Raw genomic sequence first — 56,636 nt, 5'->3', positions numbered from 1 at the left:
CATCATTCCTCGTTTCGCGAGCACGAGCTTGCCAGAACGAACAAAATTTAATCTCGAAACGTCAACACGCCCTAGCAAAGCTGAAATTTTAACTCTGTTGAAATCATCTTTTTTGCCCCAATATAGTCTCTAGTGCTGCAATCTGGTGGCGTTTATCACAGGAGTTTATGTCATGCTTTATGATTTAACGGCTGTTCAATTTAGCAAGATGCTGAAAAACTTGAGTCTTATTCTGGAAAAGGGTGAGATTTTTGCCAACTTGAAGAAGGTGGATATGGCGGTATTATTGAATTCCCGCTTAGCACCCGATCAATTTAATCTGATCCGTCAGATCCAGATTGCCTGTGATACCGCCAAGATTGGGGTCGCGCGTCTAACGGGGAATTTAGATACCGTACCTAAGCATGATGATACTGAAACGACTCTGCCAGAGCTGCAGGCGCGTATTGCTTCTGTTATCGAGTACTTAGCCCAATTTACCGAGGCAGATTTTGCCGATGCGGCGACAATTCACGTTTCTCAACCACGTTGGGAAGGTAAGTATTTAACAGGATATGAGTTTGCGATTGAACATGCTATCCCAAACTTATATTTCCATGTGACGACGGCCTATGCGATTTTGCGCCATAACGGTGTGGATGTGGGTAAGAAAGATTATCTCGGCCCTATGCCTTATAAGTCGTAATTCCCATCGCACAGCGAGCATTTGCTTTGCTGTGCGTTTAATGCGGCTGAGGTAATATCACGCTAACTTTTAACCCGCCAAGTGTTGAATGCGTAAAGCTAAGTTCTCCCTGATAACTCTCGACAATATCTTTGCAAATCGACAGGCCTAAACCGTGGCCTTGAACGCTCTCATCGAGCCGAATCCCTCGCTCAGTAATCACCGTTAAATCGCTATCCGATACACCTTCGCCATCGTCGCTGACCTCAATCAGATACGCTCGATTGCTGGTATTTGTCTGTTCAATACAAAGCTGTATCTGTCGACGCGCATGCTTGCAGGCGTTATCGAGCAGATTGCCAAGCAGTTCCAGTAAGTCGTCCCGGTCAAAGGGAATCACCAGTGCTTTATCAAACCGATAATCAATTTTGCGCTCTTGATAAATGCGCTGCATCACTTGGATGAGTGGCGGCAGATCGTCATTGAGCACGGTGAAACGCCCCGGAGTGGAGAGCCCGACGATTTTAGTGCGCTTAAGCTCTCGCTCAATAATATGGTGCAGATCCGCGAGCACCTTGCTGCCTTCGCGTCTTTGCTCTGGCGCTAGGCTATCGAGGTAGGATTGTAACCCTTGCAGAGGACGTTTCATTTCGTGAGCAAGATTACCCAAGGCATTGCGTGAGCGTTGTACCCTTTGGCCGAGTTGATTGATGAGGCGTTCGATTTCCTCAATCAAAGGACTAATCTCTGTTGGCGTGTGCTGGGTATCGATTTCATGCCCGTGGAGCCGCAGTTGCCTGATGGCATCTGGCATTTGCTCTAGCGACTTAAAGCCCCGTTTGAGCAACAGATGCTGGGCAAATAGTAGGATCATTATGGTTAGCAGCACCACAACCGTGGCAAAGCCTAAAAAGCGTAATTGGGTTTGCTCGAGTGAGCTGATGTCTTCGGTCACCCACAGGGTGATGGTTTGCCCATTCTTGACTATGGTTTGGCTGAACATCAGCCAGTGTTCTTGGCCAACGTATTGAGTGGCTTGTTGTTGTTCCCCAACGTTAAGATTGGGGAGTGAAACGGCATGATCAAACAGCGAGCGCGAGCGTAATAGCTGCTCACCGATGTTAATCGCAAAGTAATGACCTGAGTTGACCCTGTGATACACATTGGGGAGCCTGTCTGTTCTCAGCGACCAAGTGCCATCGGCTTGCGGTTCGAGGGCGGAGATCAGGCTATCGGCATCGTGTTGCAGGCGCGAGGCAACAAAGTCTTGGGTTAAGATTTGAATGCCTTGAAATAGCAAATACAGCAATAGTGCCATGGCACAGGTGAGGGTGATAAGCAGGTTTCTAGTGAGATAGGCTTTGAGTGAATACACGCTTATGCATCCTTGAGTCGATAACCTTGGCCGCGCCGCGTCTCGATATAATCTTTGCCTAAGCGTTGGCGGAGTCGGTTGACGTACACTTCAATTACATTGCTGTCTTTGATTTGTTCCTCTTCGTAAATACGCTCGCTCAGCTCGGATTTGGACACAATCTTAGTCGGGTTGGCCATTAAATAATGCAACAGGCGATACTCAATCTTAGTGAGCTCGATAACTTCCCCTTCGGCATTGGTCACTGCTTGTTTATCCACATCGAGAGAGACGCCAGCATGTTGCAGCAGATTATCGGCGCGGCCAAAGTGTCGGCGGATCAGCGCTTCTAATCTGGCGAGCAGCTCCTCAACATGGAAAGGTTTACCGAGATAATCGTCGGCGCCGGCCTTAAGGCCATCGACGCGTTCGTGCCAAGCATCGCGTGCCGTAAGAATTAACACAGGCATCAGCAGACCCTTTTGGCGCCATTGGCTCAGTACGCTTAAGCCCGGCTTACCGGGCAAGCCTAAATCGAGGATCACCGCTTCGAAGGCTTCTTCCTCACCGAGAAAGGCGCCATCGATGCCGTTATTGGCATGTTCAACGGTATAGCCCGCCTTGTTAAGGGCGGGAATGAGGCGAGCTACTAAGTCGGCATCATCTTCAATCAAGAGTAAGCGCATTAGTCGACCTTTTCCTTAAGCCATTCACCCGTTTTGGCATCGATCTTAATCTCATAGACAATGCCATCGTCGCGCAGGATTTCGAGTTCATAGATGATGCGGCCGTGTTTTTGCTCGACCTCAAGGTCGAGCAAACGTCCCTTTAACCGTGATTCATAGCGTTGCATGATGGTGTCGAAGGGTAATACTTTACCCTCCTTCACCCATTCGACCACTTTGTTAGAGAGGTCGTCATCATGGGCTAGACAGCTTGGGCTGTTAATCATCCCAGCGGCCAAAGCCAGGAATATTAACGGTATCTTCATCGAATATGCCCTTCTCTGCGAGGTTGTGGCAATTGCTACATTGGCTGAATGAGCCGACTTTGGGGTTATCTTGCACCATGCGCCTTGGGATCTCATCGTGCTTACGGATAAAAAATGCCTGCTCGGTAATTTTTTGTGGCCCCATATCAACAATTAAAGGTTTGCTATTTTTCATCACCTTACCATTTTGCGCGGCATGTTGAACGAGATATTGCTCAATTCTCGCCGTTGCTTCAGGCGTCAGGCTGGCATCATCACCAAAGTGATTGTTTAGGTTGTTGGTAATTGCCTGCCACTTGTCTGCGGGCAGTAAATTTGCGGGATACGCCATATGGCAGCTGCCACATTCTGCCGAGTATTCTGCATTTTGTGGGATGGCTTGATTCAGCTCGCGACCATCGTCGGCATAACCCGTGCTGGTAAAGGTTAAGCTGAGCCCTACGACGCCTATCGCCAGGGCGAGGGCAGTAAGTGTGGAACCGGCAATCCAGCTTAGGGGATGGGCTTGTTTAGTCATGGTATTTCCTTACGTTTTGCTTACTAAAATGGATGTGGATAACGCCTTTATTGCAAACTTAGCCACAGCAGTACGTCGCCTTTTTCTTGAGGCGTGCACTCGCGTTTAAAGGTCCAGTTACAGTTGCGGTTAAACCATTTCTCAATCTTGGCCGCATCGGTTAAACGGTTACTGGTGAGCGACGGCGCCATGGCCTCAATGGGTTTTCGGGTATTTTGATGCATACCTGGGTCTGTCACTTTGGCGGTGTGACAGCTGGCACAGCTGCGATCCTCACTCTGCTGTAGCCACAGTGCTTGTCCTGCATCGGCGCTAAAGGGGCCTGCACCTTGTGCTTGATATTGTTGCAGTTGTAAGCCAATTCGCTCGGCACTGAGTGGCAAGCTGGCGACCTTGGTATTGGCGGCACTGACATTAACACTGCTGAGCAGTAGCGCAGTGATTGCTAGTCCGATGCTGTGTTTATTCACGTAGTTCATTTCTGACTCCTTTGAACGGTCGAGTTGCGGCGGTTATTGATGTTCATCTTGTTGGATCAGCGGGCGCTGCTTTTTACCTGTCAGCATGGCTCTGACGAGGTTTTCCTTATGCAGCAGGCTGCTGACAATCACGCCGCCGATATGGGTCGCTATTAGAAACAGGCTGAAGTTGGCGAAAAACTCATGTACTTCCTTCAGTGTGCCCTCGGGCCAAGTAGCGAAAAAGCTTGTGGCCAGTGGACCTTGGCCATCGGTGGCATAAAGTGCCATGCCGGAGAAGCCAGTGAACCCTATGCTGAGGATTAGGGCGACTATCATCAGTGCGCCTGCGGGATTGTGGCCGATGTAATCCTTAGCCTTGCCCGTGAAGAGTTCCTTCAGGTAAGTCCAAGCGATGTTCGGACGGGTGACAAAGTTGATAAAACGCGCATGGTGAGTGCCAATCACGCCCCACAACAGGCGAAATACCAGCAGGGTTAAGATGCTGTAGCCGGCGTAACTGTGGATGTTCATCCATTTGTCTTCGCCTTCGGTGAGGTAGGCTAAGGTAAAAAAGCCCACCAATGACCAGTGAAAGATACGGATCAAGGGATCCCAGACGTTGATGTTTTGCTGCATATTTGAGGACATGATCTGTTGCTCCTAAGGTGGTGTGCTTGCAGGCTACTAAAGCCAAACTTAAACGACGCTTAAATTTTGCGGAGTGAACTTGCCCGCTGTTCTGTTGAGTGAACTGGGCAAATAAGTGAGAAATCCATCGAACTAAGCTTGTTAAGGTATTGGTATTAAGCTAGATTTTGCCGCTTCATCTTCGAGAGGTAAGGGAGCAACCTGTTTATGCCAGTCCATCTTTTTAGCCGTCAGCCCGATCGAAAATCTTTTTTAATTTATGCGGTGCTGTTATTTATCATCGAAGTGTTGATCGCCCGTTTTGTGCCTTCGGGATTTATTCGCGGTTTTGTCGGTGACGTGTTAGTCGTGATCCTATTGTTTTGCATGGCGCGCACGCTAGTGCCCGTGGTGAATGCAAAAGGGGAATCAATCAATCGCTTTTGGCACACGCCATGGTTGGCATTGGCTGTGTTGCTGTTTGCCTTCGCTATCGAATTTGGTCAGTATTGGGGCTTAGTGGACAAGCTGGGGCTGGGCGGTAACCGCTTGGCGCGAATTGTGATTGGTAGCCATTTCGACCCACTCGATTTGCTGGCTTATTTTGTGGGATACCTGATATTGATAGGCTTGTATTGGAAGCGAAATTAGCTATTTCAAGGCACAGGAAGGATACAGCATGCAGCCGATAACAGCCTTCACACTGCGAGTGTCCGATACCGAGGCGATCACTCAGCCTTTGTATTTCAATCAGCAAGCTACTGGGGTCAATATTGCGGGAAGGCAGCTTGAGGCCCAGTACCGCTGCACTTTACCCAATGGCACCCAAGGCTATCTACTGCTGACCTCCTACGATTGCCCCTTTGAAGAATCGACTGAGTGCAGCCTGCTCGATGCCAATTTTAAATTAGTAGCGAGTTGCTCCCTCTCGCAGAGTTATCATTCGTTTTTACTCTATGCCCATTGGCCTGTTGCGGATAATGGCCTGCGGCTGCATTACTACGATCAGTTAGTTTGGGATTTGCATATTCTGCCAAGCCGTTTAGGTCGGTTCGGCGGTCCGCGTCTCGCATTTAGCCCCGTAGCCAATCCTGAGTGCGATCCCCGCACGGCAAGCTCGATGGCAGAACTGTCGCAGCGGTTAGCGAATGTCGAGACTGACCGTTAACGTGATACTAAAAAAGGCGTCAGCAATTCGGTTAACCAAGCCATAAATACTTGAAGGCGTTTAGAAAGATGGCGTCTATGGGGATAGAGCAAGCTCACTGGCATTGAGGGCGCTGGGTAATCTGGCAAGATCTCGATCAGTTCGCCAGTTTGAAGATATTTTGCCACCCCAATATTTGGCGCTTGAATAATCCCTAAACCCGCCAGACAGGCCGCGCTGTAGGCATCGGCATTATTGACTGTGATTAGCTTAGGTAAGGCTAGGGCGCAGAGTTCGTGATTATCTTGGCTTAGATACTCAAATCCTGAATCGCTGCCGCCTAACTGGCCAACGTAATGGATGAGCTTATGCCCTTGGCTAAGCTCTTCTATATTCGATGGTTTGCCGTATTTTGCGATATAGCTTGGGCTTGCGCAGTTAAGCATCTTAAAGTGGCCAATCTTTTTAGCGATAACACCTTCTTGCTGCACGCTGCCTACGCGGATCACGCAGTCAAAACCTTCGGCGACGATATCGACCTTGCGGTCGGTACTGCTTAGCTCCAACTCAATTTGGGGATATTGCTCAATAAAGTCAGGAAGATGGGGAAGCACTAAGTTACGCGCAATCCCTGTGGACATATCGACTCTTAAGCGACCCGAAACTTGCGTCGCCTGCAGCTGGAAAAGACTTTCTAATTCTTGATAGTCGGTGAGCAAGTTTTTACAGCGCTCATAACAACTTATGCCATCTTGGGTGAGGCGCACAGTACGAGTGGTACGTTGTAGTAAACGTGCACCTAACGCGGTTTCGAACTGAGCTACCACATTCGACACATGGGTTTTCGACAGACCTAGGCTGATACTGGCTTGAGTAAAACTCTCTAATTCAGCCACCCGCATAAAAATTTGCATGGCTTGCAGTCTATCTTGCATCGCAATTGTTCTCTAATGGCTAACAGTCTTGCCATTTATAGTGTGTTTATCCCTCTTTGTGCAAGTAATAAGCTGTGTGCTGTGGAATCGCCATGTTGTGCGGCGGCATTAACATAGATGAATGAAGAGGATACACAATGAACACAACTCCCATCGCGCTGATCACCGGTGCAAGCCGTGGCTTAGGTAAAAATGCGGCCCTGACCTTAGCCGCACAAGGTGTTGATATTATTCTAACTTACCAAAGTAATGCCGCTGCGGCCGCTGAGGTGGTTGCGGAAATTGAATGGTACGGACGCAAGGCTGTCGCGTTACCGTTAGATGTGGGTGATAGCCAGTCCTTTAGTGATTTTTCTCAACGCGTTAAAACCGCACTCGAACAGACTTGGCAGCGGGATAGTTTTAACTATCTAGTTAATAATGCTGGGATTGGTATCCATGTTCCCATGGCTGAAACTAGTATGGAGCAGTTCGATACTTTGATGAATATTCATGTCAAAGGGCCTTTCTTTTTAACTCAGGCACTGCTGCCTCTGCTTGCCGATAATGGCAGTATTATCAATGTCTCTACGGGGTTAACGCGCTTTGCTGTTCCGGGATTTGGTGCCTACGCCACCATGAAAGGCGCGGTCGAAACCATGACCAAATACTGGGCGAAGGAGCTTGGTCCACGCGGGATTCGTGTTAATGTGCTGGCTCCCGGTGCAATCGAAACGGACTTTGGCGGTGGTGCGGTGCGGGATAATCCACAGATGAATGAGTTTTTAGCGCAGCAAACGGCGTTGGGGCGGGTGGGGTTACCCGAGGATATTGGCGGTGCAATCAGTGTCTTGTTGTTACCCGCTGCGGCGTGGATAAACGCACAACGTATCGAGGCTTCTGGCGGTATGTTCTTATAGTTCAACGCGCTAAAAATAAAGAAAGGGCCAATGGCCCTTTCTTGTTATCAAGGCAAGGTTTCTGCTCGGTTAGAAGAACCCGAGCGGATTGATATCGTAACTCACCAAGAGGTTTTTGGTGTTTTGATAGTGATTGAGCATCATCTTGTGGGTTTCACGGCCGATGCCTGATTTTTTATAACCGCCAAAGGCTGCATGGGCAGGGTAGGCGTGGTAGCAGTTTATCCAAACACGACCAGCCTGAATGCCGCGACCCATACGTTGGGCACGGTTCATATCCCGTGTCCACACACCTGCGCCTAGGCCATATTCAGTGTCATTGGCGATTGCCAAAGCTTCGGCTTCATCCTTGAAGGTGGTGACCGAAATAACCGGACCGAAGATTTCCTCTTGGAAAATCCGCATCTTATTATGGCCTTTCATGATCGTTGGGCTGATGTAATAGCCTTTACTTTGCTCGCCCTCGAGTTGGCAGAGTGAGCCACCTAAGAGCACCTGCGCGCCTTCATCTTTACCGATCGCGAGATAGCTTAAGATCTTATCGAACTGTTCTTGGGAGGCCTGTGCGCCCACTTGGGTTGCAGTATCCAGCGGGTTGCCCTGCTTGATGGTTTGCGCACGGGCGAGCACTTTTTCGATAAAGCGATCGTAAATCGACTCTTGGATCAGCACCCTTGATGGGCAAGTACAGACTTCGCCTTGGTTGAAGAAGGCCAGCAACATACCTTCGACGGCCTTATCTAAATACTCGTCTTCGTGGTCCATCACATCGGCGAAATACAGGTTAGGCGATTTACCGCCGAGTTCGACGGTCGATGGGATCAGTGATTCGGCGGCACATTTTAAGATGTGGTAACCGACTTCGGTGGAGCCAGTAAAGGCCAGTTTAGCGATACGTTTGCTGGTGGCGAGGGCTTGGCCCGCTTCGGCGCCAAAACCGTTGACGACGTTAAGGATGCCGGGCGGCAGCAGATCTTCAATCAGTTCGAGCAGCACAAGGATAGAGACGGGCGTTTGCTCGGCGGGTTTGAGCACCACACAGTTACCTGCGGCGAGCGCAGGGGCGATTTTCCATGCCGCCATCAACAGCGGGAAGTTCCACGGAATGATTTGCCCGACGACACCTAAAGGTTCAGGGAAGTGATAGCTGACGGTGTTGCCATCAATATCAGCAGCACTGCCTTCCTGTGCTCGAATGCAGCCAGCGAAGTAACGGAAATGGTCTACAAACAGAGGCAAGTCGGCGTTGAGAGTTTCACGCACCGCTTTGCCGTTTTCCCAGGTTTCGGCAACGGCTAAGTATTCGAGATTTTGCTCAACGCGATCGGCGATACGCAGCAGTAAATTCGCACGCTCGGTGACCGAGGTTTTTCCCCAAGCGTCCTTAGCGGCGTGGGCGGCATCGAGCGCCAGTTCGATATCGCGGTAGTCGGAGCGGGGAATTTTACAGAAGTTTTGACCATTAACGGGGGAGCGATTATCGAAGTATTCGCCGTTGACTGGGGCGACCCATTTACCACCGATAAAGTTGGCGTATTTTTCCTTAAAGTTAACGATGGCACCAGCGGTTCCAGGTTGAGCATAGATCATAGTGTTTTCCTTCTGTGACTGCCGAATACGCTAAATGTGCAGCGTCTCAGCAAAGGGTCTTGTTGAAATAGGTTTTAGCACTGTTGTTATTTTTATCCTTTGCCAATCGAGTTGACTGACAAAGTTGTTGATTAAGTTGGTGTTCTCTTACGCAACACTTGAGTACTGCGTATAAACGGATATCGCAAGGACAGTGCCAAACTGGCAGGAGTTGTACACTTGTTGAGCTAACAGTATGATGAAAAGCTAATTTTGCAGATCCCAAACAATAGGGGCATTCACGGAAGGAAAGGTGCCCTGTGGTCATTTTGTCATCCAACGACACACCATAGGTGTGCCGAAATGGAACAGCGCTCGGGGAGCATGGCTATGACAGTAAAACCGCATTTCCCAACCACACAGGCATGGTTAGCCGATTCATGGCAGCGCAGCTTAGGTGCTGGCTTATCAGAGTTTCGTGCTGGTGAGGATCTCAGGCTCACGCGCGCTGAACTCAAACATAAACATGAGCAATATCAGCAACTCATCGAATTAGTACAATCCCATGCCTTACCGCTGTTTAATCAACTGATGGCGCACTCCAATAGTCGATTATTGCTCTCCGATGCCGACGGTTATGTGCTGAAACATTGGGGTGTGAGCCGCTATTCCAGTAAGTTAGCGGATGTAGCGCTTGATATTGGGGTTAACTGGCTTGAACAGTATAAAGGCACCAATGCCATAGGGACGGCGCTCACGGCTAAGCAGGCGGTTTCAGTGGTTGGCGAGCAGCATTTTATCCGCCAAAATCGTTTTATGAGTTGTACTGCTTGCCCGATTTTTTCACCCCAAGGCGAGATGCTCGGAGTGCTCGATATCACCAGTGAGCAACAGCGGCATTCACAGCAGACCTTAATGTTAGTGTCGAGTCTGGCGCAGCAGGTCGAAACGGCGCTGCTGTGTCATCTGCCCGATAGCCATTATCGGATTGATTTAGCCGCCGAGCCGAGTTTATTAAGTTCTGGCTGGCAAGGCATAGTGATCGCTGACAGTGATGGGCGAATTGTGGGTTGTAATCCCATGGCAAAACAATTGCTGAGTCAAGCCAAGCTGGGCGATAGCCTAGAGCTGCATTTGGGAGATAGCTGGGCGCGAGCGGGGGGCTTCAATCGGGATTTGGCCCTGCACTTACAGACTCAGGCGTTGGGTGCTACGCAGACCAAAAGTGCGAAGACGATTCAAGATAAGCCGCAGAGTCAATTGGGAGTAAGGTTTCGCGATCCTTTGCTTGAGCGGGCTTGGCAGCAAGCGAATAAAGTCATCACTAAACAAATCCCTTTGCTGGTGCTCGGTGAAACTGGGGTGGGTAAAGAGCAGTTTGTCAAAAAGCTCCATGCCCAGAGCTCGCGCCGGGCGCAGCCGTTAGTGGCGGTGAATTGCGCCGCCTTGCCCGCGGAGTTAGTTGAGTCTGAGTTATTTGGCTATCAGGCAGGGGCTTTTACTGGCGCTAATCGAACTGGTTTTATCGGTAAGATCCGCCAAGCCCACGGTGGTTTTTTGTTCCTCGATGAAATTGGCGAGATGCCGCTGGCGGCGCAAAGCCGGTTACTCCGGGTGCTGCAGGAGCGTGAGGTCGTTCCTGTCGGCAGTAATCAAAGTGTTAAGGTCGATATTCAGATCATCGCCGCGACCCATATGGATTTAGAGTCGCTGGTGTCGCAGGGATTGTTCCGTCAGGATTTGTTTTATCGCCTGAATGGATTGCAGGTGCGCTTGCCTGCGCTGCGTGAGCGGCAGGATATTGAGCGCATCATCCATAAATTACACCGCCGTCACCGCAGCGGCCCACAAACCCTGTGTGCTGAATTATTGGCGCAGCTGATGCGTTACGATTGGCCCGGCAATCTAAGGGAGCTGGATAACCTAATGCAGGTGGCGTGTTTAATGGCCGAAGGTGAGGTTGTACTCGAGATCAATCATCTCCCCGATTACCTTGCTCAAAAGCTAATGGATCTGGCGTTTGAGCCGCACACCTTAACTGAGGTTGTTGAAGCCGAAACCACGGCGCATCCGCACGAACTGGCCGAGTCTAGCTCCGCCACCATCGACTCGCTCCATGGAACCATAAATCTGAACGTGTTGCAGGCTTACCGCGCCTGCGAGGGCAATGTGAGCCAATGTGCTAAGCGTTTGGGGATTAGTCGTAATGCCTTGTATCGCAAATTAAAACAGCTCGGTATTAAGGACTAACGGTAGTTGACTGTTGATAATATAAGCCCCGCTGACGGTGTTAGCGGGGCTTATGTTTTTAGGTCGGTAAACTGATATTGACTTCAAGGCCGTGTGGCTGACGATTCTCGGCTCTGATTTTACCTTTATGGGCGCTAATGGCGGCTTCGGTAATGGCGAGTCCTAGGCCCCAGCCCCCACTTTCCCGCTGTCTTGCCGAATCGGGGCGATAGAAGGGTTTAAAAATCGCTTCAAGTTCAGCAGGATCTATCCCCGGACCATCGTCTTTAATTGTGATCTGTACTTGGCCGCTGGCTTGGCTCGCGCGCAGGTGAATATCGCTCTGGGCATAACGAATCGCGTTGCGCAGCAGGTTTTCTATCGCGCGAGACAGGGATTTGGGGTAATGGCTGAGTTCGATGGCTTCATCGATATCGATAGTGATCTTTTTGCCCTGTTGATCGGCTTCAAATTCGGCATCGTCCAATACTTGGCTTAGCGACTCGGCTAAGCCAAGGCGTACCTTAGTCTCATTGGTGCTAAGTTTGACCCGCGATAGCTCCAGCAGCTCGGCAATCAGTTGTTCTAATTGCTCGGCCTCGTAGGCAATGCGGTCGGTTTCAGTGGTCTGCTGGCCTTTCTTGCGGGCCAGTGCCAGTGACAATTGCAGGCGGGTCAGTGGGGTGCGCAGTTCGTGGGAAATATCACCCATCAAACGTTGTTGATTTTTGACCATGGCCTCAATCGAGTCCGCCATGCTGTTAAATGCAGTGGCGAGTTGGCCGATTTCATCGTTACGTTGGGTGGTTGCTTTATCCACCCGATTGCTGAGATCACCTTCTGCGAGGGCATCTGCACTTTTCTTGAGTGAACTGAGTGGCTTACCCAAATGCCAAGCGAGTAGGGCGCAGAGTAATCCCGACAGCAGTATGGCCAAACTGAGGGTGAGTAGTTTGTTTTCGATAAAGAAGAAGAACCAGGGCCGAGGATGAATATCTGGCAGTCGACCATAGAGAAAATAGGTTTCTCCCTCCAGAGTAAATTGGTGTGGGCCAAATACTAATTCATCTTTAAATTGGTGGCTAATTGGCTGTTTTTCTTCATCGGCCATCAGCATAAAACTGCGTACACCACGGCTGATTCTATTGGTGTTAATCACTTGGCCTTGGCTATTGGTGAGATACAGCCGCAGTGGTTTGCCTTCCATATCTCGATGCCTCTCCCAGCGGCGCAGAAAATCGGACTTAAGCAGAGTTGGATTTTCTTGAATGCGCTGCGCTACGGTCGCCAGTACTTTTTGCAGGTGGGGCGGTATTGGAGCGCGGTCGTGATTTTGTTGCAACAAAGGCAACAGCCCGACTAAGGCAATAATCAACGAACTACAGAGCCAAAATCCGAGCAGTAATTTGATAAATAAGCGATTAGGCACAGTTGTTCCCGCCGTTATGGTAACCAGATATAACCTTTGCCACGAATGGTTTTCACCCTGGGCCTGCCATCGCTGCGCTCGGGAAGTTTTTTACGTAGATTCGAGAGGTGCATGTCTAGGCTGCGATCGAATGGCATCAATTTTTTACCCAGCACAATTTCATTGAGCTCTTCTTTATTCATCAACTCGCCAGCATGGAGCGCTAAGGTGTGCAGCAGAGTAAATTCTGTGCCCGTGAGGATGATCAGTTGCTCATTGCAGTAGGCTTCTTGGCGTGAGGGATCTAAGCGTAAATCACCAAACTCCTGCGCCGGGGTGGCGTGAATTTCTTGGGCGGTTAAGTGTGAGCGGCGAATAATGGCGCGAATACGGGCGATAAGCTCCCTGTCATTGAAGGGCTTAGGTAAATAGTCATCGGCACCGATCTCAAGCCCTACCACTCGGTCAATTTCATCACCTCTGGCGGTGAGCATCAGCACTGGAGTTTGCTTGTGTTGGCGCAGGGCGCGCAGCACTTCAAAACCGTTTAATTTAGGTAACATCACATCGAGTAAGATCAGATCGTAATCCCCTGCAAGGGCCAGTTCTAGGCCTTGCTTGCCATCGTAGGCTAACGTGAGTTTAAACCCTTCGAGTTCGAGTAATTGTCCAAGGAGTTCTGATAAACCGAGATCATCATCGATTAATAATATCCGACTCATAGTGTTCCTTAATCTGGGTGAACGGGTGCTGCAAACCGGCATGGGCTCAGTAAATCGCAGGCACTTTTAGTACTTTGCCTGAGTATACCCCTTTTGATGTCAATTGCTGTGTAGCAATGTAAGCCAAAGTAAAGAATAGAGAATCTGTTTTACCTAAGCGAGTTCCAGAGTCGAGTTTCTGCTCCTTAAGGTGGTTCGGGTATGGTTATTGGCGCAACTTTACACTGATTTACTCAGGTCACGACCTCACTTACATATGAGGCTTTAGACTGTTATCGTCGAAAGTGATTCGGCTTTTAAAAGGGTCGTCACTATTTCTTATCTTTACAACATGAAGTTGAATTATTGAGGTTAATATGATGAAAACATTATCTCCTTTAAAAGCAGGTCTATTTGCCATCTTAGCAAGCTCCGCAGTATTGGCGACAGCAGTGAGTGCTGAGCCTAGCCAAGGCTGTGATCATTCTCGTGGTGAGTTTCATAAACGTGGCGATCGCATGGAGCATGATGGCATGCATAGAATGTTCGAAGGATTAGACTTAACTGATGCACAAAAAGCAGACATTAAAAAACTGTTTGCTGAGCAACGTGCAGCACGTAGTGATGATAGACCTTCGAAGGAAGAGCGTTTAGCGCACCGAACTGAAATGCATGGGTTGATCACCTCGGCCACCTTCGATGAGGCGCAAGCTAAGGCACTGCTGAGTGCTCAGCAGGAAAAACGTCTAACGCAAGCGATTGAAAGGATGAAGATGCAGAATCAAATTTACAATCTGCTGACGCCCGAGCAACAAGCTAAGTTTAAAGCGCGATTTGAAGCACACGCTGCTAAAGAACCTCGCAGTTAAGCTTGTAAGCTGATATACAATAGGGTCATAGCTTCCCGATATAGACCCCTATGACTGAAACTTCCCAATACGATTTTTGGGTCAAATTAGCTAGTCGCGCTTCCGTGGCTACTGCTTTGACCCTTATCACAATCAAACTGTTAGCTTGGTTGTATTCCGGTTCTGCCAGTATGTTGGCATCCTTGACGGATTCATTCGCCGATGCACTCGCTTCGATTATCAATTTTATTGCCATTCGCTATGCTCTCGTTCCCGCAGATCATGACCACAGATATGGCCACGGTAAAGCTGAGCCATTAGCCTCGCTAGCGCAATCGGCTTTTATTATGGGTTCGGCATTTCTGTTGCTATTTTATGGCGGCGAACGTTTGCTAAATCCTTCACCCGTTGAAAATGCCACCTTAGGCGTAGTGGTTTCTGTAGTCGCAATTGTGCTGACACTCGCCTTAGTTTTGCTGCAAAAACGGGCGCTAGCGGCAACGAATAGCACTGTGGTTGAAGCCGATTCGTTGCACTATAAGTCAGATTTATTTCTCAATGCCGCAGTGCTTTTAGCACTCATATTGTCTCAATATGGCTGGTGGTGGGCGGATGGTCTATTTGCAGTACTGATTGCCTGTTACATAGGCCGGCAGGCTTTTGATTTAGGTTACCGCTCGATTCAAGCATTGTTAGATCGTGAGTTAGATGAAGAAACCCGCCAGCGGATAAAACAAATTGCTAAGGAAGATCCAAGAGTATTAGGGCTTCATGATTTACGGACGCGCCAAGCAGGTAAAACCATTTTTATTCAATTCCATTTGGAGTTAGACGGCCATTTAAGCCTAAACGAGGCCCACAGTATTGCCGATACCACAGGGCTTAGGGTAAAGGCCGCCTTTGAAGATGCCGAGGTGATTATTCACCAAGATCCCGTACAAGTGGAGCCAATGACTCAATAACCGCGGTAAAACACTAAAGCGATTATTGACATACCAAAGGAGTGGTTATGCCATGGATGCAGCGGCAGTCTCACCTGTTTGATGCTAATACGCGGCTCATCTGCCGTTATCATCGATTGTCGACTCGCTTTGAGTTGATTGCCGAGCATGTCCCCAGCGCGAGCGGGGGACTTGACTCAAACCTCTCTGATCATAATCTAGTGAATCTTCCTATGGGCGTTTGGAGCGAGCTTATCCTGCGTCAATCCTTATATTATTGGCCGAGAATTATTCCGTTCAATATTGCGCAGCGGGAGTATCGACTACATGTTTGGCCATTATTAATGTGGCGCAGCCGGGTAATTTGTGCACTATCGGGAAAAGTCATGATTAGTGAATGCCTCGATGAGCGAAAACGTCGTTCCCTTATTCGTTGGTGTTATTTCGCGATTATGAATGTATTGCGAGTCGTTAGTTAATGCTTAAGTCTCTTTTCATACATGCTCGTTTTATTTAAAGCTGAATGCTTTCTGTATAAAGTGTATTTAGCCTTTACAAACTATTACTCTTATTTTGTGTTTGTTATATTATTCGCGGCGTTTACTACTTAGGTTAACTCATTAGGGAAATGTAATGAAAAAACTATCTTTAGTTGCGGGTTCTTTACTAGCAGTATTAGTGACAGGCCAAGCTGTAGCGGCAGCTGACACCACAGGTTTTTATGTGGGTGGTGCACTAAATCGCGTGACTGTTGATGTGCTTGATGATGGAGAAACAGGGACAGGTTTCGGTGTATACGGTGGTTACAACTTTAACGAATGGTTTGGTTTAGAGGCGAATTTATTTGCAACTGGCGATTTAGGCGATAAGGATGTCGATATTTCTGCGGGTGCACTTACTTTTACACCTAAGTTTACTATGCAAATCAATGATATGTTCTCAGCTTATGCAAAGGTCGGTGTTGCATCTATGGCTATGAATATTGACGGTTTTGGTTTTGATGAAGATTTCACAGGCTATGGCTGGACCTACGGTGTTGGTATTAACGCTGCTGTGACAGAGCATTTAAATGTTCGCTTGAGTTACGATGTTACTAGCGGTGATTTAGACGCTGACCACAATTATTTAAATGTGAAAGATATCGATACCGATATTAAACAACTGGCGATTGGTGTGCATTACCAGTTCTAATTATTTAGATTTAATCTAAATAATAAAAAAGGGATAGTGATATCCCTTTTTTGCTTTTAAATGGATGGTTAATCCATAGACAATTCTTTCAGTTTTCGCGTTAAAGTATTTCTGCCCCAGCCTAAACGTTTTGCCGCTTCTTGTTTATGCCCTTGTGTATGTCTCAATGCGGTTTCGAGTAATATGCGCTCAAAGGCAGGCTGTACTTCGGTTAATAAATCGCTATTTCCCTCAGACAGTTTTTGGTCGATCCACTCGGTGAGTGCCGATTGCCAATCTTGGCTGCCTTTCGCCATTGGATTAATACTGGTAGGTTCCTTAAGTAACTCGGGCGGCAAGTCTTGGGGCAGGATTTCTTGTCCTGAGGCCATGACGGTGAGCCAGCGACAAGTGTTCTCGAGTTGTCTAACGTTGCCCGGCCATGGCAATTGCGATAGCTTAGCGGCGGTCTCCTTGGTGAGGATTTTGGCTTCGACACCAATCTCCTTGGCGGCGGAGGCTAAAAAGTGGCTAGCAAGCTGAGGAATATCCTCACGGCGTTGTGACAGCGGTGGCAAATGGATACGAATCACATTGAGGCGGTGGAATAAGTCTTCCCTAAATCCGCCTTTTAGGACTAATTGTTCTAGGTCTTGGTGGGTGGCAGCAATGATGCGCACATCCACTTGTACAGCACTGTGGCCGCCGACTCGATAAAACTGTCCATCGGCGAGAACCCGTAGCAAACGGGTTTGCACGTCTAGCGGCATATCGCCGATTTCATCTAAAAACAGGGTGCCGCCGTTAGCTTGCTCAAAGCGCCCTTGACGCACGTTAGCCGCACCAGTAAAGGCGCCTTTTTCGTGGCCAAACAGTTCTGATTCGATTAAATCCTTGGGAATCGCCGCCATATTCAAGGCGATAAAAGGTTTATCCTTGCGCGGACTGTGCTTATGCAGTGCGCCTGCAACTAGCTCTTTACCTGTGCCTGATTGGCCATTGATCAGCACGCTGATTGAAGAGCGCGACAACCTACCAATGGCACGAAACACTTCCTGCATCGCGGGGGCTTCACCGATAATTTCGGGGGTTTTGACTTGAGTTTCCTGCGCAACTGGCGTTGGACTTTGCTCTGTTGCATGGGTCAGCGCGCGCTCAACGAGTGAAATCGCCTCATCAATATCAAAGGGTTTAGGTAAATACTCGAACGCCCCAGCCTGATAGGCACTCACTGCACTGTCTAAGTCCGAATGCGCCGTCATGATGATAACGGGAATATGCGGATAGTGGATTTGCAGTCTTTCAAGCAGGGATAAGCCATCGGTGCCCGGCATACGAATATCCGAGACGATGACCCGTGGTTGGGAGATTTCTAATGCTTGCCAGAGTGATTCTGCTGCAGCAAAGCTGGCGGTGCTAAGTTTAGCGCCTTGGAGCGCTTTTTCGAGCACCCAACGTATTGAGCTGTCATCGTCGAGGATCCACACTTGTTCACTGATTCGCATTTTGCTTCCTCATACGGTATGTGTTGGTTTTGCTTGATTATTTGGCACTTAAAATCGGTAGCGAGATAATAAATTCTGTATGTCCTGGGCTGGAGACGCAATCAATCCTGCCCGAGTGTAATCTGGCAATGTTGTGGGCAATCGATAGACCCAGCCCCGAGCCCTGTTCGCGACTGGTGACCATGGGATAAAACAACGTGTCCATCAGCTCTGGTGGTATACCTGGGCCATTGTCGATAATAGACAGGGTCAGTACGAGCTTGTGGCGCTGCGAGCCAATGGTGACCTGATGTTGCGTGCGGGTGCGGATCAGGATTTCACCGCCGGTATACTCGAGGGCTTGCACCGCATTCTGCAATATATTCAACACCGCTTGCTGCATTTGATCTGGGTCCATCTCGATATCGGGGATCGAGGGATCATAATCCCGCTTCAACTGGATATTGGCTGGCAGTGCGATTTCCACCAGTTTATATACTTTTTGCACCACTTGATGAATGTTATGCAGGCTATGTTGAGTGGGGCGCTGCGGGCCAAGTAGCCTATCGACTAAGCTACGCAGCCGATCAGCTTGTTCGATGATGAGATTGGTAAATTCCTTTTGCGCGGGATCGTCGAGTTCCCGCGAGAGCAATTGCGCTGCACCACGCAAGCCGCCTAAGGGGTTTTTAATCTCATGGGCTAAGTTACGCACTAAGAATTGTGCCGCCTGCTGCTGTGCATCTTGGCTAAGTTGCTGGTGGATACGTCGTTGTTGATCGACTTGCCTAAGTTCAAGCAGGCTCAGCTGTGCTTCATCCTCGAGCGGGATCAGTGTCAGATCGACGGTGTGATGCTGGGCATCTAAGGTGACTAACGTCGCGGTGTTAACGGTGAGACTTTGCCCAGCTTTTACCGCATCGCTAAGGAGCTGAGCCTCGACACCGAGCGCTTGATAATGCTCGGGTAATGCTTGTTCGACCAGCCTGTGGCTACCGACACCTAACAGTTGCTCTGCAGCGGCGTTGGCATAACAAGGCTTAAGATCCTTATCGATGACCAGTACCGCGGTCACTAAATGATTGAGCAGAGTCTCTTTATCCATCTACCGTTCCTGAAAATAGGGTTGCACCCTTATGTTGCACCGATTTGGTGCATGCTGCAACTCGGCTTCATCAAACGGTTTAATCTGTTAGTGACAACCTAACTATTTATTATTAAACCATTTAATTGGATCTTGGCTGCTTTTTAGGTGCTGGAGTCATCGCCGCTTGATGAAGAAATATCTTTCTTGGAGAGCTAGATGCAAAGACTTTGCCGTTTTGAGTCATCGCATCGACAACAATGGTATGTTCACCTCTGTCGATGTTGCTTAACTGAAATGTGCCGCCGATTTGGGGTTGGCCGATGGTTTTGCCATCGAGTTTAAGGGCCATGAGATATTGGCTCTTGATTTCAGGGGTTACTGTGGCTGTGACTTGGAAATCGCCATTATTATCCCTGACGGTTTCCTCTTCTTCAGGGGAAGTTATGACGACTTGGTATTTGGTTTGTTCAATGGCTTGCGAGTCATTTGTATCAGGGTTTACGGGGGGAAGAGTAATTTGGTTTAGCGTTTTTTCTTTTAATTCAACAATCTCAGCATTTGGATGTGGCTCATCGGAATAATGAACTTTACCGTCCTTATCGACCCACTTATATACTGTTGCCTGCGCGAATAAGCTAAGCAGCACTAAGCTGATGAGAGTAAAGAAACGCATGCAAAAATCCTTTTATCAGTAAGATAAGATTATCCAAGAGTAGTCGTTTTTTCATCAAAAATCATGGTGTTTGTGCATCAGTAATGAGGATTTATCGGCGATAAACGGGTTTACAAGATGACAAGGTGTGACTGATTGATGTCGCTAACGCCATTACAAATATTTCTTTAAAACTTGATGCCCCTAAGTGTGAGTACCCTTTGCCCCGTTTGAGGGAATATCAACGCACCATTATGGTGCGTTGATAGTGTAAAGTCTCACGGCAGCATGGGATTGCAGAGATGTGAGATTGAACTATAAGGCGAGGGTTAAAATATCGCGGCTCATGGCGGGATCAATATTGCCATGTTCACCTAAAGCAACCATGCCATGTTTCTCGAGTTGAGCAACAACCGCATCGACAGCTTCTTTACCTAAATCATAGCCAGATAAGTGCGTTGCAATGCCCATGGCTTCGAAAAATGCTTGGGTTTTCGCAATCGCGGCCTCGATTCGTTCGTCTTCGGAGCCTGTGGTGATATGCCATACTCTGTCTGCAAATTGCAGTAATTTTTCACGCTTAGCCGTTTTTGTGCAGCGTAATAGTGCTGGCAATACAATGGCTAAGGTACGGGCATGGTCAATATCATAGAGTGCGGTGAGCTCATGGCCAATCATGTGAGTTGCCCAATCATGCGGAACGCCTGTGGCAATCGTGCCATTGAGTGCCATAGTCGCGACCCACATCAAGTTAGCACGGATATCGTAATCTTCAGGCTTTGTGAGTGCTTGCGGGCCTAATTCAATCAAAATTTGCAGTAAACCTTCGGCAAATCTGTCCTGTACCGCGGCATTGACTGGGTAAGTGAGATATTGCTCGGTGATATGCACAAACGCATCGACAACACCGTTCGCCACTTGTCTTTCCGGTAGGGTAAAGGTTTTGGTGGGATCGAGGATGGAGAATTGTGGATACACTAAATCGTTACGGAATGGCAGCTTTGCTTTCAAAGATTTACGGGTCACCACACTGGCATTGTTCATCTCTGAACCTGTGGCCGGTAGGGTTAATACCGAGCCAAATGGCATGGCTTTGGTCACCTTGGTGCCCCAGCTCGTGAGAATATCCCAAGGCTCGCCTTCAAATACCGCAGCCGCGGCAACAAACTTAGTGCCATCGATGACCGAACCGCCACCAACGGCGAGTAAGAAGTCAATATGTAATTCACGTACTTGCGCGACCGCTTGCATCAGAGTTTCGTAGGTTGGATTGGGTTCGATCCCCTCAAATTCGACCACAAAACGATTTCCAAGCGCTTGTTTTACTTCAGCTAAGGTACCTGTTCGTTTGGCGCTGCTGCCGCCAAATAGCACCATCACTCTGGCATTGCTAGGCACTAAGGTGTCGATTTCAGCTATGGTATTTTTACCAAAATGAATACGAGTTGGATTGTAGTAGGTGAAATTAAACATACTGCTATTTGTCCTATGGTTGGAAAATGAATTTAGTAGACCAGTCGTCTATATTGGTTTGGCTACTAAATGATAAATCAAGCCGACGAGGCGATATTTCATTGTTCATTAACGGGTTGCTGATTAATTGGTGTGCCAGTGTTGCTGGCATTAACCCATGGTTTTGGTCTTTAAAATAGATTCGGTCATTGCAAGGGCGCGCTCTAAAGCTGCGCGGCTGTGGCCGAGTTTATTCATCAAACTGGCGCCGAGCCACATGTGATACAACAACTCTGCTGTTGCCTGAGCATCCTGTTCACAGATGGATTTATCGGTAATCCCCACTTGAATGCACTGGGTTAAGCGCTCAATGATGCCAGCCGACCCCTTTAAAAGCACAAGGCGCATAGCATCAGAGAGATCGGCCACCTCAGCACTTAACTTAACGACTAGGCATTTTTGATCGATACAACCGTCCTGTTGCACCTGCAACCATCTTTGCCAGTATTGCATTTGGCGATCAAAGCCTGAGAGCTGTGGGTTGGCAAATAAGCTATCAAGCTCTGTTTGGTATTGCTCAAAATAACTGGTTAACAGTGCCTCACCGAATTGCTCTTTGGATTCAAAGTAATGGTAAAACGAGCCTTTTGGTACTTGGGCGGTCTTGAGTAATTGGGCTAACCCTAGACACGAAAAGCCTTGCTTAACGATCAGCGAGTAACCGACGTCGAGAATATGCTGACGGGTTGATTGGGTTTCTGTTTTCATGGCGCAGGAGTCTATAGCAAATTAGACCAGTCGTCTAGTGGTTGGTTTTTATACAGATGTATTGTGTAAACAGCGGAATGCTCAGTTGACTAAGCATTCCATCGACTTGAACGCTATAGATAGCTGCAGCAATATTCTGCTATGTCGCTATTGCGAATTTTAAAGCTGACATTGGCCGCAAGCTCAAACTGGCTGCCTTCGCTAAAGGTTTGCCAGGTTGTGTTATTTGGTAGTAACACCTCGAAACTGCCGCTGGTAACCTGCATGATTTCCCCTTGAGAGGTGGAAAACTCGTATTCTCCTGGAAGCACTACGCCTAGGGTTTGTTTACTACCGTCACTGAAAAATACACTGCGGCTAGCGACCTTACCCTCAAAGTAGATATTGGCTTTTTTGGCTACTGCTACTTGCTCAATTCGTTCCATCCCGTGCTCCAATTACTTTATGTTTTATGAATATGTATGCAATTCAAAGTTATTTTAATTCTGTCGTCAATATGATTTTTTACTCTGTAGCTGCTTAATAAATAGGATTTTGTGCACACAGGATTTGTTTTGGGTGTAAGTGCATAAACTTTCTAAGTTATTCTATGTTATTACTCGTTGGTGCTGGCATACCTAATAAAATAATCTGGCTTAGCAACCATAGTGCAGGTGATGGCTGGATGAGGTACTTTATATTAGGTTAAAGACTTCTGATAGAGCTCCATTATGCTTCGACTTGCCTAAAGCACTTTGAACTTGCGCTGAATGAACAGATGTTTAATGCCATTGGTATTAGGGCGTGTTGACGTTTCGAGATTAGATTTTGTTCATTCTGGCAAGCACGTGCTCGCGAAACGAGGAATGATGTCTAGTTATTCTACTGAAATATCAACACGCCCTAGTAGAGGAATACAGTGCTGTGATAAGCCTAGCCGCTTCCAGGACAGAGAGTTTATTGGGTTAGTAAATCAACTTGGTTATCGGTAAGCAAGATCAAAAGCAGATCCTTGCCATTGGGGCCGCGAATGTCACAGAGCTGTCTGTTATGCATCCGCCAGAAGTGATTCTCTGGCGGATTTTTTCCTAAATGTTTTCGGTTATCGTTTACGCCAGATCGTCATTTCTGAGAGGGAATGTTGGAACTTGCGTTTAGTCTCACGGATAACAAAGGGGATTTCCTTAACCGCGACTAGCTCAAATTGGCCGATCAAGGTTTCGGTCAACCCATCTAAAGTGGTGAAGTTTTCCCCTTTTACTTTGATGCCTCCGAGCCATTTCTCTTTTGGTGTGTAATCCTCAAGCCAAGTATAAGGTGATGCAATCACTAGGTAGCCACCTTGGTTAATGCGTTGGCCAATACTGGTGAGGAAATGTTTGGGATCGTTCAACCTGTCGATAAGGTTTGAGGCATAAACTAAGTCGTAACCTGTGTAGATCGGCTTAAGATTACAGGCATCACCTTGCATGAAGTTGACTTTTTTGGCTTCTTCCTGGTAGCCCAGTTTAGCAAGGCTGACACTCTTAAACTCTTGTAAATCGCCCTCGGTGCGGATGGTATAGCGTTTTTCGCCTTGTTCAGTCAGCGCGTAGGCTTGTTGAATAAAACGAGCCGAAAAATCGATACCGTCAACATGGTCGAACACTTTAGCTAACTCAAAGCTGGCTCGGCCCACCGAACAGCCGATGTCTAATGCCTTCGCGGTATGCTCAAGTTGGATTTCGTTTAACGCCTGTTGAACGCCATTAACGCAGAAATTCGGGACGCCAAAATATTGAGCGCCATAATGGAATTCTAAATATTGAGAAATCAGTTCATCGGTTTCGTACACATTAACCTCGGCCATTTGCTCTGGGTTTTGCAGGGACTCCACATAACGAAATCCGGCATGTTGGTAGAAGTGACGGCGAAACGCGTAGCGAGAGGCTGCAATGGCTTCATTGCCCGTCGAGATCCAAGAGCCCCCTTTAATCAGGTTATGTTTACCATCGAAAGTTGGCGTTGAAAAATCATCGTAGAGTGGATGCACTGCAAAGCCATTAAAACCATCGATAGCAGTTTCGGTCCATTGCCAGACATTACCGACAATGTCGTAAAATTCATTATGTTTAAAGCGATTTACCGGACAAGAGGAAGCGTAGTAGGCCAGCGAGATATTCCCTGGTACTTCTTGCCAGTCGGGGGCATCGGTTGGAATATTTTCTCGTAAAATATACCATTCCGCCTCAGTCAGAAGGCGGATGTTGCTTTGAGTCTGGCGCGCTTTCCAATAACAAAACGCTTTAGCTTCGAGTTGATTGACTTCAACTGGCCAATTAAGGGGAAGTGGAATTTCGCTGGTAAGATTTCGTTGCCACCATTTGCCCTCATATCGGTGCCAAAAACGTGGCATCTGGGCTTGAGTGTAAGCCAGCCATGCACGACCTTCTTCATTCCAAAACTCGGGCGATTGATAGCCTCCGGCTTCAACAAAGCTTAAATATTCTTGATTACTTACTAGATATTTTGAGGCTTTAAAGTCTGCCACTTTAAAGCTCTTATTGCCGTATTCGTTGTCCCAGCCGTAGGTTTCATCTTGCTCTTTTTTACCTAAAGTGATTTTTTTGCCCGCCACAGCAATCAGCTGGTTAGCGTCTATCGTTCCATAGTCTTGGCACTCAGGCCAGTGAGCACTTGGGGATACTTCTTCTAAAGGCAACTGACGGATAATGACTGATGAGGTTTCTAAATGGATACGTTCATGCTCAATCCCCATCAAAATGACCCAAGCAGGGCTGTCCTGAGTGATAGGCAAGGTGATAGGCATAGTATCAATTAATTGGTTAACAACGCGATTTACCTTGTCTCGATAGTCTTTTACCTCGGTGACCGTCGGCCATTGGTAGTGGGTTTCATTGAGATCGTCCCAAGACATCTCGTCAACACCAATAGCAAACATCGACTCAAAATGATCGTTGACTCTCTCCTCAAGATATTTGCCCAGTTTGAGCTTATTGATGTAGAAGGTCGCGGTGTGGCCAAAGTAAAAAATCAGCGGATGGCGTAAAGGCTCGGCTTTTGAATAATAGGCACGGTCGTGTTTTATCAACTCGAAGAGCGACTCATAGCGCGCCCAAGTTTGGTTGAAGTAGTGCTTAAGCGCTTGACGTTTTAGCGTTTCATTATCACCCGTAAGTTTGAGTGTTTGCAAAACAGGCATGTTCGATTTCTCCATAGGGCAAGCGGGTGCCATTGTTGTTGCCATGGGTTGTCAGGCTCAATACGTCACGGTTGGTTATCGGATCACTTTACCAACAAAATGTGGCAGTTATTTATCTGAGTTTTCAAGCTAACAGAAACCAAGCCTGAGATGAAACTAGGATTGTATTTTTGTACTCAAGATTGATAGAGACAAAAGACGATAAAACGATCAATTGTAAATAAAATGTTTCTTCGCAGATTCGATTCAGTTTTAATGAGCATAGTAGGGTTGAGTTGTGAATAGGTCTTTATATGCAGCAGTTATTTGTTCAATTATTAGAAGAGCGTTATTTCAATCGTTTGCCAGAGGCGTTAGTACTTAAGTTGGCAACTGAGTCGGCTGATTTTGTGCGTTTTTGGTTAGTTCACTGCATGCGTAGCATGGTTTCTGAAAGAGAGCTGGCCATCGCTTTGTTTTTCAGTGCTGAGTGGGTGTTAGAGGAACTGGCGAGTTTAAAATCGTTCTGGGGGTCCTATGTTTTGATGGAAGATCCTCTGCAAGCGCAAGAGGTTAAAGCACAATTTTGTTATTTCGTACCTTGGCTAAAAACGATTACGCCCCGCCACGCTGATGCGATCAGTGTGTTTGCTGCGCTATTGGCTTTTGAGCGCAGGCCGACTTCAGCCGGGAAGCAACTGCAATCGGCAACGCTGTCCCACTCACAACTCCCAGTGAATTTATTAGACGATATTAAGAGGTGTTCATTGCCCCATTTGCGGCCTATTACTGTGTATGGACATCAGGGAAAGGGGAGTGTCGAAAGTGGTATCCGCAACAACATGCATTACCCCACACCGATCCCTAATGACAATCTTGCAATGGCTTGTGTTGAAAGAGTCATTGCCAAGTTTGCAGGGGTTAAGTTGGCGTTTGCGGAACCCATAGTTGTACTTCGGTACGAGCCTGGCCAGTTCTATCAATGGCATTATGATGCAATACATGCATATACGGCTGAAATTGAAGCCGAATTGGCACGTTTTGGCCAAAGGTCAAAAACGGCTATTTTGTATCTTAATGATGATTTTGACGGAGGCGAAACGGAGTTCAAGGCACCTTATATACAAGTCAAACCTGAGACTGCCGCTATTTTGGTTTTTGACAACACGGATAAAGCAGGCAAACCCATTCCTTCCTCATTGCACCGTAGCTGTGAGGTAACAGCGGGGCAAAAATGGGTTTGTACCCAGTGGTTTAGAGATAAGCCGTTTTGGTTAAGAGCGGGCTTGTTCAGCTAGTTTTATCAGCATTTGATAAGGGAATTGTGGTTTACTGGATTGCGCAAGGATAAAATTATTTTATCTTTGGACAGTATTTTATCGGCTAAGGTTAGGGCAGAATGTTCACGTCCGTAAAATTATTATGCAGGATATAACGGGATGGCAATGAACGCATTATGGATACCCGCTTGGTATGAGCTTGATCCGTCGATCGTTGTGGGCGTGACTGAAGAGTTTTTATTTCATAAACCCGCTACCAATGAGGTATTAAGACTTTACAGCGGAGCGAATAAAACTGAAGCAGTTAAGGCTACTGGGGCAATTGCAAGCATTCACCACAAAGTCTTGGGGGATATTGAAAGTGTGGATGCGCAGGGGCTTGATTATACGATTGTTTTAAAAGATGGCCGTCGTTTATTGGTGAATGCTGAGGAAGATCCTGGCCTACTTTACGAATGGGTTGATGACAGTTGGCAACCGTCGGAGATGGTTATTCAGGATTGGCAACTTGAGGTCAAGTTTGCATCACTTTCGCCATTTAAGGCGGTTGATTAATTCTCGTGTTATTTTTCAGAGCAGTCAGGCTCACTTTGTTGAATCGACTGCTCTTCAAACAAGGTTTGTAGTAATCGATATTCATGTTGGATTTTTGCTACATAAACATCATGAAAATTCAGCAGATTAAATTCCTCTACGCATTGCCGATAACGGCGTAATTGTTCTTCGCTACCCATATCTTCATGCAGCCAGCCTATTAACATACGAATTCCTTTCGTCTTTATCCTTGGCACCAAGTTTAACCTTTTTCTAATTTAAGGGTCGCTTGAATCTTGGTGATATTTTTATGTTTTCATGAGTAAAGCTTACGTTTTTCAAGATTATTCATATTATTTATCATGTTCTTAATCGAACATCGTCTTTAACTGTTTAGCCTGAATGTGTGGTGTTGCTGAATTTGATTATGGTCAAGGTCTTACAACAAAAGCCCGTTTAAGCTGACATTTGATGAATAATAGGTATTAGATACTCAGATTGTGCCACCTCGCATTTTGGTCTAGATTGGGGCTCTTTTAGCCCCAAACGTGTCCCGGTTGGGCGTGGTATTCTCTTTCAATGGAGCCTTGTCATGGCAAATATTTTGCTGGTGGCCAACCTTAACTGTGACCGTGTGTTAATCCTTGATAAACCTTTAAAAACCGGTGGTCGCTTTCATTATCAAGATGGCGGTCAACGGCTAGGCGGCGGTGGGGCGAATACGGGGCTTGGACTTGTTTGGGCAGGTCATAGAGTTGCATTAGTCAGCCAAGTGGGTAGGGATGAAATGGGGGATTGGGCTATCGCCGAGGCGAGTACCCAAGGGCTTGATTGTCGTTTAGTGCAGCGCCGCGCAGGGAATACCTGTGAGATGCTGCTGGTGATGACTCCTGACGGTGAGCGCACCATTATCCGCCCGCAGCGGCCAGTTTTTGAGTTATCGGTTCCACCAAAATGGCAGCATTGGGATGCGTTGTATTTTAATACATCAGCGGAAGGGACAGTAAGTTGGGCTAAAACTGCACTGGATCATTGCCTTGTGATCGCCCAACTTGCCAAGGATGATAGACCACGCCCTTGCCATGTACTACTTGCTTCTATGAGTGATATGCATGGACGATGTGATGTCGCCTCTTGGGATTACGGTGTAGGCATTGGTGGTGAATCATTACGTTATTTTGTGGTGACTGATGGTGTCCGTGGCGCGAAGGTTTATACCCAAGATGATGTGCAGCATGTGCCTGCGGTGCCTGCTGAGGTTGTCGACACCACGGGTGCAGGGGATGCCTATGCTGCTGGGCTTATTCATGGACTCTGTGCTGGCAAATCTATCACTCAAGCAATGTCTGAAGGTGCTGTTTGGGCGGCTTTTGCAGTCGCAACAGACAGTTCTATTCCTGGTGAAGCTTTAAAACAGTATTTAGAAGCATAATGCTGGAAATGGGCTGCAAGTGTTAAACAATTTGGACGTCATTTTTCTGTCATCTTGGATTGATAAAGTGTGCACAGTGACGGAGAGCTCTTGTCCTTTAACGTTTGCTTGCGCTTTTCTCCCATTTTGTTGGTTCGCTTGTTTGCCTCGTTTCCCCAACGGGGCATTTTTTTACCTCGAATAATGTTATTTCGTCGAAGAACATTCATATAGCGGAAATATTGTGCGGTCATTGAGGGATTGCGTTAACATTTAGGTAACTCACCACGCTACTACAAAATAATAAGCCTACTGCTGTTGGAGTTGGAAATGGGCAATCACGTTTGGAATGATAAAAAGAAGTTTATTTGGCTACTTTCTGTGTTGTTGCTAGTTGCCTTTTTAGTGACCAGTGGTATTAGCTATAAAGTGGCCCATGACTCTTTGAGTCAGCAAATTGAAAGTAATACTTTACCTTTAACAAGCGATAATATTTATTCAGAAATTCAACAAGATCTACTACGTCCGATCTTTATTTCCTCCCTTATGGCACAGGATACCTTTGTGCGTGATTGGACATTAAACCATGAGCAAGAACCTGAAAAGCTGATCCGTTATCTGAAAGAAATCCAGGATAAGTACGATACTGTCACCAGCTTTTTTGTTTCAGAACAGAGTCGCAACTACTACCACTCATCGGGGGTGTTAAAGAAAATCCAAGATATTGAGCCTAATGATGCTTGGTATTTTCGTGTCCGTTCGTTACCAGAATCAGAACATTATGAAATTAATATCGATGCTGATACCGCTGATCGCACTAAAACAACCGTATTTGTTAACTATAAAGTTTTTGATTTTGAAGGTAAGTTTATGGGGGTTACTGGCGTTGGCCTTGCAGTTGAAAAGGTCAAGGCGCTGATTGAACTCTATCAAAAGCGTTATAACCGTCGGGTTTTTTTCACCGATAGACAGGGTAATGTCACTCTCCATGGTGATGAATATGATGGCGCTAATTCACTGCAAGCCAGCACTGGCTTGGAGCAACTATCAACGCGCATTTTAACTAGCCCAAGCGCCGCATTTAGCTATCAGCGCAACGGTAAAACGGTCTACTTAAACAGTCGATTAGTGCCTGAGTTCAAGTGGTATTTAATTGTTGAGCAAGAAGATGCTCCGCAAGAACAAGAACTGCTTAATACCTTTTGGGGGAACTTAGCCCTAAGTTTGGTCGTGACCATAGGTATTTTGTTTATTTCAAACATGACCTTAGGGCGCTATCAGCGCAAACTTGAGGTTATGGCATCAACTGACAAACTCACTGGTGCAGCTAATCGACAAGTCTTTGAAGAGTATTTCCATCAGGCATTAGACAAAGCTAATTTGTCGCAAACTCCTATTTCAGTTCTCCTTGTCGATATCGACCACTTTAAAAAAGTGAATGATAGCTATGGTCATAGTATTGGTGATTTAGTGCTCAAAACGGTCACTAACTTGCTACGTAGCCAGCTAAAACAGCAAGATATACTTTGCCGTTGGGGTGGGGAAGAGTTTTTGGTGTTATTGCCAGAGATGGATTTAAGCCATGCGGCAGAGTTGGCGGAACGTTTCCGTGATTCGATTTCTCAGCGCGAGTTGAAGGTCAATGGAGTACATATTGCTATCACTGTCAGTATTGGTGTTGCAGAATATCAAAAGCTTGAACCGGCAGAGGATTTAATAAAACGAGCCGATTTAGCTTTATATCAAGCGAAAGAAGCTGGCCGTAATCAAGTAGTGTTAAATCAGTGATACCCAGATTTTAGAGCACGCTCGATTTGTTTAGAGTATGTAATACTTAGCGTTTTTATTTGGCCCCGTGTGGCGACAATGATGGGAGTAACCAATGTCGACCTTATTGGTAAACAGATTATCGGGTTTGTATTTAGGGGCGAGCCTGCAAGAAATTAGCGGCATTTCAACTGGCATTGACGGTAAAAAATCGGCGCAGCAGTTAGTGGTGAATGTCGACCATGTGGAAGGCGATGCACAGGCTGATCCTAAACATCATGGCGGACTTGACCGAGTATTGCATCATTTTCCCCGTGAGCATTATGGTCAATACCGTCGTTGGGATTTAATCACCCAACTCGAAGATGCACCGAGCATGGGTGAAAATATCAGCACGGTTGGCTTAAATGAAACCGAGGTCAATATTGGGGATGTGCTGCAAATCGGTGAAGTGATTGTGCAAGTGACTCAGCCGCGCTCACCTTGCTTTAAATTGAACCTGCAATTTGGCCATAGAGACTTTGCCCTTGCCATGCAGCAGAGTCAGTTATGCGGTTGGTTTTACAGAGTATTAATCCCAGGTGTGATTCAGTTAAGCGACAAGATAGAATTAGTCGAGCGTAAAACTGATATCAGCGTTGCCGAGGCGATGGCGCTGTATTTTTCTCCTCAATATAACGCTAAAGCCTATGATAGACTCGCCTCCTGTGAAGGGCTGGCACAAAGCTGGGTGAATAGCCTACAGCGCCGCTTAGCAACGCAGCAAGTCGAAGATTGGCAAATGCGTTTGTATGGGCCAAAGAGCTAATAACTTTTATATTTCAAACAATAATACAGGGAAAGTGTCATGATAGAGTCAGTGACGAAGAGCGAGAAAGATTTTGGTTTACTGGTGTATGCCTCTAGTTTAATTGGGTATTTAGTACCATTAGGCTCCATCCTTGGTCCGCTCATTTTGTGGCTGATGAAGCGTGAAGAGTCGGCTTTTGTCGACCAATGTGGGCGCAGCTGTCTGAACTTTAAGCTAAGCCTACTAATCTACGTGATCATCAGTGGGATATTAGCGTTTGTAGGCATTGGATTTATCTTGCTTATCATCCTCGGCATTTTGGACTTAGTCTGTACTATCCTAGGCATAGTTAAGGCCAGTGAAGGGCAGGTTTATCGCTATCCACTGACAATCAAGTTTCTCTCCGATAACTAATCGACTTTTAAGTTATGTAATAAAAACGCCTTAGGGAGACCCACTAAGGCGTTTTTGTTTCTATATCAATATCTTTGTGTTTGACAATTACACTTTAAACTTAGCTACCAAGGTATCCAAGCGGTGGGCGAGTTGATTTAACGCTAAACTGGCCTGCGCCGCAGCTTGGGCTGTGCTCGCGGTGCGTTGGGTAATGTCGTTAATTTCGGTCACGTTACGGTTAATATCTTCGACCACGGTCGATTGCTCTTCTGTTGCCGCCGCGACTTGAATGTTCATATCACTGATAAGACCAATACGATCGCTAATGCCAACCAAAGACTGGCTAGCCTCATCAACCGCTGTGACACCTTCGTGTGAGCGAGCGCGGCTCTGTGCCATGGCATTAACTGCGCGGCTTGCTTCAGATTGCAACTTGTCGATCATACCTTGGACTTCGTTAGTAGAGGCTGCGGTACGTGATGCCAGATTACGGACTTCATCGGCAACTACGGCAAAGCCACGTCCCGCTTCACCTGCGCGTGCAGCTTCAATCGCGGCGTTGAGGGCTAATAGATTGGTTTGCTCCGAAATAGCACGGATTACATCGAGGATGCCACCGATAGATTTGGTATGAGTCGCGAGGGATTCAATCACTTCACCTACTTGTTCCACATCATGGGAGAGCTGATTGATAGTGTCACGGGCACGCGTTACTACCACTTGGCCGCTATTGGATTCTGTATCGGCATCTTTCGCGGCGACAGCGGCTTGGGCTGCATTACTAGCGATTTCATTTACGGTTGCCCCCATCTCATTGATGGCCGTTACCACCATCATAGTGCGGTCTTTTTGTTCATGACTATCTTCAAGGGTTTGCTGTGCTTGATTAGATACATCTTTCGCCGAGAGGCCGAGTTGTTCACTGGTCTGTGCTACCTCAATCACGGAATCTTGGATTTTGCTGATAAAGCTATTAAATCCTTGGGCAAGTTGGGCAATTTCATCTTCACCATTTACAGGTAAGCGTTGGCGTAAATCACCCTCACCTTCACCGATATCATGGAACATTGCTGCGACTTGGGCGATAGGGCGACTCACTGAGCCAGCTACCACAATGGCCAGCATGATAAAGCCCGCGGCAATGATTACGGTCCAAATTAGGATCTGGTAGGCGGCATCTGTCAGCAGGGCGAAGACTTCGGCTTCAGGTACTTGGGCAACCAAATACCAATCCATCGACGGAATATAACTGCTGGCAACAAAGGTGTTTTCACCTTGGATATCGGTATTAATAAGATTGAAATCACTACGATTGAGTAATGAACTCATGTTGGCGCCCGAGTACAAACTCTTAAGGCTGCTCTTGCCAATTTGGCTGGCGTCTGGATGTAGTTTTACCTCGCCTTTGGCATCGACTAAGTAGACAAACCCGGTTTTTTCAATCTTAAAAGAGTCGAGGAGCCGCACCATATCATCGAGGGATTTGGCGAGACCAACAAGTCCGCGACCGTTAGGTTGTTGATAGTTTATAAAGAGTTTTACCTCACCATTGGCTTCGGTAAATACGTTTAACATCCGCTCTTGGCCGCTATCACGATAACCAAAAAACCACCCATCTTGGGCGGGCGTGAGTACGCGTAAAAAACCGTCCTGAGTATAATAGGCTGCGGTTTGTCTATCGGCGTAGGAGGCTTGGGCCAAATGATATTGGCGGGTGATGTCCTTTAATTGGGCAACGACGTGGGGCTCTTGCTCCGTTGGGCGGCCATTTTCAAGCCATTGCAGTAACATACGGCTGCTGGCGAGTTGTTCGGCGGCATTCATTAAGCTCGAAATATCCAGCTCAATCTTGTTGCGGATCTGCATCATTAGGCTGGGCATTTCCGACCCGAGCATACGTTGCTGAACCACATTTTTAGCACTGCGTTGGCTGAGCACGCCCACCAGAATGGTTGATAGCAGCACTGCAAATGCCACTGTCAGCAGAATTTTCTGCTTAATAGTAAGGTTATTAAATATCATAAATATCAATATGCCTGTGTTATACGTTTAGAAATATCGGTCGACGTTTTCTACCAATGACTTAGTATCGGACAGAAATGTTAAAAGTTAACCTTAGTTTTGGTCTAATGCCGAATAAAACAGCGTACAAGACATTTATTTGGCCTAACCTGTTGCTCTTGCGGTAGATCTTGTTATGTAGAGTATAGATGGAAATGAGTTGCTGATTTGAAGCATGTGATTTTTATGATGCAATTGTGGCCAAAATGTAGGGGTAAGGCAAGTAAAAAGAAGGCGCTCAATGAGCGCCTTCTTCCGTGGAGATTACATATTCGGGTAGTTTGGACCGCCGCCGCCCTCGGGCGTCACCCAAGTAATATTTTGGCTAGGATCTTTAATGTCACAGGTTTTGCAATGGATGCAGTTTTGCGCATTGATAACAAACTTCGGTTGACCCGCTTCCTCAACAATTTCGTACACGCCAGCAGGGCAGTAACGCTGGGCGGGCTCGTTAAATTGCGCCAGGTTTATCCCGAGCGGAATGCTGTTGTCTTTTAAGCGTAGATGGCAAGGCTGGTCTTCCTCATGATAGGTGCTCGACAGGTAAACTGAAGAGAGCTTATCGAAGCTGAGTTTGCCATCGGGTTTCGGGTAATCAATCTTATTGTAGGCGCTTACTGGGGCCATTTGTGCATAGTCTGGGTGTTCATCACGCAGGGTGATCGGGAACTTACCACCGAACCAGTTTTGATCTATGTAGTTAAATGCACCGCCAAGGAAAGTGCCAAACTTATGCATTGCCGGGCCAAAGTTGCGCGACTTATATAGCTCTTCGTGTAACCAGCTTTCTTCCAGATGGGTTTGGAAACAATCCAGATCTTTACCGCCTTCGACCTCGGCCATCATTGCCTTAGCTAAGGTTTCAGCCGCGACGATGCCGCTCTTCATGGCGGTATGCGTGCCTTTGATCTTGGCAAAGTTTAAAGTGCCCGCATCGCAACCAATCAGCAAACCGCCGGGGAAACTCATCTTCGGCAGTGAGTTCAGGCCGCCCTTAGTGATTGCGCGAGCACCATAGCTCAAACGTTCACCGCCAGTTAAGTATTTGGCGATGACTGGGTGAGTTTTATAACGCTGAAACTCATCGAATGGGCTTAAATGGGGGTTTTTATAGTTGAGGTCGATAATCAGACCCACGGCAATTTGGTTGTCTTCCATATGGTAGAGGAAGCCACCACCTGAGGCGCCATCGGTTAATGGCCAACCACCTGTGTGCACTACTTTACCTTGTTCGTGTTGCTCGGCGGGCACTTTCCAGATTTCTTTAAAGCCTAGGCCGTAATGTTGTGGTGTTTTACCATTATCTAAGTGGTATTTCGCGATCAGCTGTTTGCCTAAGTGACCACGGCAACCTTCTGAGAACACGGTATATTTGGCGTGTAGTTCCATGCCGGGCATAAAGCTGTCCTTCGGCTGACCGTCGGCACCGACGCCCATATCACCAATCAGGATGCCCTTCACGCTGTTGTCTTCATTGAAGAGTAATTCGCTGGCGGCAAAGCCGGGGAAAATTTCTACGCCGAGTTCTTCGGCACGCGTCGCGAGCCAGCGACAGAGATTACCTACGCTGACAATATAGTTGCCTTCGTTGTGCATGGTTTTCGGCACAAATGCATTGGGCATGAGTTTGCTGTCGGTAGCGGAGTTGAGTAGATAGATTTCATCGTGGGTCACGGCTGTGGTGACGGGGGCACCTTTATCACGCCAGTCGCTGAATAGCTCGTCTAATACCCTTGGTTCGAATACGGCGCCTGATAGAATATGCGCGCCCACTTCGGAGCCTTTTTCTACCACGCAAACGGTAATTTCTTTACCTGAATCCTTTGATATCTGCATTAATCGACACGCAGTCGCCAAGCCAGCTGGGCCAGCGCCGACGATAACAACATCGAATTCCATTGATTCGCGTTCCATCAGTTCACCTTTTCCTTCGCTTATCCCCAATTTATATCGGGTGTTGTAGTTTGTTTGTAAACGGGCGTTTTATTACTAATGTCCACCTTACCTCAAAATCACCGCAGGGCACAGGGGCTAAGCAGGCTGTTTAGCCTAAAGAATGACAAATCTTTGGGTGAGCACTGTCACAGATTGTTCACGCTCAGTTGAAGCGGATCAAGAAATACCTGTTTAGGGGTATAGCTAGCCAATACTTTCGGCTTATAATCACGGCTGACGGTTCTCCGAGCTTGCCTACCTAAGTCAACAGATATGGTGGTGTAGCCGTGGCAATAAGGCCACTGGGGTGAGTAAAGAAATGCACTCGCCTCCCACACTTGGAAAGGTGATCATGTCTCAATTACAAGACAATTTTGGTCGTAAATTTCATTACTTACGGATGTCAGTCACTGACGTTTGTAACTTCAAATGCAGCTATTGCCTCCCCGATGGTTATCATCCCAATGGCAAGCAACAGTTTTTATCTCTCAGTGAGATAGAAAACTTGGTGTCCGCATTTAGCCTCGTTGGCACTCAAAAAATCCGTATTACTGGCGGCGAACCCACCCTGCGTAAAGATTTTACCGATATCATTCGAGTGGTCGCCGATAATCCGCGTATTCATACTGTAGCCACTACCACTAATGGGTATAGGCTCGAGAAGCATGCCCAAGAGTGGTTCGATGCTGGTCTGCGCCGCATCAATGTGTCGGTGGATAGCTTAGATCCCAAGATGTTTTACCAGATCACCGGCGAGAATAAGTTCGACGAGGTGATGCGTGGTATCGATGCTGCATTATCAGCAGGCTTTGAGCGCGTAAAAGTCAATGCAGTATTGCTCAAAGGCATGAACGATAAAGATTTACCGCGCTTTTTAAATTGGATTAAGCATACGCCTATCGATCTGCGTTTTATTGAGTTAATGGAAACCGGCCTTGGCCGCGAGTATTTCCAAGCCCACCACTTAGCGGGTGCCGATATTAAAGCTCAGTTGCTTGCCAACGGCTGGCAATTGGATACGCCCCGTGCCGACGATGGCCCTGCGCAAAACTTCAGCCACAGTGACTTTAAGGGCCGTATCGGCTTGATCATGCCCTACGCCACTAACTTCTGCGCGAGCTGTAATCGCTTGCGGGTCTCAGCCAAGGGCAAATTGCACTTGTGCCTGTTTACAGAGTCCGGTATTGATTTGCGTGATCTACTGCAACACCCGAGTCAGCAAGCGGAATTAATCGAGCGGTTACACGGTCAACTGGCACAGAAGAAAGAAACCCATTATCTGCATCAGGGCATTACTGGCGTAACTCAGCATTTGGCCTCGATTGGCGGTTAATCTAACTTAGGTTTTAGTCTGCTTATCGCGTTATCTTTCATTTAGTTAGGTTTCGCGATTGCGCTCAATTTTCCATATGCTTGAATTTAGCAGCAGTTTAAAGGATCGCTTCAATGAGCAATGTATTTACCCATATTAATGCCGACGGCAATGCCCACATGGTCGATGTGACCGAGAAAGCCGTGACCGAGCGTGAGGCCCGTGCCGAAGCCTTTATCGAGATGGCGAGCACGACTCTTGAGATGATCATGAGCGGCAGCCACCATAAGGGCGATGTGTTTGCCACCGCCCGTATCGCGGGGATCCAAGCGGCGAAAAAGACTTCAGATTTAATTCCGTTATGCCATCCATTAATGCTAACCAAGGTCGAAGTCGAGCTTGAGGCTCAGCCTGAGCACAATCGTGTGCGCATTACTAGTCTGTGTAAATTGTCCGGCAAAACCGGTGTCGAAATGGAGGCGCTCACGGCGGCCTCTGTTGCGGCCCTGACGATTTACGATATGTGCAAAGCCGTGCAGAAAGACATGGTGATTTCACAGGTGCGCCTGCTCGAAAAACGCGGTGGCAAGTCGGGACACTTTAAAGCTGAATAACGTAAAGCGAGATAAGAATATGATTAACGTGTTGTTTTTTGCCCAAGTTCGTGAGCTTTTAGGGACGGCACAACTGAGTGTTGAAGCGAGCGAGCAGACACAAACCGCAGAAGGATTACGGGCAACTTTAGCGGCTAAAGATGATAAATGGGCCAAAGTGTTAGCCTCGGATAAATTGCTGGTGGCGGTAAATCAAACCATCAGCCAGTGGGATACCCGAGTGAGCGATGGTGATGAAGTGGCCTTCTTCCCACCTGTGACCGGAGGTTGATATGCGTTTACTGCCAAATGTGCGGGTGCAAACCGTCGATTTTAATGTGGCCGATGAGTACCACCAATTAGCCCAAGACAATAGCGATGGCGCCGTTGTCACCTTTGTGGGCAAAGTGCGCGACTTTAACGATGGTTCAGTGGTGACGGATCTAACCTTAGAGCACTATCCCGGTATGACGGAGCGTGTTCTTGAGCAAATCGTTGCCGAGGCGCGTGAGCGTTGGCCGCTCAATAAAGTTACGGTTATCCACCGTGTCGGCACGATGGCGCTGGGTGAGCAAATTGTGTTTATCGGTGTCACCAGCGCTCATCGCAAAGCGGCCTTTGCGGCCTGCGAATTCTTAATCGACTTTTTGAAAACCAAAGCCCCTTTCTGGAAATTAGAAGCTGGGGACAAGGGCAAGAATTGGGTCGAAGCCAAGGACGCCGATGAGCAAGCGGCGCAATTGTGGCAACACAAAGACTAACGTAAGACTGAGCTAGCAGCAGGCGAGACTGAGAGGTGAGTTTATGCACGGTGTGACAGGGTTAGGCAAAATCTGGGGTCTAGTATTTTCTCTAGTATTGTCGTTCTGTGTTGCTTTGATGCCTACCGTTAGCCGCGCCGAGACAGTGCCTGCGATTGCGGCCGCCGCCAATATCAAGTTTGCCCTCGATGATATTGTTAAAAACTTTAGCGCCGAAACTGGGCTCAAGGTGCGAGTCTCCTACGGCTCATCGGGTAATTTTGTCGCGCAAATTCAACATGGTGCGCCATTTGAAATGTTGCTTAGTGCCGATGAGCGTTATATCCATGAGCTGCAAAAAGCGGGCTTTACCCGCGATGAAGGCGTGCAATACGCAGTCGGTCGCCTAGCCTTAGTCGCCCCAAACAAGTCCCCTTTAACCTTGGATACTGAACTTAACGGCGTAAAAGCCCTACTCGCCGCGGGTAAGTTGGAGCGCTTTGCGATTGCTAATCCTGAGCATGCGCCCTATGGCGAACGCGCCCGTGAACTGTTGCAAAAACTAGGCTTGTGGGATGGTCTACAAACCAAGCTAATCCTAGGTGAAAATGCCTCCCAAGCGGCGCAATTTGCCGTGAGTGGCTCCACTCAAGGCGGTATTATTCCGTTATCGCTTGCCTTAGCGCCACAGTTTAAAGCATTAGGCCAAGCAATTGCTTTACCCGAAGATCTTCACGGCCCACTTTATCAGCGTATGGTGTTAACGCCTAAAGCGGGGGTAACTGCGGAGCGTTTTTATCAATATCTTCAATCTGATGCCGCCAGAGCCGTATTCCTGCAATACGGATTTGGTCTACCCGCTCAGTAAGGCCAGACATGGATTGGCAGGCGCTTTGGTTATCGGTCAAACTCAGTAGCATCACGGTATTGGTGTTGATCCCGCTGGCGATTCTGGCGGGGCGCGCCTTGGCCTATCGTCAGTTTGTGGGTAAGTCTTGGGTTGAGGCGCTCATCATGGTGCCCTTAGTCTTGCCGCCGACTGTGATTGGTTATTACTTGTTGGTGGGGCTTGGCAGCCAAAGCTGGTTAGGGCAATGGTTAGAGCGCCTAACTGGACAGCAGTTAGTGTTTCATTTCTCGGGGTTAGTGCTGGCATCCGTGCTGGTGAATATTCCCTTTGCGTTGCAACCGATACAACGTGCCTTTGAGGCGGTTCCCCACGATGTGCGCGATGCTGCGGCTTGTTGCGGCATGAGCAAACTTAAAATTCTACTCAAAATTGAATTGCCTATGGTCTGGCCGGGGGTGTTGACCGCCATAGTGCTGTGTTTCTCCCATGTGCTGGGTGAGTTTGGGGTGGTGCTGATGATGGGCGGGAATATCGCTGGCGAAACCAAGACGATATCGATCTCCATTTATGACAGCGTGCAGGCCTTCGATTTTGGCGCAGCAGGTACTATGTCATTGGTATTGTTGTTATTTGCGATTACCGCATTGGCTCTCACCACCAGTTTATCGCGGCGTTTAGGAGGTCAGGGTGGCGCAAATCATCGCTGATCTGCATTGCCAGATCCAAAACCATAAGCATATTAAACTGAGCGCCGAATTTAGCTGTAAGGCGGGTGAGGTGTTAGCGGTCGTAGGGCCTTCGGGCGGCGGTAAGACGACGTTACTGCGGATGATCGCAGGGCTTAATCATCCCGACACGGGCAGTATTGTGTTTGGTGAAACGCCATGGTTCGACAATAAAAGCCGCACCGCGCTAACGCCGCAGCAGCGCCATATTGGCTATATGCCACAGCATTTTGGCTTATTTCCCAATCTTACCGCGCTCGAGAACGTGGTTGCAGGGCTTGACCATATTCCCAAGTCGGAGCGAGTTGCTAGGGCGAAGGATTGGTTAGAACGGGTTAATTTACATGGTTTGCCCGATAGACTGCCTATGCACCTCTCTGGAGGTCAGCGGCAACGGGTTGCGCTTGCTCGCGCCCTTGCCCGTGAACCTTCAGTGCTACTGCTCGATGAGCCATTTTCGGCGGTGGACAGAGAAACCCGCGAGCGTTTGTATCTCGAACTTGCGCGACTCAAAGAGCAACTGCTTTGCCCTGTGATTATGGTGACCCACGATTTAAACGAAGCGTTGCTGCTGGCCGATTCGATGATCTTGATTAGCCAAGCTCAGATGCTACAACAGGGCGCGCCGTTTGAGGTGTTATCTCGGCCACGTAATGAGGCCGTTGCGAGGCAAATGGGTTTAAGAAATATTTTCGATGGTGAAGTGGTGTTCCAAGACCGCACTAAAGACATCACTTGGCTCAAATTTGGTGAGCAGCTGATTGCCAGCGATTTTGGCAAAGACCGCAGTGTTGGCAGTAAAGTTCGCTGGGTCATCCCCAATCAGGGTATTCGATTTAACGCCATTTCAAATGGACGTTTATGCCGTAGTTTTAATAAGTTAGATGTGACAATCGACTCTTTACTTGTGATGGGCGAGTCAGTGCGGGTAGTCTGTTATGCCACCGGGACTGAGTTGCAACTTAATACGGAAGTGTCGCTCCATCTTGCACAAAAGCTTGGCTTAACCAAAGGAATGCAAACTACGGTTGCGCTCAAATCTGAGCAAATTCATATTTTAGAGTAGTACTTCCTCATCAATTATTTGCGTGGATTATGGCGTTTAGCTCACTTATTAATTGAATCAACGTTGATCTAAACTCAGTTAATTCTGCCTCCGCGTCGTCATAAACTTCTTGTCTGATTTTCTCTTCTAGTAACCAAGCCTGCTCTGCAATTGATGTGAGACCTAACATACTTATTGTTCCCGCAGTTCTATGGAGCTTGTCTGCAAGTTGGGGAGCTGTTAGTTGAATATCTAGTAGCGAACTTTCAAGTTCATCTTTAAACATCAATAGCATTTTGCTTAATGCCTCACCACCAAATGCTTTCTCAAGCATTTTGATATCGATAAGTGCAGGTTTTAATTGTGGGAGCCATTTCAATAGCATTTTATATAATTCATCTAGATGTAATGGCTTTGCGAGTAAGTCATCCATTCCTACCGCAACGCATTGTTCTTTTTGCTCATTTAATACATTGGCCGTGAGAGCAATGATTGGTGTATGCTGACCAACTATCTCCTGTGATCTTACTTTTTGGGTAAAAGTGTAACCATCCATTACTGGCATTCGACAATCACATAATATTAAGTCGTAATGTCTTTGTTCCATGAGTTCGAGTGCTTGGGCTCCGTGTTCGGCAATATCACAATCTAAACTCAATTGCTTTAGCTGTCGTTTTACCAATATCTGATTAAGCTGATGATCTTCAACTAGTAAAATGTTACATTCAGGCCAATTTACCTTAAGTGTTATTTCCTTCTGCGGTATCGAGACTGTAGTATCAATCCACCCCATGTTTATGTAACACACATCCTTAACAGCCTGTGATGTTAAAGGGTTAGAATTCAATAAACATTGCTCGTTTTGGTATTTATAACCGAGTGCTTCATTAAGCTGAATACACAATATCTGTTGCCGATCATCCGAAGCATTATCAGTAAATAACAGGTCTGCATTGGCTTTATTCTCAGTTAATACAATGCCTAATGACGCTAAATGCCAAGACAAAGTGTGGTGCAATTTCATATCTTTGATTGCGATATGTGCGTAGAGTCCCTGCAATTTTTTATCAAATGCATCTTGAGCAACTACAGGTAAACGAATACGTAAACCGATAAAGGTACCTAAATGAGGAGCGCTATTTAGGATAATGTCACCACCCATCATTTCGGCGAGTGTATGGCTAATCGCTAGGCCTAAACCTGCCCCGCCGTAGCTACGGGAGGTTGAGGCATCAGCTTGTTCGAAAATATTAAATATCCGTGCTTGAGTCTCAGTGCTCATGCCGATACCCGTATCTTGTACGCCAATAAGCAGTAATTGTTGACCATCATTTTCACTTTCTAGTTTGACCGATACTTCAATAAACCCGCGTTCAGTGAATTTAATGGCATTACTTACCCAATTGAATAGGATTTGCTTTATGCGGAGACTGTCTCCAGTTACCTGTGCTGCTACACCTTGGTCAACGTGTAAATAGAAGTTTAAGTTTTTGGTATGTAAATCATTCATAACCATATAAAGCGTACTATCGAGAACTTCACGTAATAGAATTGGGGTTGATTCTAAGCGCATTTTCCCCATGTCAATTTTAGAAAAATCGAGAATGTTATTAATGATTTGGAGAATTTCTTCGGCACCATTAATAATGATTTGCACCATTTGTTTTTGCTCCATACCAAGAGGAGTAAAACTGAGTTGCTCTGCCATACCAACAAGTCCATTCATTGGTGTGCGGATCTCATGGCTCATGGCGGCAAGAAATTCAGCTTTTCTTTTGGCCACTTGTTCAGCATTTTCCTTGGCTATTGCGAGGGCCTGTTCAACAATAAGGCGCTTGTTAATTTCTTGCCTGAGTTTTAAATACGCTATGGTTAAGCCACCAATGAAAAGCAATAAACCTATCGCAATAGGCAGCAATGTCCTGAGTAAAGTATGCCAAGAGATGCCTTCATTAAAATTTACCGATAGCCAAGTATTACGGATCTGCTGTTTTTCTTTCTCACTCATACTGGAGAAAACACGGTTGATTAATGGGATAAGTGGCGAATAAGGGTCGCGAACGGCAACAGCGAGTTCGTCTTTATATGGTGTCGGAGCGGCTACTCGTAACTCATCGTCGAATTTGTCATCGATGATCATGGCGACAACCGCCAAATTACCTATGTAAGCTGCAGCTTCCCCATTAGCTACTGAGGATAGTCCTTCATCCGGAGTGTTAGACACCACGACATCAATATCTGGATAAGCCTTCTTAATGCTCGGGATTAATAAATTATCTGTCACGACGACACGCTGAAAGTTCAGTTCAGATAGACCAGCAATTCGTGGGTTGCTGCGTGCTGTGGCTATCACAATAGGAAAAGACGTAAAAGCTTCGCTCATATGCCAGTCTGGATATTGTGCTTTCAATCGAGTTGGAATAATGGCGAGATCAACTTCATGGTTAATGAGTGCGCTTTGAATTTCATCCCATGTTCTGGTTTTTTGCGCCGTATAATCTAGCCCTAGTTTCTCTCTTAATTGTTCAAGATAATCTGCAGTTAGACCTGTTAAGATGCCGTTTTTATTGATTGAGGAGAATGGTGTCCAATGATCTACAAATCCAACCCGAAGTGAAGGTAAGCCTGCCAACCATTCACGTTCACTCGGCCTAAGTAGAAAATTACTGTGGCCTAAAAAATGAAGATCGCCCATACCCAACCAAGTCACTTCGAGAGCATTACGCTCTTCTACGCTTAGGGCTAGTAAGGCGTTATCGAGTTGTGTTACAAGCTGGATATTGTGCTTCGTGATTCCTAAATGTAAGTTTTCCATCATCAGTTGCGCTTGGGCAACGATAAGAAGTTCAGGATGTGCACTAGTGTATTGGTTAGCAACGTGGAGATTGCCAATATAGGCATCAGTTGTTTTATCTATGACTGATTTAAGTGCTTGTTCAGTATTAGAAAATGTCACTTCTGTTACGGTTGGATAATGCAACTTGACTAATTTCTCAGTCGAGAAGCCCTTTTCAACAGCAATTCTTGCACGACCAAATTCACTGACATCACGGAAAAATCGGCTGTCATAACGAATAACTACAACAGTTGGTGAGGTGTAGTATGAGCGGCTAAACATAAGGCATTGATTACGTTCAGTAGTGCGAAAGGCATCAAGTAATACATCGACCTCACCATTACAGCCTGCGTTATATAATGTCATCCAGTCGGGATAAACTTTCCAGTCAATATCTAGATGTAAATTTTTTGCCAGTAGTTCTATCAGCTCAACACTAAATCCCGTTGTTATCTGATCATTAATCTGTTGAAAAGGCCCCCAGCCATTGGCCAGTACCCCAACTCGGATCGTGGTTGGGACAGATTGCTCGGCATGAGTGATAAAAGTCATGCAGAGTAGGGATAAGCAATTGAAGATACAAAGAAGTTGATAACGTATTTTTTGAATAGTACTCATCTCTATGACCAAAGTGGATTAAGTCTCGAAAAAATCAGTGATGCCAAGTAGTATAGATAAGCATCCATAAATTCACATTTTCACGGGAGTTGAATATGGCTTTTAAGATCATCCTTGCCGACGATCATCCAATTATACTCACTGGTGTGCGTAGTTTGATGGCTGAAATGCAGCCAAGTTGTGACATTGTCGCTGAAGCAAATAATGTTTCCGAATTATGGTGTATCTTGGAGCAACATGAGTGTGACTTATTGATCACAGACTTTAGTATGCCTAATGATGACAATGTCGACGGTATGGTAATGATTAAACAGCTAAGGCGAAAATATCCAAACTTACCCATAGTAGTGTTAACTCAAGTACATAATCTAGGTGTATTACAAGCGCTCATGAAAATAGGCGTTCATGGCTTGCTACTAAAAAAGTCGGTCATTGCCGAATTAGAAAAAACAGTTAAAAAAGTATTATTAGGTTCAGTTTACATTGGTGAAACCGTTCGTGAATTGTTAGATGGACAAGGCGTTAATCAATATATCACCCCAGTTGAACTTTCGTTGAAAGAACTAGAAGTTGTACGTTTGCTGACAAATGGCATGTCAGTGACTCAAGTTGCTAATTATTTACACCGGAGTGTAAAAACCATTAGTACTCAAAAAAACAATGCAATGCAAAAACTTGGTTTGAAAAGTGACAGTGAATTGTTTCATTATGCACAACAGCAGGGCTTGTTTTAATTTTAAAGTGGAGGGGTTTCAGCCTCAAACATAATAGTCACATCTCCTTTGTAGGTGCTTCCTGGATATTTCATCATTTCAGTTAAACTAGTTTGTTTAATTGAAAATATAAAGTTTCTTTTTATATTTATATGTTCACCATCATTTGCTAGTGTATGCTTTGATTTAGTTAATAGGGGGCGTTCACCTATGCCTGTCACATAAGCGACATCAAAATCTATTTGATGATTATTTTTAGTGTTTTTTAGTTGGCACTTGCCATTGGATTCATATTGGCAATAACTCAGGTACACGTAAGCCTCCGCACTTTTCCACAATCTAAACGGTAATTCTGCTTGTAAATATGGCGGTGTTTTCCCACTGTTTATCCATGGTAACCAGCCTTTTGGCGGTTGTAGGATCACTTTATTGCTGCCAGCAGGGAATGCTACCTTAAGTTGGTGCGTGACCCTTAAGGTAAACTCTATTGTTACGTTTGAGCTTGAATAAGTTGCATCGCCAAAATCGAGATCTTTATTGCGCCCAATGCTTAAAGTTAAGCTGCCATTATAAGTGCCATTTTCCATTTTTAGAGGGTCGGGTGGTTGCAGCTTATAGCCAATATAAATTCTTCTAAGAGTTATTTTGTCTGAAGAAAAAGATGGGTTAAATTTATTGTCATAACATACCCCTCCTGATTTTTGATTAACATTTTTTATATCGTAGAAATAATCAAATGCAAAAGCACTTGCCCACATTCCTAACCTATAATTACAATCACCTTGTACATTTTTTTCAGGCCAGTAGGTTCCTGTTGTGCCAGCTTCTTTTATTATATTTGGTACATGAGCAGCCCCGATTTGCGTTAATTGGAACTTCATTTTATGAGAGGCTCCGCCTCCAACTTTTGTTAACTCAACACTTTTTTCGCCAGTAAATTTTTGATAGGTGATTGCATGTTCTAATTTACCATCGTTACTGACGATTCTTGAAGTAATACTTGTCGGTATACTGATGGCTTGCTCTTTCTCTAGAGAAGCTGTGCCTTTACACCAAAAGTCACCGGCCATGTCTTGAGGCACTGAGCAAGGGGTAGTATTAATAAACTTACTACCATTAATATCATAGGGTGCCGGTTTATATTCAGCAGTTACTTGAATAGTGGCAGCTTGTGTTAAGGGGATTGATAATATAAAAAATATCAATATATATAACGCATTATGATAGTTCACTTAGCTAGGCTCTCTGTTGATGTTTGTTTTGCCCATGCTTGGGCATTACAAGTGATATTGCCTAATAGCAATATGTTTTGTTCACGTTTCACGCGGTGTAAATCGAGTTCAAGGTTGCACTCTTGTATACCTTGATACTCTACTTGCAGGTTCGGATAGTGTTCACTCATTTCAACGGCAAAAAAGCCATCGACTTCAGTCAAGCTGCGCCCCGCATGGTTGGCGATTAGCGCGCCTTTCAGCGGTAATCCCTGTAGATTTACTAAGCGACCAATCACAGTGACAGTCTTCATGACTCTGATTTGTTGGTAACTGACGCCTCCCTTATTGAGATGGTAGTGCAATACGCTAGGTTGAATAACTGAAGGTGCGTCATCAAAGTCCTGTATGGCGAGTTGTACGCTACCACTGCGATAAGCTGTCACTGGCACTAAGTTGCGTCCAGGTTTTAAGGTGATGCTGCCCCCGTGTTCATCCTCTGCGAGTAAAATGACGTCTGGGCTGTCTGCCATGACATCTACTATCATGCCTGCATCGTGGTTTTGGCTCTGGCCTGAGATGCTGAGTTCACCCTGTGGCCCTAGTGCAACCATGCTATCTAGGTTGATGCCGCCTGTGAGGCCACTGTTATAGGAAGATGATTGTGCATAGGCATCGCCGCTGATTATGTCGTTATGAAAGCGGCTATTGGCGGTTACACCAACACCATAGCTATCCGTGTTTAGTCCCATTCCTATGGTTTCAATACCGTGCCAGTCTAGTTGCTGTTGGTAATCAACATAGGCATGCTGTTCTTGCCCGCCAGAGCGTGAAGTTCTGCTGCCTAAGCCGCCACCTATTCGACGGGTTTGATCGCCTAAGTTCATACTGAAATAAAGTGCTCCGCCTTGGTCGCGTTCGCCTGAAGTGTTAATGCTGCCTGGACGATCGAACGCATTTACACTCCAGCTTATTTGACGCCCCCAGAGTTTGCCGCTGTAATGCCACCCTAAATCAATGCCTTGGCCTTGCTCCGATTGATGTGACAAATAGGCAGAAATTGAGTGACCACTTCCTAAGTTATGTTGCAGTGATACACTGGTCTTTTGGGGCTGAGAGTGGTTGGCATCAATGCGTTGCGATTGACTGAGTTGTTGCTGATGGCTGAGTACAAAACTACCTTGCCTGAAGCTATACACTGCCTGTAAATCAAAATCGCTCCCCTGTTGTTCATTCATCACCCAATTACCAAAAAAGCGCAGTTGTTGGTTCCAGTCCCAATCGGCCGAAATACTGTAATGCCAACCTTTATCCACAAATTGGGCCGCGGCGCCAAGGATAATCGCCGGTGTTAATAAGTAGTTTGCGAGTACACCCGTGCTGAGTCCGCGTCTACTTTCATCATCCCAATTCGTTATTTCGGATAATTTTTCTCCAGCAAACCAGTTCACCCGAAAGGGGTCTTCGGTGTTTTGCCATTGAATGGGTTTGTTAATGATTTCTCGACGATGCTCAGTGACTTGACCATCTTCTATGATCCGAATTTCAACTTCATATATACCAGATGGCAATACTTTAGTATCAATGGCTTGCAGGCCTGCTTTAATCTGTTGCGAGTTGATCAATTGTCCATTTTGATAGATTTCTACCATACCTGCACGATTCGGAGTGACATAAATGGGTGTAGCACTGGCGTAGGCTCGATCAATCAATAATTGGTTAGAGTCACCGAACATCACGCCCATCACCGCTTGTGAACTGCCGCTATAAATGATGGGCTGGCGAACTAAACCTTGGGCATAAGGGGAGAAATATCCGAGTCGATAGAAGTGTCCTTCGTTTTGGTGTTCTGTATATAACTGTTGAATACTCGAGTTGAGTATTTCATCATTATTTTGAGTGACTTCACCTTCTAATAATGTGGTCCACTGGCCTAAACTTGCTTGAGCCTGCAAATTATAACGGCCTGCGTGAACGCTCTCATTGGATTGACTCCAATTGAGCTGTTGCCTAAATAGCGCACCGAAGCTGCCTTGTTCGGGCAGGGCATAGTAGTGTGAGTTTAACTCCTGCTTTTCAATTCTAGTCGTTAAAATCGCTAACTGAGAGTTTTCTAAATTGTATTCAATCGCTAATATGTCACCTTGACAACCTTTTTGGCACAAACCCAACTTATGTTTTTGGTTTAATTGCGCTACCCATAGCTGTTGTTGACGTTCGTCAAGATCGCTTTCGCTCACGTCTATAAGTTTTAATAATTGCACGCTGGTATCGAGTCCTAACACTATTTCACCTTCGCCAAGCAATTTATTATCAATGGTGATTCTTACAGTTAATGGGGCATTAAAAAAATGCTCAGAAAATCCATCAGGTAAGTCTTGATATTGTTTTAGCTGTGTGAGCGAGTCCGAAGGCGTGTTATTCGCTAAAGAGCAAGAGCTAAAGATTAGCGTTGTGATTAGAATAGTCAGGATCAAAAATGACAAGTGTATTGCCTCATCTTAATAAAATGAAAAGCATGAGTCGCTAACTTGAAAGTTAATAAAGCTCCCTTTTTTGGGAGCTTCATTTGATATATAAATCAATAACTTTATGGTGCTGCTGATTCGAAAATCATATTCACTACACCTTGATAAGTGCCTGCGGTATAGCCATTACTTGGGACTGTTGGAATGATCTCAAGCGCAATCGTTTTACCTGTTTTAGCCGTGTCGATATCGACTAACTCCACTGGAGCTGTTGTCAGCTCAGTACCGCCAACTTTAACAGCTAGAGTTATATTCTCCTTGTCACTGGCCATAATCGCAGGGTTTGATAAGTAACCTGTAATGGCACCTATAGTGCTTTTTACTTCTAGCTGCTTAGTTAATGACCCCAGTTTTTTTGTATGGGAGTCGTATGCTAACTTTTGTGGAGTGTTTATCCAGTTATCATTGCCCGTAGGTTGCACAAAAAAACTCTCTGATGGAATTTGTGCAATTACAGTGACTTGATGCTCAATTTTTTCATCGGCAAATGTATTCATGGCCACTAATAAAGCAATTGGGGCCGCCTTCCATATTTTCATTACAGTCTCCTTTTAGGGATGCATTAGTTACCAATAACTATGCTTTTTGTTTCATCACCTTCAATTAATTGAAAGTGATAGCTCTCGTTACTATTTTTTACCAGTTGCTTTTTTGAACCTGGTAAAATATGCAATTTTGTTGCAGTGGAACACTCTTTTGTTTTTTTGTTGCAAACTTCAAAATAATCTAAAATGATAGTAGAGTTTCCATGGTTTATTATTTCTGCTGAATGTGAATCTTCATTAATTTTTGTAGAATACTCTGGGTTTTCTGGTGTAATGAATAAAAATGCACCATAACCTGTTAATAACTGTATACCCGCTGATACTTCTTCTTTCTGCTGTTCAATCAGATGCTCATCAAAACCGTCATTACTTTTGGGTTGTACTGGAACAAAGCGAACCCTAAAATAGCGCTCAGTTTCTTTTTTATCTAAGAATAGTAATCTCGTTGCTTGCACTCCTTTAGCAGGAATGATTAAGCGAGACGGACTAGCTATCAAGGCGCGGTTTTCTGCTTCTTGTTCAGGCACTTCGTAGGATTGACCATATTCATCATATTTTATTTCATTGATAGAGATTTTAATAAAGGCGGTCGAATCACCCATGTTCATTATTTTTTTAAATAAGTGGTTTTATTGCTTGGCATATAGTCAAACAATGTGCCTATGCTTATTTCTGCTGCAGTATAAGCTTGGGGGATGTAAAAAATAATAAAAAACAGCACTAAATTTGATCTCATTATTATTGAATCACCTGTGTTTAGTTACCTTGTTTTTATGTTTTATTGGTAATGTAGTAGATTAATGTTCGATTTGATTAATATTTAAATGTATTTTACATGGGTAATTTTTGTTAGTTAATAGGAATAGTCCTATAATTAATTTTTTTGATTTTAGTTTTTAGGATTTATCTGATAGAAGCTAGCGCTATTTTAGTTAAAATGCGTCAGATATATTTATATTGTTCTGTAGGTATCTATGCTGTCAGTTAAGCACAAAGAAATGAGTGTAGATATTACACGCTGTATTATGTCTGATGTAGTTATGCCTTTTTATCAGCCAATTATCGGGGTTGATAAAACCGTTATAGGATATGAAGCACTTGCTCGCCGTTGGGATGCCAAGAGTCATGCATATGTAGGTATTGATTTTTTATTTTTAGCCCAAAACCACCTACTTCAGTAGGTGGTTATCATCATTTGAGGCTTTGCCTGTATACCTACCCATGTTAAATGCATCTTTGATTTTTAGCGAAGTCAAAAGAGGCAAATAACATGAGTAGATACGAGCAAGCATCGCATGTGTTCTGGCGATGTCAATATCATATAGTCTGGACACCAAAGTACCGCTTTCGGATATTGAAAGGTAATGTCGGAAAAGAGGTTTATCGATGCATTCAGGTTTATTGCCATCAAATGGGATGCATAGTCATGGAGCTAAATGTTCAAGTTGACCATGTTCATTTAGTGGTGAAGGTACCTCCGAAGATATCTATATCGAATTTAATGGGGGCGTTAAAAGGTAAGATAGCTTTGAAAATATTCAGTAAATTTCCTTACCTACGTAAGAATAAACTTTGGGGAAATCATTTTTGGCAGAGAGGATACTTCGTCGATTCGATTGGAATTAACGAGGAAATAATCCGTAGATACGTTAGGCATCAAGAGAAAGTAGAGCGGCAAGAGCAGGGTCAACTTGCTCTTGAATAAAGGCCCCCTTTTAGGGGGTTAAAACAAAGCCACCTTCTTTAGAAGGTGGATTCTTTACTAGGGCTTTTCTTTTGCTGATGATTAAGCTAGGGAGGCTTTTAGTTGTAATTGGTAGGTTGTGACAATGTAAAACTCTTATATAAGCATGTGGTTACATGATGCAGCGCACATTTTACCCTTGAGTATATTGATAAAGTTACTTTGCATAAGATTGTGTTGCTTATTACTCAATCCTTAGCTAAGTTAAATCGAGTCGTGCTATTTACATTGGTTGCAAGATGGAAGTCACCCCTGACAAGAATTTCCACTGTCAATCACCATTGGAGGATACAATTGTGAGCAAAAAACTATTAAGTGTGCTTTTCGGGGCAAGTCTTGCAGCGCTAGCGCTGTCGCCAACCGCATTTGCCGCGGATCAAAAATTATCTGACTTCCACGCTGAATCTGGTGGTTGTGAAAGCTGTCATAAAGATGGTACGCCATCTGCTGATGGTGCCTATGAGTTTGAACAATGCCAAAGCTGCCATGGTAAGCTTTCTGAAATGGACGCAGTACATAAGCCACACGATGGCAATTTAGTCTGTGCTGACTGCCATGCGCCACACGATATGAACGTAGGTCAAAAACCTACCTGTGAAAGCTGCCACGACGATGGCCGTACTCCGGCATCTATTCTGAAGAAGTAAGTTTGACTTCAGATTGAGCTTGATAAAAACGCCAGCAAATGCTGGCGTTTTTTATGCTCATTGAGTTGACCTCATTCGTCCTTCGGTTGTCCTTGAATAAGCTTTTTGCCTGAAAACATGGCTGAGATAATGCCAGGTTGGCGTTTGACTTCGGTGTAGATTACGGCAAAAACATGCAGCATGATCAACAGTATCAATAAATACACTGCATACACATGTACCTCTCCTACAAGACCTTTTATGGGTTTTATCACGTTAGCTTTATCGGTATCGACGCCCGTAGCATCGTAGGGTTGTAGGCTACTCGGATCAACATTGGTGGCCGCAAGGTACTGTTGGACTGCACTTCCCAGGGGTGGATAGTAAATGTCGGTACCGGCGCGGATCAGCCCAGTAATCATAATTGTGACTAATAAGAGCATGATAGCGAGTACGGCGAATTTCCCCTTAGGATTGTGGCCTAGATACTGGGGATTTTTACCCGCGGCAAGTTCTGCTTTATAGGTTTGTAACTCGGCCTTGCTATTGGCATTGGGGAACATATGGCTAAAGCGGGCGTATTTATTGCCCATAAAACCCCACACTAAGCGGATAAGTAAATTAATCGCAAAGCCATAGCCAATGATGACGTGCAGGGTTTTAAGCCCGATTTTACCGGAGAGTTCGGTTATACCTAAGTCGCTGCGAAACATCATTATACCGCCCACGATAAGCAGGGAGAGTACGAGGATGACATTAATCCAGTGGAACAGACGAGTAGGTCTGTCCCAGACGGGGTAGGATTGTATTTCAATAGGGCTTGGTTGCTGGCTGGACATGGTATTTCCTTATGTTTTGTATTGATTTGATCTTACGCCTTTCTGTTAAAAATAGCGCATTATTTTCAGTTTAAATTAAGCCTTCTGCTTGACAATGATTTGTCCTAAAGTTGTAGAAGTTTTTGATTTGCGTACGGTAAATATTTTTTACGTAAGTCTTTTGAATCTGTTTTATCTAATGCTAATATCGTGTGCACGATAGACTTGGAAGTCTATTGAACGGATGTTGAAGTGGTATTGAGAGATGTTTCTCCTCTCAAAATAAATAATCGTTAACCAGACAGGGAGTGAGCAGGATGTTCAAAATATTACATTGGATTGTAGTGTCAAGATCGCAAGTTCTGATGGAATTGCTTGCAGGCCGCTGGCCGCAGGAGTTTCTGGTGAAGCTGTCGCAAGTCAGTCCAGATGAAATGTGCGATCAAATCAAAGATAACCAAGCCTCTATGGTGGTGATTGACCTTTCCACTGTTGATCTTCAGAAAGCCTATCAATTTCAACGCTTGCTTGCCCGTGAACACCCGAGTGTGCGAGTCGTCTACATTCAATTCCCTAAACAGGTTGATGCCCGTTTTTTAATGCAAGCCTCGACTACGGCAGGGGTGTTTTATCTGGATGCAGGACTGACTGAAATCAGCCTTGGCCTGTCTAACATCCTGCGTGGACACAGAGTGATCCCCATCCAATTGGTGAATGGGGTAAATGATGACTTTGGACTGTTCGAAGATACCGAGCCATTAACCATCCGTGAGCGCGAAGTGTTACAAGCCCTGTTGTCTGGCAGCACTAACCTCGATATCGCGAATCAATTGTTTGTGAGTGAGAGCACCATTAAGACTCACTTGTACCGTGTGTTCCGTAAGATTGGTGTGTCAAGCCGTGGGCAAGCCATTGCATGGGCGCAAACCTACTTACACGATGTGGTGGTGTAACGCGTTGTTGATGGGGCCGCTAAGCCAATATTCAATTGAACAACTTAAGAATCAAATAAAAAGGGGCAATCTTCGATACGATTGCCCCTTTTGTGCTTTATGGGTTAAGGACTATTGCATTAAAAACTAATGCATTAAAAATTAGTGCATTAAAGGCTAATAGATTAAAGATCAACGACCTAACCAAGCCTGCAGTTTGTCTTTATCTATGATACTTAAGGCAACCGTATCCTTAGGCGCCTCGGTAATGAGCAGTTCTCCCGTCATCAATTCATCGCGTCTAAACCAATGCAGGCTTAAGCGTTGTCCGATTGGGTATTGCTGAAGCTGAGCTTCAAATTGGGCTGTTACCTGTAGATTATCCGCCGCAATTAAGATGTCTCCGGCACTTAAGCCCGCAAGGTGCGCAGGGCTGCCTTGGGTGACCGTGGTTACTTTAAGGCCCATTGGCGCAGCTTGCGTTTTAGCGCCAAAGGCAATCCCATACCCTTTGGCCGTGCCACCGCCGACATCCTGCGCACCATTGCTCGCGCGTAAGGTCAACTCAACCCCAAACTCGGCAAGTAGCGGTGCCAGTGGGATATCGTCGGTATTGTCTAAATAGGCGAAGAGATCTTGGCAATAACGCCCCAGTAAGCGTTCAATAATCCTTTGATGGCATTCATCAGTGGTACCACGATTTTGCAGGGCATATTCTTGCCACAGAATGGTCATTAGATCATCGAGATTATATTTTCCCTTAGTTTCACTCCTTAGGGTTAAATCCAGATACAGCGCAAACAGGGCGCCCTTAGTGTAATAGCTAATAATGGCGTTTTGGGCGTTTTCATCCTGCTTGTAAAACTTAGTCCAAGCGTTAAAGCTCGAGTCCTTAATGCTTTGTTTAAAACGGCCTTGACTGCGGTATACCCTTGTAAAGGTTTCGCTCAGCATATCTAAGTAGCTTTGCTCATCGACTAAGCCTGCGCGATAGGTAAGGAAATCATCATAATAGGAGGTGATGCCCTCATAGGCCCACAGCTGCGGCGTATAGGTTTCCGCCTCGAGTTGATAGGGCAAGAAGCATTCCGGCTTGATGCGCTTAACGTTCCAGCTGTGGAAATATTCATGGCTGCAGAGCGATAAATAAGTGCGGTAGTCGTTATTTATCGGCGCATCCATCGACAGCGGTAAATCTTTGCGTGAGCACATGAGTGCTGTCGATGCTCGATGTTCCAAACCACCAAAGCCATTGTCGAGTACTGTCGTCATAAACAGATAACGCTCAAAGGGCGCTGGCGTGCCAAACAGCTTGATTTGATACTCGCAAATCGCCTTTAAATCTTGGCAGAGTCTCGGCATATGGGCGCGGTGGCGACCGTTTAGTACGATATCGTGCCTTACGCCGCAGGCTTCAAAACTGGCGTGGGTGAATAGCCCCATCTCAACTGGATGATCGATAAGTTCGTCATAGCTTTGCGCACAAAACTCACCAAAGGCAAATTCATCACCGCTTTGACGTGCCATGCTGGTGGCAAGGCGCCATTCATTTAGGCTCGGCTCGGTCGGCGCCGCCATCGTCACTGTGTGTAAGCCTGCCTCAAAGCCATGGGCGGCTAAAAATACACTGCTGCCGTTAAAGAAACCGTGGGTCATATCCAGATGCGCGGTGCGTACCGACAGGTCCCAAGCATAAACTTGATAGGTTAAGGTCAGTTGGGTGCTTTGATGTTCGACCGACCAGGTTTGTTTATCCAGTTGAATGAGCTTAAGCGGCTCTTCGTTACTGTCTGTGGCTTTAAGGTCGATAATATTCTTAGCAAAATCCCGCACCATATAACTGCCGGGAAGCCACGCGGGCAGGCTAAAAACTTGCTTAGGGTGGGGCTTTTGTACCGTCATGGTAACGGCGAACAAATGCGCCTTGGGATCGACGGGAATGATGTGATAGTGGATCATAATTTATCCTGTAAAACTGATGCGTTTTAATGGGCGTCATGCTGCCAAAAATGCGCACAACAGGCAAATGAAACGCAAAATATCTGGAGACACAAAGTGTTGAATTGCTAGTATACTATCCCAATTAACCCAAGGAGGACTCCCCATGGCCGAAGAAACCATTTTCAGCAAAATTATCCGCCGCGAAATTCCCGCCGACATTCTGTATCAAGACGAGCTGGTGACTGCTTTTAGAGACATCTCGCCAAAGGCGCCAACCCATATTCTGATTGTGCCGAATCATTTGATCCCAACCGCAAATGATATGAAAGCCTCGGATGAACCCGCACTCGGCCGGATGATGACTGTGGCGGCCAAATTGGCGGCAGAGGCGGGGATTGCCAAAGACGGTTATCGTTTGATCATGAACTGCAATAAACATGGCGGACAGGAAGTGTACCATATCCACATTCATCTCGTCGGCGGAGAGCCACTGGGACCCATGTTGAGCCAAGGTCAATGAAGGTAAATCCTGAGTTTTTCCCGCTGACTCAAATGGCGCAGCGGTTTGTCGATCAGCTCGCCCAGTGCCGTCGCTTAGGGTTAACCGTGCTCGAAGCCAGTGAGCACCATGTACTGATTGAGTTGCCCTATAGCACTGAGTTAATTGGTTATCCCGATACTGGCGTTATCCACGGCGGGGTGATCACCACCCTGATGGACACCGCCTGTGGCAGCGCGGTGGTGAGTGCGATTTTTCAAAAATATCAATCCTTAGAGATTTCGCCCACCCTCGACTTACGCGTCGATTATATGAAGCCCGCGCAGCCCCATAAACCGGTTTATGGCTTTGCCGAGTGCTATAAATTGTCATCCAATATCGCCTTTACCCGCGCTATCGCCTATCAGGACAGCATTGATGATCCTATCGCCCATGCGGTGGGCTCCTTTATGCGTATCAGCCCAGAAATGGTCGGCGATGCCTTTAGACAAGCCTTGATGGGAGAAGCCGTACCGTCTTTAGGAGAGACAGATGAACTCAAATAAGCCGGCCGAGCCGAAAACCCTCGATGTGCAGGGAATTGTAAAACGCGCTACCGAGTTGAACGACTTTGGTCATCTGCTCGAACATGTCCCTTATGCTAAGTTTATTGGCATGAAGGTCGAGCGCTTTGGCGATGAGCTGATTTTCAAACTCCCCGCTAAGGATGACAATATCGGTAATCCCATCCTGCCCGCGATTCATGGTGGGGTAATTGCTGGTTTTATGGAAATGTCAGCCATAGTGCAATTAATGGTGTTTATGCAAACGGCAAAAGTGCCAAAAGTGGTCGATTTCTCGATTGATTACCTGCGAGCAGGCCTGCATAAAGACAGCTTCGCCGAATGTCGTATCACCCGTCAGGGGCGACGGGTCGCCAATGTGAATATCAATTGTTGGCAAACCAATCGTAAGCAGCTTATCGCTACCGCAAGGGCGCACTTTTTGATCGATTAATCGCGAGCGCGGGGCATGATGAGCACGTTAAGCATAAGTTCAGCTGGCGTCGCGTAGTGTCATTGCCCATCCGTTGTTCGGCACCTAGGTTTTTGTGAGTGAGGGAAAACAAAATGAAAGCAATTT

Annotated in this window: 57 protein-coding genes and 1 riboswitch; of the genes, 30 read left to right on the top strand and 27 right to left on the bottom strand. The window is 46.2% G+C overall.

Features of this window, described 5'->3' with window-relative positions; all coding sequences use genetic code 11:
- Positions 1-172: 172 nt before the first annotated feature.
- The gene (locus tag L976_RS17055) at positions 173-685 is read left to right on the top strand and encodes a DUF1993 domain-containing protein (RefSeq protein ID WP_037423051.1); all 513 of its coding nucleotides are present in this window, start codon (positions 173-175) and stop codon (positions 683-685) included.
- Between the two features lie 37 nt (positions 686-722).
- Here L976_RS17055 and L976_RS17050 read toward each other — a convergent pair whose 3' ends face one another.
- The 6 genes from L976_RS17050 to L976_RS17025 are packed head-to-tail and all read right to left on the bottom strand — an operon-like array spanning position 723 to position 4,635.
- Positions 723-2,039 (bottom strand): sensor histidine kinase, encoded by a 1,317-nt coding sequence (locus tag L976_RS17050; protein WP_047538662.1) that lies wholly within the window; start codon positions 2,037-2,039, stop codon positions 723-725.
- Between the two features lie 2 nt (positions 2,040-2,041).
- Complete coding sequence (locus L976_RS17045) at positions 2,042-2,704, bottom strand: winged helix-turn-helix domain-containing protein (protein WP_037423056.1); 663 nt, start codon at positions 2,702-2,704, stop codon at positions 2,042-2,044.
- Positions 2,704-2,970 (bottom strand): PepSY domain-containing protein, encoded by a 267-nt coding sequence (locus L976_RS17040; protein WP_037423059.1) that lies wholly within the window; start codon positions 2,968-2,970, stop codon positions 2,704-2,706. The genes L976_RS17045 and L976_RS17040 overlap by 1 nt, the downstream gene beginning before the upstream one ends.
- Positions 2,963-3,526, bottom strand: a complete 564-nt coding sequence (locus L976_RS17035) for a diheme cytochrome c (protein WP_047538659.1) — start codon at positions 3,524-3,526, stop codon at positions 2,963-2,965. The genes L976_RS17040 and L976_RS17035 overlap by 8 nt, the downstream gene beginning before the upstream one ends.
- 47 nt (positions 3,527-3,573) lie before the next feature.
- Positions 3,574-4,005: a DUF1924 domain-containing protein gene (locus L976_RS17030; protein WP_047538656.1), complete on the bottom strand. Its 432-nt coding sequence runs from the start codon at positions 4,003-4,005 to the stop codon at positions 3,574-3,576.
- Positions 4,006-4,038: 33 nt separating this feature from the next.
- Complete coding sequence (locus L976_RS17025) at positions 4,039-4,635, bottom strand: cytochrome b/b6 domain-containing protein (RefSeq protein WP_047538653.1); 597 nt, start codon at positions 4,633-4,635, stop codon at positions 4,039-4,041.
- Positions 4,636-4,842: 207 nt separating this feature from the next.
- On the opposite strand from L976_RS17025, the gene L976_RS17020 reads away from it, so the two are divergent.
- Entirely contained in the window at positions 4,843-5,265 is a 423-nt protein-coding gene (locus tag L976_RS17020) for a ribosomal maturation YjgA family protein (RefSeq protein ID WP_037423071.1), read from the top strand.
- Between the two features lie 28 nt (positions 5,266-5,293).
- A complete protein-coding gene (locus L976_RS17015; protein WP_047538651.1) occupies positions 5,294-5,782 on the top strand; it encodes a hypothetical protein in 489 nt (162 codons plus the stop codon).
- Here L976_RS17015 and L976_RS17010 read toward each other — a convergent pair.
- A complete protein-coding gene (locus L976_RS17010; protein ID WP_037423076.1) occupies positions 5,779-6,696 on the bottom strand; it encodes a LysR family transcriptional regulator in 918 nt (305 codons plus the stop codon). The genes L976_RS17015 and L976_RS17010 overlap by 4 nt on opposite strands.
- A 137-nt stretch (positions 6,697-6,833) precedes the next feature.
- Here L976_RS17010 and L976_RS17005 point away from each other — a divergent pair, with 137 nt between their 5' ends.
- Positions 6,834-7,595 carry an SDR family NAD(P)-dependent oxidoreductase gene (locus L976_RS17005; RefSeq protein ID WP_047538649.1) on the top strand — a complete coding sequence of 254 codons (762 nt, stop codon included), beginning with the start codon at positions 6,834-6,836 and terminating at the stop codon, positions 7,593-7,595.
- A 69-nt stretch (positions 7,596-7,664) separates the two neighbouring features.
- Here L976_RS17005 and exaC read toward each other — a convergent pair whose 3' ends face one another.
- Positions 7,665-9,185: an acetaldehyde dehydrogenase ExaC gene (gene exaC / locus L976_RS17000; protein ID WP_047538646.1), complete on the bottom strand. Its 1,521-nt coding sequence runs from the start codon at positions 9,183-9,185 to the stop codon at positions 7,665-7,667.
- Positions 9,186-9,554: 369 nt separating this feature from the next.
- Between exaC and L976_RS16995 the strand changes: the two genes are divergently transcribed.
- The gene (locus L976_RS16995) at positions 9,555-11,414 is read left to right on the top strand and encodes a sigma-54-dependent Fis family transcriptional regulator (RefSeq protein ID WP_047540656.1); all 1,860 of its coding nucleotides are present in this window, start codon (positions 9,555-9,557) and stop codon (positions 11,412-11,414) included.
- A gap of 58 nt (positions 11,415-11,472) precedes the next feature.
- On the opposite strand, the gene L976_RS16990 is transcribed toward L976_RS16995, so the two are convergent.
- Positions 11,473-12,822, bottom strand: a complete 1,350-nt coding sequence (locus tag L976_RS16990; protein WP_047538644.1) for an ATP-binding protein — start codon at positions 12,820-12,822, stop codon at positions 11,473-11,475.
- A 14-nt stretch (positions 12,823-12,836) separates the two neighbouring features.
- Positions 12,837-13,523, bottom strand: a complete 687-nt coding sequence (locus L976_RS16985) for a response regulator (protein WP_011621060.1) — start codon at positions 13,521-13,523, stop codon at positions 12,837-12,839.
- Between the two features lie 359 nt (positions 13,524-13,882).
- On the opposite strand from L976_RS16985, the gene L976_RS16980 reads away from it, so the two are divergent.
- The 4 genes from L976_RS16980 to L976_RS16970 all read left to right on the top strand — a co-directional run bounded on the left by L976_RS16980 (position 13,883) and on the right by L976_RS16970 (position 16,482).
- Complete coding sequence (locus L976_RS16980) at positions 13,883-14,371, top strand: Spy/CpxP family protein refolding chaperone (protein WP_052184077.1); 489 nt, start codon at positions 13,883-13,885, stop codon at positions 14,369-14,371.
- A 50-nt stretch (positions 14,372-14,421) separates the two neighbouring features.
- On the top strand, positions 14,422-15,312 hold the full coding sequence (fieF, locus tag L976_RS16975) for a cation efflux pump FieF (protein WP_047538636.1): 891 nt from the start codon (positions 14,422-14,424) through the stop codon (positions 15,310-15,312).
- 47 nt (positions 15,313-15,359) lie between these two features.
- Positions 15,360-15,770 (top strand): hypothetical protein, encoded by a 411-nt coding sequence (locus L976_RS22915; RefSeq protein WP_081990927.1) that lies wholly within the window; start codon positions 15,360-15,362, stop codon positions 15,768-15,770.
- A gap of 154 nt (positions 15,771-15,924) precedes the next feature.
- Positions 15,925-16,482 (top strand): porin family protein, encoded by a 558-nt coding sequence (locus L976_RS16970; RefSeq protein WP_047538633.1) that lies wholly within the window; start codon positions 15,925-15,927, stop codon positions 16,480-16,482.
- A gap of 68 nt (positions 16,483-16,550) precedes the next feature.
- On the opposite strand, the gene glnG is transcribed toward L976_RS16970, so the two are convergent.
- The 7 genes from glnG to ovoA all read right to left on the bottom strand — a co-directional run bounded on the left by glnG (position 16,551) and on the right by ovoA (position 25,085).
- Entirely contained in the window at positions 16,551-17,966 is a 1,416-nt protein-coding gene (glnG, locus tag L976_RS16965; RefSeq protein ID WP_047538629.1) for a nitrogen regulation protein NR(I), read from the bottom strand.
- 37 nt (positions 17,967-18,003) lie between these two features.
- The gene (gene glnL, locus L976_RS16960; RefSeq protein WP_047538626.1) at positions 18,004-19,050 is read right to left on the bottom strand and encodes a nitrogen regulation protein NR(II); all 1,047 of its coding nucleotides are present in this window, start codon (positions 19,048-19,050) and stop codon (positions 18,004-18,006) included.
- Between the two features lie 121 nt (positions 19,051-19,171).
- The gene (locus L976_RS16955) at positions 19,172-19,705 is read right to left on the bottom strand and encodes a DUF4124 domain-containing protein (protein ID WP_047538623.1); all 534 of its coding nucleotides are present in this window, start codon (positions 19,703-19,705) and stop codon (positions 19,172-19,174) included.
- Between the two features lie 294 nt (positions 19,706-19,999).
- Positions 20,000-21,157 (bottom strand): iron-containing alcohol dehydrogenase, encoded by a 1,158-nt coding sequence (locus L976_RS16950; protein ID WP_037425092.1) that lies wholly within the window; start codon positions 21,155-21,157, stop codon positions 20,000-20,002.
- Positions 21,158-21,307: 150 nt separating this feature from the next.
- Positions 21,308-21,904, bottom strand: a complete 597-nt coding sequence (locus L976_RS16945; protein ID WP_047538620.1) for a TetR/AcrR family transcriptional regulator — start codon at positions 21,902-21,904, stop codon at positions 21,308-21,310.
- 113 nt (positions 21,905-22,017) lie between these two features.
- On the bottom strand, positions 22,018-22,329 hold the full coding sequence (ppnP, locus tag L976_RS16940; RefSeq protein WP_047538618.1) for a pyrimidine/purine nucleoside phosphorylase: 312 nt from the start codon (positions 22,327-22,329) through the stop codon (positions 22,018-22,020).
- Between the two features lie 656 nt (positions 22,330-22,985).
- Complete coding sequence (ovoA, locus tag L976_RS16935) at positions 22,986-25,085, bottom strand: 5-histidylcysteine sulfoxide synthase (protein WP_156143197.1); 2,100 nt, start codon at positions 25,083-25,085, stop codon at positions 22,986-22,988.
- 293 nt (positions 25,086-25,378) lie between these two features.
- Here ovoA and L976_RS16930 point away from each other — a divergent pair, with 293 nt between their 5' ends.
- Positions 25,379-26,362 carry a prolyl hydroxylase family protein gene (locus L976_RS16930; RefSeq protein WP_047538615.1) on the top strand — a complete coding sequence of 328 codons (984 nt, stop codon included), beginning with the start codon at positions 25,379-25,381 and terminating at the stop codon, positions 26,360-26,362.
- 141 nt (positions 26,363-26,503) lie between these two features.
- Positions 26,504-26,899 (top strand): hypothetical protein, encoded by a 396-nt coding sequence (locus L976_RS16925; protein ID WP_037423116.1) that lies wholly within the window; start codon positions 26,504-26,506, stop codon positions 26,897-26,899.
- Between the two features lie 8 nt (positions 26,900-26,907).
- Here L976_RS16925 and L976_RS16920 read toward each other — a convergent pair whose 3' ends face one another.
- Positions 26,908-27,105 (bottom strand): hypothetical protein, encoded by a 198-nt coding sequence (locus L976_RS16920; RefSeq protein ID WP_047538612.1) that lies wholly within the window; start codon positions 27,103-27,105, stop codon positions 26,908-26,910.
- A gap of 365 nt (positions 27,106-27,470) precedes the next feature.
- Here L976_RS16920 and L976_RS16915 point away from each other — a divergent pair, with 365 nt between their 5' ends.
- The 4 genes from L976_RS16915 to L976_RS16900 all read left to right on the top strand — a co-directional run bounded on the left by L976_RS16915 (position 27,471) and on the right by L976_RS16900 (position 31,260).
- Complete coding sequence (locus L976_RS16915; protein ID WP_047538609.1) at positions 27,471-28,310, top strand: PfkB family carbohydrate kinase; 840 nt, start codon at positions 27,471-27,473, stop codon at positions 28,308-28,310.
- A 309-nt stretch (positions 28,311-28,619) separates the two neighbouring features.
- A complete protein-coding gene (locus tag L976_RS16910; RefSeq protein ID WP_047538607.1) occupies positions 28,620-30,077 on the top strand; it encodes a sensor domain-containing diguanylate cyclase in 1,458 nt (485 codons plus the stop codon).
- Between the two features lie 94 nt (positions 30,078-30,171).
- Positions 30,172-30,864, top strand: coding sequence for an MOSC domain-containing protein (locus L976_RS16905; RefSeq protein ID WP_047538603.1), 693 nt, complete (start codon positions 30,172-30,174; stop codon positions 30,862-30,864).
- Positions 30,865-30,903: 39 nt separating this feature from the next.
- Entirely contained in the window at positions 30,904-31,260 is a 357-nt protein-coding gene (locus tag L976_RS16900) for a DUF4870 domain-containing protein (protein WP_037423127.1), read from the top strand.
- Between the two features lie 87 nt (positions 31,261-31,347).
- Here the strand turns inward: L976_RS16900 and L976_RS16895 are convergent, their stop codons facing one another.
- Both L976_RS16895 and L976_RS16890 read right to left on the bottom strand, forming a co-directional pair.
- Positions 31,348-33,264 (bottom strand): methyl-accepting chemotaxis protein, encoded by a 1,917-nt coding sequence (locus L976_RS16895; RefSeq protein WP_047538600.1) that lies wholly within the window; start codon positions 33,262-33,264, stop codon positions 31,348-31,350.
- A gap of 303 nt (positions 33,265-33,567) precedes the next feature.
- Positions 33,568-35,217, bottom strand: a complete 1,650-nt coding sequence (locus tag L976_RS16890; protein ID WP_047538596.1) for an electron transfer flavoprotein-ubiquinone oxidoreductase — start codon at positions 35,215-35,217, stop codon at positions 33,568-33,570.
- 252 nt (positions 35,218-35,469) lie between these two features.
- A riboswitch (molybdenum cofactor riboswitch) is annotated at positions 35,470-35,603 on the top strand.
- On the opposite strand from L976_RS16890, the gene moaA reads away from it, so the two are divergent.
- From moaA to L976_RS16855, 7 genes are all read left to right on the top strand, one after another.
- Complete coding sequence (gene moaA / locus L976_RS16885; RefSeq protein ID WP_037425068.1) at positions 35,591-36,571, top strand: GTP 3',8-cyclase MoaA; 981 nt, start codon at positions 35,591-35,593, stop codon at positions 36,569-36,571. (Overlaps the previous riboswitch by 13 nt.)
- Before the next feature lie 158 nt (positions 36,572-36,729).
- Complete coding sequence (gene moaC, locus L976_RS16880; RefSeq protein WP_372841800.1) at positions 36,730-37,164, top strand: cyclic pyranopterin monophosphate synthase MoaC; 435 nt, start codon at positions 36,730-36,732, stop codon at positions 37,162-37,164.
- A 19-nt stretch (positions 37,165-37,183) separates the two neighbouring features.
- A complete protein-coding gene (gene moaD, locus L976_RS16875; protein ID WP_047538593.1) occupies positions 37,184-37,435 on the top strand; it encodes a molybdopterin synthase sulfur carrier subunit in 252 nt (83 codons plus the stop codon).
- A 1-nt stretch (position 37,436) separates the two neighbouring features.
- On the top strand, positions 37,437-37,904 hold the full coding sequence (gene moaE / locus L976_RS16870) for a molybdopterin synthase catalytic subunit MoaE (RefSeq protein ID WP_023265973.1): 468 nt from the start codon (positions 37,437-37,439) through the stop codon (positions 37,902-37,904).
- 43 nt (positions 37,905-37,947) lie between these two features.
- Positions 37,948-38,751 (top strand): molybdate ABC transporter substrate-binding protein, encoded by an 804-nt coding sequence (gene modA / locus L976_RS16865; RefSeq protein ID WP_052184016.1) that lies wholly within the window; start codon positions 37,948-37,950, stop codon positions 38,749-38,751.
- 8 nt (positions 38,752-38,759) lie between these two features.
- Positions 38,760-39,440, top strand: a complete 681-nt coding sequence (gene modB, locus L976_RS16860) for a molybdate ABC transporter permease subunit (protein WP_047538588.1) — start codon at positions 38,760-38,762, stop codon at positions 39,438-39,440.
- The gene (locus tag L976_RS16855) at positions 39,421-40,524 is read left to right on the top strand and encodes an ABC transporter ATP-binding protein (protein WP_047538586.1); all 1,104 of its coding nucleotides are present in this window, start codon (positions 39,421-39,423) and stop codon (positions 40,522-40,524) included. Before modB ends, L976_RS16855 begins: the two co-directional genes overlap by 20 nt.
- 10 nt (positions 40,525-40,534) lie before the next feature.
- On the opposite strand, the gene L976_RS16850 is transcribed toward L976_RS16855, so the two are convergent.
- Positions 40,535-43,957 carry a transporter substrate-binding domain-containing protein gene (locus L976_RS16850; RefSeq protein WP_047538583.1) on the bottom strand — a complete coding sequence of 1,141 codons (3,423 nt, stop codon included), beginning with the start codon at positions 43,955-43,957 and terminating at the stop codon, positions 40,535-40,537.
- A 95-nt stretch (positions 43,958-44,052) separates the two neighbouring features.
- Between L976_RS16850 and L976_RS16845 the strand changes: the two genes are divergently transcribed.
- Positions 44,053-44,691, top strand: a complete 639-nt coding sequence (locus L976_RS16845; RefSeq protein ID WP_047538580.1) for a response regulator transcription factor — start codon at positions 44,053-44,055, stop codon at positions 44,689-44,691.
- Between the two features lie 2 nt (positions 44,692-44,693).
- On the opposite strand, the gene L976_RS22425 is transcribed toward L976_RS16845, so the two are convergent.
- The 4 genes from L976_RS22425 to L976_RS16825 all read right to left on the bottom strand — a co-directional run bounded on the left by L976_RS22425 (position 44,694) and on the right by L976_RS16825 (position 49,556).
- Positions 44,694-45,902, bottom strand: a complete 1,209-nt coding sequence (locus tag L976_RS22425; protein WP_052184015.1) for a hypothetical protein — start codon at positions 45,900-45,902, stop codon at positions 44,694-44,696.
- The gene (locus L976_RS16835) at positions 45,899-48,367 is read right to left on the bottom strand and encodes a fimbrial biogenesis outer membrane usher protein (protein ID WP_052184014.1); all 2,469 of its coding nucleotides are present in this window, start codon (positions 48,365-48,367) and stop codon (positions 45,899-45,901) included. The genes L976_RS22425 and L976_RS16835 overlap by 4 nt, the downstream gene beginning before the upstream one ends.
- Before the next feature lie 104 nt (positions 48,368-48,471).
- Positions 48,472-48,948 carry a CS1 type fimbrial major subunit gene (locus L976_RS16830; RefSeq protein WP_047538577.1) on the bottom strand — a complete coding sequence of 159 codons (477 nt, stop codon included), beginning with the start codon at positions 48,946-48,948 and terminating at the stop codon, positions 48,472-48,474.
- Between the two features lie 23 nt (positions 48,949-48,971).
- A complete protein-coding gene (locus L976_RS16825) occupies positions 48,972-49,556 on the bottom strand; it encodes a hypothetical protein (protein ID WP_231570508.1) in 585 nt (194 codons plus the stop codon).
- Between the two features lie 396 nt (positions 49,557-49,952).
- Between L976_RS16825 and L976_RS16820 the strand changes: the two genes are divergently transcribed.
- The 3 genes from L976_RS16820 (at position 49,953) to cctA (ending at position 51,345) form a co-directional block, all read left to right on the top strand.
- Complete coding sequence (locus tag L976_RS16820; protein ID WP_173944712.1) at positions 49,953-50,135, top strand: hypothetical protein; 183 nt, start codon at positions 49,953-49,955, stop codon at positions 50,133-50,135.
- Between the two features lie 89 nt (positions 50,136-50,224).
- Positions 50,225-50,659: an IS200/IS605-like element ISShes8 family transposase gene (gene tnpA, locus L976_RS16815; RefSeq protein ID WP_039978090.1), complete on the top strand. Its 435-nt coding sequence runs from the start codon at positions 50,225-50,227 to the stop codon at positions 50,657-50,659.
- A 335-nt stretch (positions 50,660-50,994) separates the two neighbouring features.
- The gene (gene cctA / locus L976_RS16810; RefSeq protein WP_037419470.1) at positions 50,995-51,345 is read left to right on the top strand and encodes a tetraheme c-type cytochrome CctA; all 351 of its coding nucleotides are present in this window, start codon (positions 50,995-50,997) and stop codon (positions 51,343-51,345) included.
- A gap of 71 nt (positions 51,346-51,416) precedes the next feature.
- On the opposite strand, the gene L976_RS16805 is transcribed toward cctA, so the two are convergent.
- Entirely contained in the window at positions 51,417-52,163 is a 747-nt protein-coding gene (locus L976_RS16805) for a cytochrome b/b6 domain-containing protein (RefSeq protein WP_037427475.1), read from the bottom strand.
- A gap of 296 nt (positions 52,164-52,459) precedes the next feature.
- Here L976_RS16805 and L976_RS16800 point away from each other — a divergent pair, with 296 nt between their 5' ends.
- Positions 52,460-53,095 (top strand): LuxR C-terminal-related transcriptional regulator, encoded by a 636-nt coding sequence (locus L976_RS16800; RefSeq protein WP_011717426.1) that lies wholly within the window; start codon positions 52,460-52,462, stop codon positions 53,093-53,095.
- A 171-nt stretch (positions 53,096-53,266) separates the two neighbouring features.
- Here the strand turns inward: L976_RS16800 and L976_RS16795 are convergent, their stop codons facing one another.
- A complete protein-coding gene (locus tag L976_RS16795; protein ID WP_047538572.1) occupies positions 53,267-55,033 on the bottom strand; it encodes a M61 family metallopeptidase in 1,767 nt (588 codons plus the stop codon).
- Between the two features lie 145 nt (positions 55,034-55,178).
- Here L976_RS16795 and hinT point away from each other — a divergent pair, with 145 nt between their 5' ends.
- Genes hinT through L976_RS16780 form a run of 3 tightly spaced genes read left to right on the top strand, consistent with a single transcriptional unit; the run spans position 55,179 to position 56,510 of the window.
- Complete coding sequence (gene hinT / locus L976_RS16790) at positions 55,179-55,535, top strand: purine nucleoside phosphoramidase (RefSeq protein ID WP_011623075.1); 357 nt, start codon at positions 55,179-55,181, stop codon at positions 55,533-55,535.
- Positions 55,532-56,059 (top strand): PaaI family thioesterase, encoded by a 528-nt coding sequence (locus L976_RS16785; RefSeq protein ID WP_037427471.1) that lies wholly within the window; start codon positions 55,532-55,534, stop codon positions 56,057-56,059. The genes hinT and L976_RS16785 overlap by 4 nt, the downstream gene beginning before the upstream one ends.
- Positions 56,046-56,510, top strand: a complete 465-nt coding sequence (locus L976_RS16780; RefSeq protein ID WP_037419481.1) for a PaaI family thioesterase — start codon at positions 56,046-56,048, stop codon at positions 56,508-56,510. Before L976_RS16785 ends, L976_RS16780 begins: the two co-directional genes overlap by 14 nt.
- Positions 56,511-56,636: the final 126 nt, after the last annotated feature.

It is taken from the genome of Shewanella sp. ZOR0012 (assembly GCF_000798835.1).
GTDB lineage: Bacteria > Pseudomonadota > Gammaproteobacteria > Enterobacterales > Shewanellaceae > Shewanella > Shewanella xiamenensis.
This window is presented reverse-complemented; position numbering and strand designations above follow the sequence as displayed.

What these genes read in the sequence shown, in the direction of transcription:
- L976_RS16925 (WP_037423116.1), top strand. Translation starts at nt 26,504, where the DNA reads ATGGCAATGAACGCATTATGGATACCCGCTTGGTATGAGCTTGATCCG.
- exaC (WP_047538646.1), bottom strand. Translation starts at nt 9,185, where the DNA reads ATGATCTATGCTCAACCTGGAACCGCTGGTGCCATCGTTAACTTTAAG.
- moaE (WP_023265973.1), top strand. Translation starts at nt 37,437, where the DNA reads ATGCGTTTACTGCCAAATGTGCGGGTGCAAACCGTCGATTTTAATGTG.
- L976_RS16850 (WP_047538583.1), bottom strand. Translation starts at nt 43,957, where the DNA reads ATGAGTACTATTCAAAAAATACGTTATCAACTTCTTTGTATCTTCAAT.
- L976_RS16920 (WP_047538612.1), bottom strand. Translation starts at nt 27,105, where the DNA reads ATGTTAATAGGCTGGCTGCATGAAGATATGGGTAGCGAAGAACAATTA.
- L976_RS17010 (WP_037423076.1), bottom strand. Translation starts at nt 6,696, where the DNA reads ATGCAAGATAGACTGCAAGCCATGCAAATTTTTATGCGGGTGGCTGAA.
- L976_RS17030 (WP_047538656.1), bottom strand. Translation starts at nt 4,005, where the DNA reads ATGAACTACGTGAATAAACACAGCATCGGACTAGCAATCACTGCGCTA.
- moaC (WP_372841800.1), top strand. Translation starts at nt 36,730, where the DNA reads ATGGTCGATGTGACCGAGAAAGCCGTGACCGAGCGTGAGGCCCGTGCC.
- L976_RS16890 (WP_047538596.1), bottom strand. Translation starts at nt 35,217, where the DNA reads ATGGAACGCGAATCAATGGAATTCGATGTTGTTATCGTCGGCGCTGGC.
- moaD (WP_047538593.1), top strand. Translation starts at nt 37,184, where the DNA reads ATGATTAACGTGTTGTTTTTTGCCCAAGTTCGTGAGCTTTTAGGGACG.
- L976_RS16995 (WP_047540656.1), top strand. Translation starts at nt 9,555, where the DNA reads ATGACAGTAAAACCGCATTTCCCAACCACACAGGCATGGTTAGCCGAT.
- modB (WP_047538588.1), top strand. Translation starts at nt 38,760, where the DNA reads ATGGATTGGCAGGCGCTTTGGTTATCGGTCAAACTCAGTAGCATCACG.
- L976_RS16930 (WP_047538615.1), top strand. Translation starts at nt 25,379, where the DNA reads ATGCAGCAGTTATTTGTTCAATTATTAGAAGAGCGTTATTTCAATCGT.
- L976_RS16800 (WP_011717426.1), top strand. Translation starts at nt 52,460, where the DNA reads ATGTTCAAAATATTACATTGGATTGTAGTGTCAAGATCGCAAGTTCTG.
- L976_RS16955 (WP_047538623.1), bottom strand. Translation starts at nt 19,705, where the DNA reads ATGCGTTTCTTTACTCTCATCAGCTTAGTGCTGCTTAGCTTATTCGCG.
- L976_RS17055 (WP_037423051.1), top strand. Translation starts at nt 173, where the DNA reads ATGCTTTATGATTTAACGGCTGTTCAATTTAGCAAGATGCTGAAAAAC.
- L976_RS16910 (WP_047538607.1), top strand. Translation starts at nt 28,620, where the DNA reads ATGGGCAATCACGTTTGGAATGATAAAAAGAAGTTTATTTGGCTACTT.
- L976_RS16820 (WP_173944712.1), top strand. Translation starts at nt 49,953, where the DNA reads ATGAGTGTAGATATTACACGCTGTATTATGTCTGATGTAGTTATGCCT.
- L976_RS16945 (WP_047538620.1), bottom strand. Translation starts at nt 21,904, where the DNA reads ATGAAAACAGAAACCCAATCAACCCGTCAGCATATTCTCGACGTCGGT.
- L976_RS17045 (WP_037423056.1), bottom strand. Translation starts at nt 2,704, where the DNA reads ATGCGCTTACTCTTGATTGAAGATGATGCCGACTTAGTAGCTCGCCTC.
- L976_RS16985 (WP_011621060.1), bottom strand. Translation starts at nt 13,523, where the DNA reads ATGAGTCGGATATTATTAATCGATGATGATCTCGGTTTATCAGAACTC.
- L976_RS22915 (WP_081990927.1), top strand. Translation starts at nt 15,360, where the DNA reads ATGCCATGGATGCAGCGGCAGTCTCACCTGTTTGATGCTAATACGCGG.
- L976_RS17040 (WP_037423059.1), bottom strand. Translation starts at nt 2,970, where the DNA reads ATGATTAACAGCCCAAGCTGTCTAGCCCATGATGACGACCTCTCTAAC.
- fieF (WP_047538636.1), top strand. Translation starts at nt 14,422, where the DNA reads ATGACTGAAACTTCCCAATACGATTTTTGGGTCAAATTAGCTAGTCGC.
- glnL (WP_047538626.1), bottom strand. Translation starts at nt 19,050, where the DNA reads ATGGATAAAGAGACTCTGCTCAATCATTTAGTGACCGCGGTACTGGTC.
- moaA (WP_037425068.1), top strand. Translation starts at nt 35,591, where the DNA reads ATGTCTCAATTACAAGACAATTTTGGTCGTAAATTTCATTACTTACGG.
- tnpA (WP_039978090.1), top strand. Translation starts at nt 50,225, where the DNA reads ATGAGTAGATACGAGCAAGCATCGCATGTGTTCTGGCGATGTCAATAT.
- L976_RS17015 (WP_047538651.1), top strand. Translation starts at nt 5,294, where the DNA reads ATGCAGCCGATAACAGCCTTCACACTGCGAGTGTCCGATACCGAGGCG.
- ovoA (WP_156143197.1), bottom strand. Translation starts at nt 25,085, where the DNA reads ATGCCTGTTTTGCAAACACTCAAACTTACGGGTGATAATGAAACGCTA.
- L976_RS16905 (WP_047538603.1), top strand. Translation starts at nt 30,172, where the DNA reads ATGTCGACCTTATTGGTAAACAGATTATCGGGTTTGTATTTAGGGGCG.
- L976_RS17020 (WP_037423071.1), top strand. Translation starts at nt 4,843, where the DNA reads ATGCCAGTCCATCTTTTTAGCCGTCAGCCCGATCGAAAATCTTTTTTA.
- L976_RS16785 (WP_037427471.1), top strand. Translation starts at nt 55,532, where the DNA reads ATGAAGGTAAATCCTGAGTTTTTCCCGCTGACTCAAATGGCGCAGCGG.
- L976_RS16825 (WP_231570508.1), bottom strand. Translation starts at nt 49,556, where the DNA reads ATGGGTGATTCGACCGCCTTTATTAAAATCTCTATCAATGAAATAAAA.
- L976_RS17035 (WP_047538659.1), bottom strand. Translation starts at nt 3,526, where the DNA reads ATGACTAAACAAGCCCATCCCCTAAGCTGGATTGCCGGTTCCACACTT.
- L976_RS16980 (WP_052184077.1), top strand. Translation starts at nt 13,883, where the DNA reads ATGAAAACATTATCTCCTTTAAAAGCAGGTCTATTTGCCATCTTAGCA.
- L976_RS16970 (WP_047538633.1), top strand. Translation starts at nt 15,925, where the DNA reads ATGAAAAAACTATCTTTAGTTGCGGGTTCTTTACTAGCAGTATTAGTG.
- L976_RS16915 (WP_047538609.1), top strand. Translation starts at nt 27,471, where the DNA reads ATGGCAAATATTTTGCTGGTGGCCAACCTTAACTGTGACCGTGTGTTA.
- L976_RS17005 (WP_047538649.1), top strand. Translation starts at nt 6,834, where the DNA reads ATGAACACAACTCCCATCGCGCTGATCACCGGTGCAAGCCGTGGCTTA.
- L976_RS16780 (WP_037419481.1), top strand. Translation starts at nt 56,046, where the DNA reads ATGAACTCAAATAAGCCGGCCGAGCCGAAAACCCTCGATGTGCAGGGA.
- L976_RS16830 (WP_047538577.1), bottom strand. Translation starts at nt 48,948, where the DNA reads ATGAAAATATGGAAGGCGGCCCCAATTGCTTTATTAGTGGCCATGAAT.
- L976_RS16895 (WP_047538600.1), bottom strand. Translation starts at nt 33,264, where the DNA reads ATGATATTTAATAACCTTACTATTAAGCAGAAAATTCTGCTGACAGTG.
- L976_RS16900 (WP_037423127.1), top strand. Translation starts at nt 30,904, where the DNA reads ATGATAGAGTCAGTGACGAAGAGCGAGAAAGATTTTGGTTTACTGGTG.
- L976_RS16845 (WP_047538580.1), top strand. Translation starts at nt 44,053, where the DNA reads ATGGCTTTTAAGATCATCCTTGCCGACGATCATCCAATTATACTCACT.
- hinT (WP_011623075.1), top strand. Translation starts at nt 55,179, where the DNA reads ATGGCCGAAGAAACCATTTTCAGCAAAATTATCCGCCGCGAAATTCCC.
- L976_RS16950 (WP_037425092.1), bottom strand. Translation starts at nt 21,157, where the DNA reads ATGTTTAATTTCACCTACTACAATCCAACTCGTATTCATTTTGGTAAA.
- L976_RS16805 (WP_037427475.1), bottom strand. Translation starts at nt 52,163, where the DNA reads ATGTCCAGCCAGCAACCAAGCCCTATTGAAATACAATCCTACCCCGTC.
- ppnP (WP_047538618.1), bottom strand. Translation starts at nt 22,329, where the DNA reads ATGGAACGAATTGAGCAAGTAGCAGTAGCCAAAAAAGCCAATATCTAC.
- modA (WP_052184016.1), top strand. Translation starts at nt 37,948, where the DNA reads ATGCACGGTGTGACAGGGTTAGGCAAAATCTGGGGTCTAGTATTTTCT.
- glnG (WP_047538629.1), bottom strand. Translation starts at nt 17,966, where the DNA reads ATGCGAATCAGTGAACAAGTGTGGATCCTCGACGATGACAGCTCAATA.
- L976_RS17025 (WP_047538653.1), bottom strand. Translation starts at nt 4,635, where the DNA reads ATGTCCTCAAATATGCAGCAAAACATCAACGTCTGGGATCCCTTGATC.
- L976_RS16795 (WP_047538572.1), bottom strand. Translation starts at nt 55,033, where the DNA reads ATGATCCACTATCACATCATTCCCGTCGATCCCAAGGCGCATTTGTTC.